Source organism: Rhodanobacter sp. FW106-PBR-R2A-1-15 (assembly GCF_058789735.1).
Genome location: NZ_JBYTEM010000032.1, coordinates 1 through 53,605 on the forward strand (window position 1 = coordinate 1; position 53,605 = coordinate 53,605).

General features: G+C 67.2%; 49 protein-coding genes, 1 tRNA gene and 2 pseudogenes. 26 read left to right on the forward strand and 26 right to left on the reverse strand.

Going from position 1 to position 53,605, the window contains the following annotated elements; translation table 11 throughout:
* Positions 1-254: 254 nt before the first annotated feature.
* The 7 genes and pseudogenes from secF to AC3WTD_RS14970 all read right to left on the reverse strand — a co-directional run.
* Positions 255-1,217 (reverse strand): protein translocase subunit SecF, encoded by a 963-nt coding sequence (gene secF / locus AC3WTD_RS14940; RefSeq protein ID WP_492614262.1) that lies wholly within the window; start codon positions 1,215-1,217, stop codon positions 255-257.
* Between the two features lie 13 nt (positions 1,218-1,230).
* Complete coding sequence (secD, locus tag AC3WTD_RS14945) at positions 1,231-3,114, reverse strand: protein translocase subunit SecD (RefSeq protein ID WP_492614263.1); 1,884 nt, start codon at positions 3,112-3,114, stop codon at positions 1,231-1,233.
* Positions 3,115-3,272: 158 nt separating this feature from the next.
* Positions 3,273-3,605, reverse strand: coding sequence for a preprotein translocase subunit YajC (gene yajC / locus AC3WTD_RS14950; RefSeq protein ID WP_027493813.1), 333 nt, complete (start codon positions 3,603-3,605; stop codon positions 3,273-3,275).
* Positions 3,606-3,764: 159 nt separating this feature from the next.
* Positions 3,765-4,892: a tRNA guanosine(34) transglycosylase Tgt gene (gene tgt, locus AC3WTD_RS14955; protein WP_492614264.1), complete on the reverse strand. Its 1,128-nt coding sequence runs from the start codon at positions 4,890-4,892 to the stop codon at positions 3,765-3,767.
* Between the two features lie 83 nt (positions 4,893-4,975).
* Positions 4,976-6,022 (reverse strand): tRNA preQ1(34) S-adenosylmethionine ribosyltransferase-isomerase QueA, encoded by a 1,047-nt coding sequence (queA, locus tag AC3WTD_RS14960; protein ID WP_027493815.1) that lies wholly within the window; start codon positions 6,020-6,022, stop codon positions 4,976-4,978.
* Between the two features lie 63 nt (positions 6,023-6,085).
* Positions 6,086-6,242 (reverse strand): annotated as a pseudogene (locus tag AC3WTD_RS14965) (LuxR C-terminal-related transcriptional regulator); the annotation flags it as partial.
* Positions 6,243-6,978: pseudogene (locus AC3WTD_RS14970) on the reverse strand (ABC transporter ATP-binding protein); the annotation flags it as partial.
* A 306-nt stretch (positions 6,979-7,284) separates the two neighbouring features.
* On the opposite strand from AC3WTD_RS14970, the gene AC3WTD_RS14975 reads away from it, so the two are divergent.
* The 3 genes from AC3WTD_RS14975 (at position 7,285) to upp (ending at position 10,062) form a co-directional block, all read left to right on the forward strand.
* Positions 7,285-8,796, forward strand: a complete 1,512-nt coding sequence (locus AC3WTD_RS14975) for an aminotransferase class III-fold pyridoxal phosphate-dependent enzyme (protein WP_492614265.1) — start codon at positions 7,285-7,287, stop codon at positions 8,794-8,796.
* Between the two features lie 144 nt (positions 8,797-8,940).
* On the forward strand, positions 8,941-9,306 hold the full coding sequence (locus AC3WTD_RS14980) for a PsiF family protein (protein ID WP_027493817.1): 366 nt from the start codon (positions 8,941-8,943) through the stop codon (positions 9,304-9,306).
* A 111-nt stretch (positions 9,307-9,417) separates the two neighbouring features.
* Positions 9,418-10,062, forward strand: coding sequence for a uracil phosphoribosyltransferase (gene upp / locus AC3WTD_RS14985; RefSeq protein WP_492614266.1), 645 nt, complete (start codon positions 9,418-9,420; stop codon positions 10,060-10,062).
* A 107-nt stretch (positions 10,063-10,169) separates the two neighbouring features.
* Here upp and pip read toward each other — a convergent pair whose 3' ends face one another.
* Both pip and AC3WTD_RS14995 read right to left on the reverse strand, forming a co-directional pair.
* Positions 10,170-11,129 carry a prolyl aminopeptidase gene (pip, locus tag AC3WTD_RS14990; RefSeq protein ID WP_037090403.1) on the reverse strand — a complete coding sequence of 320 codons (960 nt, stop codon included), beginning with the start codon at positions 11,127-11,129 and terminating at the stop codon, positions 10,170-10,172.
* Positions 11,130-11,191: 62 nt separating this feature from the next.
* On the reverse strand, positions 11,192-12,583 hold the full coding sequence (locus AC3WTD_RS14995; protein ID WP_492614267.1) for an FAD-binding oxidoreductase: 1,392 nt from the start codon (positions 12,581-12,583) through the stop codon (positions 11,192-11,194).
* A gap of 115 nt (positions 12,584-12,698) precedes the next feature.
* Between AC3WTD_RS14995 and serA the strand changes: the two genes are divergently transcribed.
* Positions 12,699-13,931 (forward strand): phosphoglycerate dehydrogenase, encoded by a 1,233-nt coding sequence (gene serA / locus AC3WTD_RS15000; protein WP_492614268.1) that lies wholly within the window; start codon positions 12,699-12,701, stop codon positions 13,929-13,931.
* 118 nt (positions 13,932-14,049) lie between these two features.
* On the opposite strand, the gene AC3WTD_RS15005 is transcribed toward serA, so the two are convergent.
* The 12 genes from AC3WTD_RS15005 to thrS all read right to left on the reverse strand — a co-directional run bounded on the left by AC3WTD_RS15005 (position 14,050) and on the right by thrS (position 23,005).
* Entirely contained in the window at positions 14,050-14,226 is a 177-nt protein-coding gene (locus AC3WTD_RS15005; RefSeq protein WP_167316987.1) for a hypothetical protein, read from the reverse strand.
* Positions 14,226-14,540: a zeta toxin family protein gene (locus tag AC3WTD_RS15010; RefSeq protein ID WP_492614269.1), complete on the reverse strand. Its 315-nt coding sequence runs from the start codon at positions 14,538-14,540 to the stop codon at positions 14,226-14,228. The genes AC3WTD_RS15005 and AC3WTD_RS15010 overlap by 1 nt, the downstream gene beginning before the upstream one ends.
* Positions 14,479-14,940 (reverse strand): zeta toxin family protein, encoded by a 462-nt coding sequence (locus AC3WTD_RS15015; RefSeq protein ID WP_492614270.1) that lies wholly within the window; start codon positions 14,938-14,940, stop codon positions 14,479-14,481. The genes AC3WTD_RS15010 and AC3WTD_RS15015 overlap by 62 nt, the downstream gene beginning before the upstream one ends.
* 216 nt (positions 14,941-15,156) lie before the next feature.
* Positions 15,157-15,233: transfer RNA gene (locus AC3WTD_RS15020), tRNA-Pro, on the reverse strand.
* A 55-nt stretch (positions 15,234-15,288) separates the two neighbouring features.
* The gene (locus AC3WTD_RS15025) at positions 15,289-15,645 is read right to left on the reverse strand and encodes a MerR family transcriptional regulator (protein WP_007512073.1); all 357 of its coding nucleotides are present in this window, start codon (positions 15,643-15,645) and stop codon (positions 15,289-15,291) included.
* Positions 15,626-15,925 carry an integration host factor subunit alpha gene (gene ihfA / locus AC3WTD_RS15030; RefSeq protein ID WP_007512071.1) on the reverse strand — a complete coding sequence of 100 codons (300 nt, stop codon included), beginning with the start codon at positions 15,923-15,925 and terminating at the stop codon, positions 15,626-15,628. Before ihfA ends, AC3WTD_RS15025 begins: the two co-directional genes overlap by 20 nt.
* Before the next feature lies 1 nt (position 15,926).
* A complete protein-coding gene (pheT, locus tag AC3WTD_RS15035) occupies positions 15,927-18,305 on the reverse strand; it encodes a phenylalanine--tRNA ligase subunit beta (protein ID WP_027493822.1) in 2,379 nt (792 codons plus the stop codon).
* Between the two features lie 100 nt (positions 18,306-18,405).
* Positions 18,406-19,416: a phenylalanine--tRNA ligase subunit alpha gene (gene pheS / locus AC3WTD_RS15040; RefSeq protein ID WP_492614271.1), complete on the reverse strand. Its 1,011-nt coding sequence runs from the start codon at positions 19,414-19,416 to the stop codon at positions 18,406-18,408.
* A 140-nt stretch (positions 19,417-19,556) separates the two neighbouring features.
* Entirely contained in the window at positions 19,557-19,916 is a 360-nt protein-coding gene (gene rplT, locus AC3WTD_RS15045) for a 50S ribosomal protein L20 (RefSeq protein WP_027493824.1), read from the reverse strand.
* An 11-nt stretch (positions 19,917-19,927) separates the two neighbouring features.
* Positions 19,928-20,125 (reverse strand): 50S ribosomal protein L35, encoded by a 198-nt coding sequence (gene rpmI / locus AC3WTD_RS15050; RefSeq protein ID WP_007512063.1) that lies wholly within the window; start codon positions 20,123-20,125, stop codon positions 19,928-19,930.
* A 409-nt stretch (positions 20,126-20,534) separates the two neighbouring features.
* Positions 20,535-21,059, reverse strand: a complete 525-nt coding sequence (infC, locus tag AC3WTD_RS15055; protein ID WP_304412458.1) for a translation initiation factor IF-3 — start codon at positions 21,057-21,059, stop codon at positions 20,535-20,537.
* 44 nt (positions 21,060-21,103) lie between these two features.
* A complete protein-coding gene (thrS, locus tag AC3WTD_RS15060) occupies positions 21,104-23,005 on the reverse strand; it encodes a threonine--tRNA ligase (RefSeq protein ID WP_492614272.1) in 1,902 nt (633 codons plus the stop codon).
* Between the two features lie 251 nt (positions 23,006-23,256).
* Here thrS and AC3WTD_RS15065 point away from each other — a divergent pair, with 251 nt between their 5' ends.
* Positions 23,257-24,264 carry an NAD-dependent epimerase gene (locus tag AC3WTD_RS15065; protein ID WP_492614273.1) on the forward strand — a complete coding sequence of 336 codons (1,008 nt, stop codon included), beginning with the start codon at positions 23,257-23,259 and terminating at the stop codon, positions 24,262-24,264.
* 114 nt (positions 24,265-24,378) lie between these two features.
* On the opposite strand, the gene AC3WTD_RS15070 is transcribed toward AC3WTD_RS15065, so the two are convergent.
* From AC3WTD_RS15070 to map, 3 genes are all read right to left on the reverse strand, one after another.
* On the reverse strand, positions 24,379-24,828 hold the full coding sequence (locus AC3WTD_RS15070) for a CopD family protein (RefSeq protein ID WP_492614274.1): 450 nt from the start codon (positions 24,826-24,828) through the stop codon (positions 24,379-24,381).
* A 59-nt stretch (positions 24,829-24,887) separates the two neighbouring features.
* Positions 24,888-27,521: a [protein-PII] uridylyltransferase gene (glnD, locus tag AC3WTD_RS15075; RefSeq protein WP_492614275.1), complete on the reverse strand. Its 2,634-nt coding sequence runs from the start codon at positions 27,519-27,521 to the stop codon at positions 24,888-24,890.
* 123 nt (positions 27,522-27,644) lie between these two features.
* Positions 27,645-28,409, reverse strand: a complete 765-nt coding sequence (gene map / locus AC3WTD_RS15080; protein WP_027493685.1) for a type I methionyl aminopeptidase — start codon at positions 28,407-28,409, stop codon at positions 27,645-27,647.
* Between the two features lie 315 nt (positions 28,410-28,724).
* Between map and rpsB the strand changes: the two genes are divergently transcribed.
* The 16 genes from rpsB (at position 28,725) to dnaE (ending at position 47,591) form a co-directional block, all read left to right on the forward strand.
* On the forward strand, positions 28,725-29,597 hold the full coding sequence (gene rpsB, locus AC3WTD_RS15085; protein WP_027493684.1) for a 30S ribosomal protein S2: 873 nt from the start codon (positions 28,725-28,727) through the stop codon (positions 29,595-29,597).
* Positions 29,598-29,697: 100 nt separating this feature from the next.
* Complete coding sequence (gene tsf / locus AC3WTD_RS15090) at positions 29,698-30,579, forward strand: translation elongation factor Ts (protein WP_027493683.1); 882 nt, start codon at positions 29,698-29,700, stop codon at positions 30,577-30,579.
* Positions 30,580-30,791: 212 nt separating this feature from the next.
* Positions 30,792-31,514, forward strand: coding sequence for a UMP kinase (gene pyrH, locus AC3WTD_RS15095; protein WP_027493682.1), 723 nt, complete (start codon positions 30,792-30,794; stop codon positions 31,512-31,514).
* A gap of 72 nt (positions 31,515-31,586) precedes the next feature.
* Positions 31,587-32,144: a ribosome recycling factor gene (gene frr / locus AC3WTD_RS15100; protein WP_027493681.1), complete on the forward strand. Its 558-nt coding sequence runs from the start codon at positions 31,587-31,589 to the stop codon at positions 32,142-32,144.
* 25 nt (positions 32,145-32,169) lie between these two features.
* Positions 32,170-32,910, forward strand: coding sequence for a polyprenyl diphosphate synthase (gene uppS, locus AC3WTD_RS15105; protein WP_027493680.1), 741 nt, complete (start codon positions 32,170-32,172; stop codon positions 32,908-32,910).
* 9 nt (positions 32,911-32,919) lie between these two features.
* Entirely contained in the window at positions 32,920-33,744 is an 825-nt protein-coding gene (locus AC3WTD_RS15110; RefSeq protein WP_492614276.1) for a phosphatidate cytidylyltransferase, read from the forward strand.
* Positions 33,741-34,916, forward strand: a complete 1,176-nt coding sequence (locus AC3WTD_RS15115) for a 1-deoxy-D-xylulose-5-phosphate reductoisomerase (protein WP_492614277.1) — start codon at positions 33,741-33,743, stop codon at positions 34,914-34,916. Before AC3WTD_RS15110 ends, AC3WTD_RS15115 begins: the two co-directional genes overlap by 4 nt.
* Before the next feature lie 36 nt (positions 34,917-34,952).
* On the forward strand, positions 34,953-36,299 hold the full coding sequence (gene rseP, locus AC3WTD_RS15120; protein WP_492614278.1) for an RIP metalloprotease RseP: 1,347 nt from the start codon (positions 34,953-34,955) through the stop codon (positions 36,297-36,299).
* Between the two features lie 191 nt (positions 36,300-36,490).
* Positions 36,491-38,911, forward strand: coding sequence for an outer membrane protein assembly factor BamA (bamA, locus tag AC3WTD_RS15125; protein WP_027493676.1), 2,421 nt, complete (start codon positions 36,491-36,493; stop codon positions 38,909-38,911).
* A gap of 118 nt (positions 38,912-39,029) precedes the next feature.
* The gene (lpxD, locus tag AC3WTD_RS15130; RefSeq protein ID WP_492614279.1) at positions 39,030-40,058 is read left to right on the forward strand and encodes a UDP-3-O-(3-hydroxymyristoyl)glucosamine N-acyltransferase; all 1,029 of its coding nucleotides are present in this window, start codon (positions 39,030-39,032) and stop codon (positions 40,056-40,058) included.
* Positions 40,051-40,524: a 3-hydroxyacyl-ACP dehydratase FabZ gene (gene fabZ, locus AC3WTD_RS15135; RefSeq protein ID WP_027493674.1), complete on the forward strand. Its 474-nt coding sequence runs from the start codon at positions 40,051-40,053 to the stop codon at positions 40,522-40,524. The genes lpxD and fabZ overlap by 8 nt, the downstream gene beginning before the upstream one ends.
* A complete protein-coding gene (gene lpxA, locus AC3WTD_RS15140) occupies positions 40,521-41,294 on the forward strand; it encodes an acyl-ACP--UDP-N-acetylglucosamine O-acyltransferase (protein WP_492614280.1) in 774 nt (257 codons plus the stop codon). Before fabZ ends, lpxA begins: the two co-directional genes overlap by 4 nt.
* A gap of 100 nt (positions 41,295-41,394) precedes the next feature.
* Entirely contained in the window at positions 41,395-42,630 is a 1,236-nt protein-coding gene (gene lpxB, locus AC3WTD_RS15145) for a lipid-A-disaccharide synthase (protein ID WP_492614281.1), read from the forward strand.
* Complete coding sequence (rnhB, locus tag AC3WTD_RS15150) at positions 42,623-43,276, forward strand: ribonuclease HII (protein ID WP_027493671.1); 654 nt, start codon at positions 42,623-42,625, stop codon at positions 43,274-43,276. Before lpxB ends, rnhB begins: the two co-directional genes overlap by 8 nt.
* A gap of 213 nt (positions 43,277-43,489) precedes the next feature.
* Complete coding sequence (locus AC3WTD_RS15155) at positions 43,490-43,693, forward strand: hypothetical protein (RefSeq protein WP_027493670.1); 204 nt, start codon at positions 43,490-43,492, stop codon at positions 43,691-43,693.
* A gap of 202 nt (positions 43,694-43,895) precedes the next feature.
* Positions 43,896-47,591: a DNA polymerase III subunit alpha gene (gene dnaE, locus AC3WTD_RS15160; RefSeq protein WP_492614282.1), complete on the forward strand. Its 3,696-nt coding sequence runs from the start codon at positions 43,896-43,898 to the stop codon at positions 47,589-47,591.
* A 386-nt stretch (positions 47,592-47,977) separates the two neighbouring features.
* Here the strand turns inward: dnaE and AC3WTD_RS15165 are convergent, their stop codons facing one another.
* The gene (locus AC3WTD_RS15165; protein ID WP_492614283.1) at positions 47,978-48,352 is read right to left on the reverse strand and encodes a YajD family HNH nuclease; all 375 of its coding nucleotides are present in this window, start codon (positions 48,350-48,352) and stop codon (positions 47,978-47,980) included.
* A 158-nt stretch (positions 48,353-48,510) separates the two neighbouring features.
* Between AC3WTD_RS15165 and AC3WTD_RS15170 the strand changes: the two genes are divergently transcribed.
* The 5 genes from AC3WTD_RS15170 (at position 48,511) to AC3WTD_RS15190 (ending at position 52,874) form a co-directional block, all read left to right on the forward strand.
* Positions 48,511-49,467, forward strand: coding sequence for an acetyl-CoA carboxylase carboxyltransferase subunit alpha (locus tag AC3WTD_RS15170; protein ID WP_027493667.1), 957 nt, complete (start codon positions 48,511-48,513; stop codon positions 49,465-49,467).
* A 155-nt stretch (positions 49,468-49,622) separates the two neighbouring features.
* A complete protein-coding gene (locus tag AC3WTD_RS15175) occupies positions 49,623-50,357 on the forward strand; it encodes an NYN domain-containing protein (protein WP_235642576.1) in 735 nt (244 codons plus the stop codon).
* Positions 50,354-51,658 carry a tRNA lysidine(34) synthetase TilS gene (gene tilS / locus AC3WTD_RS15180; protein WP_492614284.1) on the forward strand — a complete coding sequence of 435 codons (1,305 nt, stop codon included), beginning with the start codon at positions 50,354-50,356 and terminating at the stop codon, positions 51,656-51,658. Before AC3WTD_RS15175 ends, tilS begins: the two co-directional genes overlap by 4 nt.
* 75 nt (positions 51,659-51,733) lie before the next feature.
* Positions 51,734-51,991: an exodeoxyribonuclease VII small subunit gene (locus AC3WTD_RS15185; RefSeq protein WP_027493665.1), complete on the forward strand. Its 258-nt coding sequence runs from the start codon at positions 51,734-51,736 to the stop codon at positions 51,989-51,991.
* On the forward strand, positions 51,975-52,874 hold the full coding sequence (locus AC3WTD_RS15190) for a polyprenyl synthetase family protein (protein ID WP_492614285.1): 900 nt from the start codon (positions 51,975-51,977) through the stop codon (positions 52,872-52,874). The genes AC3WTD_RS15185 and AC3WTD_RS15190 overlap by 17 nt, the downstream gene beginning before the upstream one ends.
* A gap of 61 nt (positions 52,875-52,935) precedes the next feature.
* Here AC3WTD_RS15190 and AC3WTD_RS15195 read toward each other — a convergent pair whose 3' ends face one another.
* Positions 52,936-53,373, reverse strand: coding sequence for a DUF4870 domain-containing protein (locus AC3WTD_RS15195; protein ID WP_037090322.1), 438 nt, complete (start codon positions 53,371-53,373; stop codon positions 52,936-52,938).
* Between the last annotated feature and the right edge of the window lie 232 nt (positions 53,374-53,605).

Here is a 53,605-nt window from a genome sequence, read left to right on the forward strand (position 1 = left end):
TTTGAAGCTGGGATTCGGGATTCGGGATTCGGGATTCGCAAGAGCAAAAGCATCGCCCGCCAGCGGGCTCCTACCGGTGCTGCGTGGAATCCTGCGCATGCGAAAGAAAACGGCCCGGTACAAACCGGGCCGTTTCGTTTCGGGGAGCTACCCCTTCTGCCCCCCGGATCAAGTCCGGGGCAAGCTCTGCGGGCATCTTCCCCTGCAAGCAGGGGAAGACAAGCAGAATCGCTGGCGAAGCCAGCGAGGGTTGCTCAGGGGCGCCGCGCCAGTTCCGGGTTTTCCTTGGTCACCGGCATCAGATCCTTTTTCGACACGCCCAGCCACAGCAGGATCGGGCTGGCCACGAAGATCGAGGATAGCGTGCCGACCACGATGCCGATCAGCATGGTGACGGCGAAGCCGTGCACCGCAGTGCCACCGAAGAAGTACAGCGCGCCCATGGTGATGCCGGTGAACAGCGAGGTGATGATGGTGCGCGACAGCGTGTTGTTGATCGAGCGGTTGAGGATTTCCTCCGGCTCGGCCTTGCGCGCCAACCGGAACAGCTCGCGGATGCGGTCGAACACCACCACCTTGTCGTTGATCGAGTAGCCGATCACCGCCAGTACCGAGGCCAGCACGGTCATGTCGAACTCGCGCTGCACCAGCGCCAGGATGCCCAGCGTGACCAGCGTGTCGTGCACCTCGGTGACCACCGCGGCGATCGCGAAGCGGCGCTCGAAGCGGATCCACAGGTAGAACATGATGCCGAGGATCACGAACACCGCGGCCACCGTGCCGTCGCTGCGCAATTCCTGGCCCACCTGGGCGCTGACGTAGTCGCGGCTCTTCAGCTTCGCGTCCGGGCGGGCCACCTGCAGCACCTTGATCACGTCGGCGGCGATGCGGTCGAGGTTGAACTTGCCGTTGGCGTCGACGGCGCCGGGGTCGTCCTTCGGCTGCAGCCGGATCGACACCTCGCGGGTGCCGCCCATGCTCTGCACCATCGCGTTGTCGATGCCGCCCTTCTCCAGCGCATTGCGCACCTCGGAAATCTCCACCGACTGGCCGTAGTCGACGATCATCGAGACGCCGCCGGTGAAGTCCAGGCCATAGTTGAGGCCCCGGAACATGATCAGGCCGATCGAGGCAACCATCAGGAAAATGCCGATGGCAATGGTGTACTTGCGCATCCCCAGGAAGTGGATGTTGCTGTCGTGATTGAAAATTTCCATGATATTCCCGCCCTTACACCGAAAGGGTCTTGAGCTTGCGGTGGCCGTGGATCGCCGCGGTGAACGCATGGGTCAGCGTGACCGAGGTGAACAGCGAGGTCAGGATGCCGATCATCAGCGTCACGCCGAAGCCCTTGATCGCGCCGGTACCCATGGTGGTCAGCGCCAGCGCTGCGATCAGGTGGGTGACGTTGGCGTCCAGAATGGTCGACCATGCCTTTTCGTAGCCGGCGCGGATCGCCGCGTGCGGACTGGAGCCGTTGCGCAGTTCCTCGCGTATGCGTTCGCAGATCAGCACGTTCGCGTCGATCGCCATGCCCAGGGTCAGCACGATGCCGGCCACGCCGGGCATGGTCAGGGTGACACCGATCAAGGACATCACCGCCAGCAGGATCACCAGGTTGAAGAACAGCGCGATGTCGGCAACCAGACCGAACAGCTTGTAGTAGATCGCCGCCGCCAGCAGCACCAGCGCCAGGCCCAGCATCACCGCCTTGAAGCCCTTGTCGATGTTGTCCTGGCCCAGGCTGGCGCCGATCACGCTTTCCTCGACGATGTCCATCGGCGCGGCCAGCGCGCCGCCCTTGAGCAGCAGGGCCAGCTCGGAGGCTTCCTTCGCGCTGCCCAGGCCGGTGGTCTGGAACTGCTTGCTGAAGGGGCTCTGGATGGTGGCGTCGTTGATCACCGTCTCGGTGATCTTGGGCACGCGCACTTCCTTGCCGTCGACCACCTTGGTCTCATAGACCTGCTCCACGTACAGCACCGCCATCGGCTTGCCGACGTTGGCGTTGGTGAAGTCGCCCATCTTCTTGGCGCCGGCCGCGTTCAGGGTCACGTCGACCTTCGGCGTGCCGCTCTGCTGGTCGATGCCGGAGGAGGCGTCCACCAGCTGGTTGCCGGTCACGATGATCTGCTTGCTCACCAGCACCGGCCGGTTGTCGCCACGCATGTAGTACAGGTTGGCGTCCGGCGGGATGTTGCCGGTGCGGGCCGCTTCCACCGCGCGGGTGTCGCCGGGCTGGCCGATGCCGGGCCGGTACTGCAACGTGGCGACCGCGCCGATCAGCTTCTTCGCCTCGGCCGGGTCCTGCACACCGGCCAGCTCGACCACGATGCGGCTGTCGCCCTGCTGCTGGATCAGCGGCTCGGACACGCCCAGTGCATTGATGCGGTTGCGCAGCGTGCCCAGGTTCTGGGTGATCGCACTGCGCGACAGCTCGCGCAGCTTGTCCGGCTTGATCGCCACGTTCAGTACGAAGCGGTCACCGGTGCTGGCGCCGGAGGACACCAGCAGGTCGACGTACTCGTTGGCGATCGCGTCGGAGGCGGTGGAGCGGTCGTCGGCCGAGCGCAGGATCACCGCGATGCCCTGGCCGCCCGCGGCGTTGCGGGTGACCGATTCATAGCGGATGTTTTTCTGCCGCAGCAGGCTGCGGATGTCGTCCGCGTAGCTGTTCTCCTGCTTCTCGATCGCGTCCTTCTGGTCGACCTGCATCAGGAAGTGCACGCCGCCCTGCAGATCCAGGCCCAGCGGCATCGCGCGGGCGCCGATCGCGCTCAGCCAGCGCGGCACGTTGGACTGCAGCTTGAACGCCACCGTGTAGCCGTCGCCCAGCGCCGCCTTGATCTCCTCCAAGCCACTCTTCTGCACGTCGGAGTTGGCGAACGTGGCCAGCAGATGGTCGCCTTCCATGAATACGTCGGTGACCGCGATCTTCTTCGCCGTCAGCGCCGCCTGCACCTTCTGCTGTACCGCCTGGTTGATCGGCGGCGCATCGCGGTTGGCCGTGACCTGCACGGCCGGCACCGGCGGGAATGCATTCGGCAACGCATAGATGATGCCGAACAGCATCACCAGCGCAACCAGCGCGTATTTCCAGCGGGGAAAATCACTCATGATCGGGTCCTTTGCGAGCGTCCGTGATCGCGAACGTCAGGAAGCGGCCATCCATGGCCGAAGTTTATTTTTACGATCGTCCATGATCGCGAACGTCAAGAAGCGGCCATCCTTGGCCGCACTATTCGAAAAAGCGTCGCCCCTGGACATCCGGGGTCTCAGACGGACTTCAGCGAGCCCTTGGGCAGCACCTGCTGGACCGCGCCCTTCTGCACCTTGACCTTCACGTTGGCCGCGATCTCGACCGTGACGAAGGTCTCGCCAACCTCGTCCACGCGCCCGGCGATGCCACCGTTGGTAACCACCTCGTCGCCCTTGGCCAGGCCGGCGATCAGCGCGCGATGCTCCTTCTGCCGCTTCATCTGCGGGCGGATCATCATGAAATACATCAGGCCGAACAGCACCACCATCGTGATGATCAAGGATATGCCGCCACCCTGCGGCTGCGGTGCCGCGGCCTGGGCGATCACCAGGGAGATCGGAAAACTCATGGATTGGTCTCGCAAGTTATGGCGCCATCGAGGTTTTCGACAGGACGCCTGATAAAAGATTCCCGATTATGCCATGCACCCCCCAATGCGTGCACGGCAGCGCTGCCACCGGCCCGGACCCCGCCGGAACCGCCAGCTGGCGCCCCTGCAGCAGCCTTCCTACGAAACCGCGGCGCCCTGGCGGCGGGCGTAGAACTCCGCCACGAACGATTCCAGCGTGCGGCCGGCGATCGCCGCACGCAGACCGGCCATCAACCGCTGGTAGTAACGCAGGTTGTGCATGGTGGCGAGCTGGCTGCCGAGAATCTCGTTGCAACGGTCGAGATGGCGCAGGTAGGCGCGGCTGAAACCGTGGCTGCAGGCGTAGCAGTCGCAGCCCTCCTCGATCACGCTGGTGTCGGTGGCGTACTTCGCGTTGCGGATGCGCAGCGTGCCCCCGGCGGTGAACAGGAAACCGTTGCGCGCGTTGCGCGTCGGCATCACGCAATCGAACATGTCGATGCCGCGGCGCGCCGCCTCCACGATGTCTTCCGGCCGCCCCACGCCCATCAGGTAGCGCGGCTTGTCGGCCGGCAGCAGCGGCACGGTGAAATCCAGCGAGTGATTGCGCTCGGCCTCCGGCTCGCCCACCGCCAGGCCGCCCACTGCGTAGCCGTCGAAACCGAGCTTCACCAGCCCTTCCGCGGAGCGTCGGCGCAGGGTTTCATAGACGCTGCCCTGCACGATGCCGAACAGCGAATTCGGATTCTCCAAATCGTCAAACGCGCGGCGCGAGCGCTCGGCCCAGCGCAAGCTGAGCTCCATCGAATCGGCCGCCACCTTCTCCGTCGCCGGGTACGGCGTGCACTCGTCGAAGACCATCGCGATGTCGGAATCCAGCGTCTTCTGGATCTGCATCGACACTTCCGGCGACAGGAACACCTTCGAGCCATCCACCGGCGAGGCGAAGGTCACGCCTTCCTCGGTGATCCGGCGCTTGTGCGCCAGCGAGAACACCTGGAAACCGCCCGAGTCGGTGAGGATGGGCTTGTTCCAGCCGATGAAGCGATGCAGCCCGCCGAACGGCTCGATGACCTCCAGCCCCGGCCGCAGGAACAGGTGAAAGGTATTGCCCAGAATGATCTCGGCGCCGATCTCGGTAACGTCGCGCGGGGTCATCGCCTTGACCGAGCCGTAGGTGCCCACCGGCATGAACGCCGGCGTCTCCACCGTGCCGCGGGCAAACGTGAGGCGACCGCGGCGGGCGGCGCCGTCGGTGGCATGGAGGTCGAAGCGGAGGGAAGTCATCCGGGCATTATCGCGGGTTTTGCGCAAGGGGTTGCGCAAGGGGTCAGAGTCACTTTTCGCATGCGAAAAGTGACTCTGACCCCTCACCCCTTATCTTGCCCGACCCCGTGCGGCAGGATCAGCATGGCGTCGCCATACGAGAAGAAGCGGTAGCGCTGCTCGACCGCATGGCGGTACGCACCGAGCATGAATTCGCGCCCGGCCAGGGCGGACACCAACATCAGCAGGGTTGACTGCGGCAGGTGGAAATTGGTGATCAGGCCGTCGATGCTGCTGAAGCGGTAACCGGGGAAGATGAAGATCTGCGTCTCGCCGGCGAACGGGTGCAGCTCGCCGTCCCTGCTGGCGCTTTCCAGCGCGCGCACCACGGTGGTGCCCACCGCGATCACCCGCCCGCCGTTCGCACGGGCGCGGCGGATCTGCCCGATCAGGTGCGCGCCGACGTTGAGCCACTCGCGGTGCATGCGGTGGTCCTTGATGTCGTCCACGCGCACCGGCTGAAAGGTGCCGGCGCCCACATGCAGCGTGATGTAGCCGAAGTCGACGCCGCGCTCGCGCAGCCGGCCCAGCATCGGCTGATCGAAATGCAGCCCTGCGGTTGGCGCAGCGACCGCGCCGGGCTCGCGCGCGAACACGGTCTGGTAGCGTTCCATGTCGCTGGCGTCGGCGTGCCGCTCGATGTACGGCGGCAACGGCATCTCGCCCAGCTTCTGCAGCAGCTCCTCCAGCGGCTCTGGCGCCTCGAAACGCAACCGGAAGAAGCTTTCGTCGCGGCCCAGCACCAGCGCACGGCTGCCGTCGGCCAGCTCGATCCGGGCGCCCTCCTTCGGTTTCTTGCTCACCCCCAACTGCACCACCGCCTCGTGCGCGCCGGTGACCCGCTCGATCAGGATCTCCACCGCGCCGCCGGTGTCCTTGCGCCCGTACAGCCGCGCCGGCAGCACGCGGGTGTCGTTGAACACCAGCAGGTCACCCGGCCGCAGCAAGTCGGGCAGCTCGCGGAACATGCGGTCCTGCTGCGACTGCGCCGGCACATCCAGCAGCAGCATCCGGCTGGCCGAACGCTCCGGCAACGGCGCCTGCGCGATCAGCCCGGGCGGCAGCTCAAAATCGAAATCGGACTTCTTCAAGGGGCACAGCCGGTATCGGGAAACGGGGCATTATCCCGCAGCGGACCGATTCCCGTGCAGCGCCTACAGCCAGCCTTTTTGCCGCGCCAGCCGATACGCCTCGATGCGATTGGCGACACCGAGTTTGCCGATTGCCTCGGACGGGTCAGCGCACGGTGCCGTGCGACAGGTTCAGGTGTGCAGCGATGTCGCCGGCGGGCTGGCCCTCGCCGGCCAGGCGCCAGCCCTGCACCACTTCGAGCGGAACCGCGCCGAGGCAACGCACGCGCTTCAGCGCAGCTCATCGACGCTGCCTTCGTGGATCACTCTTCCGCGCGACATCACGCAGACGCGGTCGGCCAGCACCTCGGCCTCCTCCAGGTAATGCGTGGTCAACAGCTCCGAGCAACCCTTAGCCACCAATTGACGGATCGCCGCCCACAGCTTCCGCCGCGCCCCGATATCCATGCCCACGGTGGGCTCGTCCAGGATCTGCAGCTCGGGCCGGCCGCACAGCGCCAGCGCGAACTGCACGCGGCGCTGCTGGCCGCCGTAAAGCTTGCCGTAGGGCCGCAGCAGCAGGTCGGCGATGCCGCCAGCGTGGCGGTCTCGTCGCAGCCGCGCGGGTTCGGGTAATAGCTCATCGTCGGGCGCAGCAGCTCGCCCACGCGCAGCGTGGGCGGCAGACTGGCCGACTGCAGCATCACGCCGATGCGCCGGCGCACCTCGATGCGCTGCGGGTCGAGTCCGAACAGTTCGGCGCGACCCGTGTCCGGGCGAATCAATCCCAGCAGCAGGCTGATGCTGGTGCTCTTGCCGGCGCCGTTGGGACCGAGCAGGGCGAGCATTTCGCCGCGCCGCACGACGAGGTCCACGCGCCATCCATCCAGCGCGGCGAGTGGGCCGTAGCGCTTCACGGCGGCGGCAAGGCGGCAACGGTGGTGTCGTTCATGCGAGTGTCTCCTCTCGCCGCACAGCCTAGGCAGTGCGCGGCGTCGGCCCCAGTCGCCGCCGTCAATCATCGTGGGTGACAGCCGTCATCCACACGGCAAATTCTGCCCCAAGCGCCTGATCGGGCGAGGCAAAGCGCAGCGGCCATGGATCAGCCAGCCAGGCGTAGGGGGTACCGGGCAGGCCATGCCGCGAGTTATCCTCAGCATTCGTGGATACGCACCACCCGCCAAACCGGGCCGCGCGCCGCGGGAGCCGGGCTCCCCCCACGCACTACACGTTGGCCTGCTTCGCGCTGGGTGCGAGGCGCCGGCGGATCTGAGGAGATAGCCATGGGTGTGATCAACCAGTTGCGCGAACTGCGCGAATTCGGCGGCAAGCCGCGGACCGTCGGCCTGGACGACGCCACCATCGAGCGCATGGCGGCAAACGATCCCCTGCTGGGCCAGGCGGTGACCAACGCGGTGGCGCGCCATCGCGAGCTGCGTGCCGAGCTGGCGGCGGCTGGTATGGGTGATTTCCTCAAGCTCGACGAAGCTGAGCAGTTGGCCCGCGCACAGGCCGGTTTCGTCAACTTCTACCCGGACGACGCGATCAACCCGTACCTGCCGGCGGCCGCGCGCGGCCCGTGGATGGTCACCCTGAAGGGCGCCGTGGTGCACGACAACGGCGGCTACGGCATGCTCGGCTTCGGCCACAACAACCCGGCGATCCTGGCCGCGCTGGCCCGCCCGCAGGTGATGGCGAACGTGATGTCGCCCAGCGTGGCGCAGCTGCGCTTCACCGCGGCGCTGAACAAGGAACTGGGCCGCAGCCGCGGCGGCAGCCCGTACAAGCACTACCTGTGCCTGAACTCCGGCTCCGAATCGGTCTCGCTGGCCTGCCGCATCGCTGACGTCAACGCCAAGGCGATGACCGACACCGGCGCGCGCTACGCCGGCCGCACGATCAAGCGGCTGGCGGTGAAGGGCGCATTCCACGGCCGCACCGAGGCGCCGGCGCTGTACTCCGATTCCAGCCGCAAGACCTATCAGCAGAACCTCGCCAGCTACCGCCACGAGGACACCCTGATCACCGTGGCGCCCTACGACGTGGCGCAGCTGGAAGCCGCGTTTGCCGACGCCGACAAACATGGCTGGTTCATCGAGGCGATGTTCCTGGAGCCGGTGATGGGCGAAGGCGACCCCGGCCGCGCGGTGACCCCGGAGTTCTACCAGGCCGCGCGCGCGCTGACCGAATCGCACGGCAGCCTGCTGCTGGTCGACTCGATTCAGGCCGGCCTGCGCGCGCATGGCGTGCTGTCGTTCGTGGACTACCCCGGCTTCGAGGGCCTGCCACCGCCGGACATGGAAACCTTCTCCAAGGCGCTCAACGCCGGCCAGTACCCGCTCTCCGTGCTGGCCGTCGGCGACCGCGCCGCCGGGCTGTACCGCAAGGGCATCTACGGCAACACCATGACCGCCAACCCGCGCGCGCTGGACGTGGCCCTGGCCACGCTGGGCGAGCTCAGCGATGCCGTGCGCAGCAACATCCGCGAGCGCGGCAAGGAATTCGTCGACAAGCTCAACGCGCTGAAGAACGAGCTGGGCGGCCTGATCACCAAGGTGCAGGGCACCGGCCTGCTGTTCTCCTGCGAGCTGGCCGCGGACTACAAGTGCTACGGCGCCGGTTCCACCGAGGAATACATGCGCGAGCACGGCGTCGGCGTGATCCATGGCGGCGCCAACTCGCTGCGCTTCACCCCGCACTTCAACGTCACCAGCGCCGAGGTCGACCTGATCGTGTCGCATGTACGCCGGGCGCTGCTGGAAGGCCCGCGCAAGGCCAAGGCCGAGGCGGCCTGAACCGAACCCGCTGCGGCGACACTTGACGCGTCGCCGCAGCTGAATACTTCGTGCATGTCAGGTTCCACCCACTCCCGCCGCAGTGGCCGCCGGGCATAGACTGCCCGCGCCGGCGCTCGCCGGTCACCTAGGGAGGGTTCAACGATGTCGATGTCACTTCGTCTGCTTGCCGTCAGTGCCGCGCTGGCTTTCGCCGGTGCCGCCTTCGCAGCCACGCCGCAAGCCAGCACCGCCGCTGCTCCGGCCACCAAGCCACACACGGCGCAGCAGCAGCGCATGGTCGATTGCAACAAGCAGGCCACCGGCAAGAAAGGGGCCGAGCGCAAGACTTTCATGAGCAGCTGCCTGAAAGGTGGCAGCGCCGCAGCGGCCACCGCACCCACGGCGAAACAGGCCCAGCAGGAAAAGATGAAGACCTGCAACACCGACGCCACCGCCAAGGGGCTCAAGGGCGCGGACCGCAAGACCTTCATGAGCAGCTGCCTGAAGGGCAACGCCGCCACACCGTAAGACCTTCTGCAACTCCGGCCCCGCCGGCGCCCGTTCCTGCGTGCGCCGGCGGGGCCACTTCGCTAAGCTTCCCGACTGTCGCGCCCGCACCGCCCGGAAAGACAGTCATCCATGAAGATCGTCGAAGTGCGCCACCCGCTGATCCAGCACAAGCTCGGCCTGATGCGCCGTGCCGGCATCAGCACCAAGGAGTTCCGCGAGCTGGCTTCCGAGGTCGCCGCACTGCTCACCTACGAGGCCACCAAGGACCTGGAAACCGTCGAGGAAGAAATCGAGGGCTGGGCCGGGCCGCTGCAGGTGCACCGGATCAAGGGCAGGAAGATCACCATCGTGCCGATCCTGCGCGCCGGCCTGGGCATGCTGCCAGGCGTGCTCGACCTGATTCCCGCGGCCAAGGTCAGCGTGGTCGGCCTGCAGCGCAACGAGCACACGCTGAAGCCGACCACCTACTACGAGAAGCTCAGCGGGCGCATGGACGAGCGCATCGCACTGATCGTCGACCCGATGCTGGCCACCGCCGGCACCCTGGTCGCCACCGTCGACATGCTCAAGGCGGCAGGCTGCAAACGCATCAAGGGGCTGTTCCTGGTCGCCGCGCCGGAAGGCCTGGAGCGCATCACCGCCGCCCATCCCGACATCGAGATCTACACCGCCGCAATCGACCAGCGCCTCAACGAACGCGGCTACATCCTGCCCGGCCTCGGCGACGCCGGCGACAAGATCTTCGGCACCAAGCAGCTGCCAGCGAACGACTGACCGACACCTGGGTAGGAGCCCGCTGGCGGGCGATGCTTTGAAAGCCGGGATTCGGGATTCGCAAGAGCATCGTCCGCAAGCGCGGCTCCTACCCGTCATGGCTCGCCTCACCGGCCGAAGCGGTCGGTCGCCTCGATCAGCTCATGCACGTTGCCCGGCTCGAACGCCGAATGGCCGGCATCCTGCACGATGCGCAGCTCCGCCTCGGACCACGCCCGATGCAGGTCCCATGCGCTGCGCAACGGGCACACCACGTCGTAGCGGCCCTGCACGATCACCGCCGGGATGTGGCGGATGCGCCCGACGTTGCGCAGCAGCTGGTCGTCGTGCTCGAAGAAGCCGCCGTTGACGAAGTAATGGCACTCGATACGCGCGAACGCCAACGCGAACTCATCCTCGCCGCTGGACTCGATGTGCGACTGGTCCTGCCACAGGAAGCTGGTGGCGCCCTCCCATACTGACCAGGCACGTGCCGCGTCGGTACGCGTCTTCGCATCGGTGCTGGTCAGGCGGCGGTGGTACGCGCTCATCAGGTCGCCGCGTTCGACCTCGGGGATCGCGTTGAGATAGGTTTCCCACGCATCCGGATAAAGCGCATCGCAACCCTTCTGGTAGAACCACTCCAGCTCCCAGCGGCGCAGCATGAAGATGCCGCGCAACACCAGCTCGGTGACCTTGTCCGGGTGCGTCTGCGCATACGCCAGCGCCAGCGTGGAACCCCACGAACCGCCGAACACCTGCCAGCGGTCGATGCCGAGATGCCCGCGCAGGCGCTCGATGTCGGCGACCAGGTCCCAGGTGGTGTTGTCGGTCAACTCGGCATGCGGCGTGGACTGGCCGCAGCCGCGCTGGTCGAACAGCACGATGCGGTAGATCGCCGGGTCGAAGAAACGCCGGCATTTCGGATTGGTGCCGCCGCCCGGGCCGCCATGCAGGAACACCACCGGCTTGCCGTGCGGGTTGCCGCTCTGTTCGTAGTACAGCGTGTGCACGGGCGAAACCGGCAGGAAGCCGCTGTCGAACGGCTCGATTTCGGGGTACAGCGAACGCAGCGGCGACGACGGCATGACGGCTCCTCGGGATCGGCTAACAAGCCCGCAAGACTAGCATGGGCGCGGCTTGCGGACCTTCAGTCAGGCGCGAACAGCTTGCCTGGATTGAGCACGCCGTTGGGGTCGAACACCCGGCGCACCCCGCGCATCAGCGCGATCTCCGCCGCACTGCGGGTGCTTTCCAGATACGCCCGCTTGACCAGGCCGATGCCGTGCTCGGCCGAGATGCTGCCGCCATGGCGCTGCAGTGTCGCCGCCAGCAGCGCGGTGACGTGTTCGCACTGGGCGATGAACGCGTCCTCCACCAGGCCGTCCGGGCGCAGCACGTTGATGTGCAGGTTGCCGTCGCCGATGTGGCCGAACCAGACCACCTCGGCCTGCGGATACTCGCGCGCCAGCAACGCCTGCATCTCGTGCAGGAACGCCGGCACCGCGCTGATCCGCACCGACACGTCGTTCTTGTACGGCCGCCGCGGCGCCAGGCTCTCGGTGATGCCCTCGCGCAGCCGCCATAGCGCGGCGGCCTGCGCTTCGCTCTGCGCGATCACGCCGTCGCTGATCCAGCCTTCCGCCATGCCCTGCTCGAACGCGGCCAACGCGGCCTCCTGCTGCCGCTCGTCGGCCGCATCGAATTCGGTCACCACGTAGTAGGGATGGTCGCCGTCGATGGCGCGCTGCGCGCCGTGCGCCAGCACGTGCCGCAACGCATGGTCGGTGAAGAACTCGAACGCCTGCAGGACGAGCCGCGCGCGGAACAGTGCGAACACCTGCATCAACGCATCCATGTCCGGCAGCGCCAGCAGCATCACTTGCGACGGCGGCGGCGGATCGGTGAGCTTCAAGGTCGCCTCCACCACGATGCCGAGCGTGCCTTCCGAACCGACCAGCAGCTGGCGGAAATCGTAGCCGCTGGAGTTCTTGATCAGCCCGCGGTTGAGCTCAAGCAACTCGCCGTTGCCGGCTACCACTTTCAGCCCGGCGATCCATTCACGCGTGTTGCCGTAGCGGATCACCCGGATGCCGCCGGCGTTGGTGGCGATGTTGCCGCCGATCGAGCACGAGCCGCGCGCGGCGAAATCGACCGGGTAGACCAGGCCGCGCTCGCGCGCCGCCTCGTGCACGTGCTGCAGGATCATGCCCGGCTGCACGGTGAGCATGCGGTCGACCGCGTCGAAATCCAGCACCCGGTTCATCCGCTCCAGGCTCAACACCAGCTCGCCGTTGGCCGCCACCGCGCCGCCGGACAGGCCGGTGCGGCCACCGGACGGCACGATCGCCACGCGCGACTCGTTCGCCCAGCGCACGATGGCCTGCACCTCTTCGGTGCTGGTCGGCAGCGCGATGGCCAGCGGCGCCGGCGTCCAGCGGCGGGTCCAGTCGCGGCCGTAATGCTCCAGCTCGGCGGGTGCGTTGAGCACGCGCAGCTCCGGCAACCGGCGGGACAGTTCGGCGAGGCGAGGGTCGGACATGCTTGGGCTCCTGGGGCGTTCCCGCAGCCTGCCAGCCGCTTCGCCCCGCGTCCAGTGCTGCAGCGCCGCAAAATCTGGCATAGTGGGCGACAACGCCACTCGACCCGGGACGACCATGCAGACCTCCTACCCTCGCCAGGACATCAAGGTATTGCTGCTGGAAGGCGTCAGCGCCAGCGCGGTCGACAACTTCCGCCGCGCCGGCTACAGCCAGGTCGAGCTGCATGCCAAGTCACTGCCCGAAAACGAACTGAAGGCGCGCATCGCCGACGCGCACATCGTCGGCATCCGTTCGCGCACCCAGCTCACCGCCGAGGTGCTGGCCCAGGCCAAGCGGCTGATCGCAGTGGGCTGCTTCTGCATCGGCACCAACCAGGTGGATCTGGGCGCCGCGCGCAGGCTCGGCGTGCCGGTGTTCAACGCGCCCTACTCCAACACCCGCAGCGTGGCCGAACTGGTGATCGCCGAGGCGATCATGCTGCTGCGCGGTATTCCGCAGAAAAACGCGCAGTGCCATCGCGGCGGCTGGTCCAAGTCGGCCAGCGGCAGCTACGAGACGCGCGACAAGGTGCTCGGCATCGTCGGCTACGGCCACATCGGCACCCAGGTCGGCGTGCTGGCCGAGAGCATGGGCATGCGGGTGATCTTCCACGACATCGAGACCAAGCTGGCGCTCGGCAACGCACGCGCCGTGTCCAGCCTGGACGAGCTGCTGGAACGCGCCGACGTGGTCACTCTGCACGTGCCGGAAACCCCTGCCACCCGGATGATGATCCGTCGCGAGCAACTGGCGAAGATGCGCGCCGGCGCGATGCTGATCAACGCCTCGCGCGGCAGCGTGGTGGACATCGACGCGCTGGCCGCCGTGCTGCGCGCCGGCCACCTCTCCGGCGCCGCGGTGGACGTGTTCCCGACCGAACCCAAGGGCAACGACGACCCCTTCGTCTCGCCGCTGGTCGGTCTGGACAACGTGATCCTTACCCCGCACATCGGCGGCAGCACGCTGGAGGCGCAGGACAACATCGGCATCGAGGTGGCCAGCAAGCTGGTCCGCTACAGCGACAACGGCTCCACCCTGTCGGCGGTGAACTTCCCCGAAGTGGCCCTGCCCGAACACCCGCACAGCCGCCGCCTGCTGCACATCCACCGCAACGTGCCAGGCACGCTGTCGCGCATCAACGAGCTGTTCTCGGCCGGCAACATCAACATCGACGCGCAGTTCCTGCAGACCGACGGCGAAGTCGGCTACGTGGTGATCGACGTCAGCGCCGACGAGGCCCAGGCCAGCGAGCTGAAGGCGAAGCTGGCGGCAATCCCCGGGACGCTGCGCAGCCGGGTGTTGTATTAGGAACCCACTCCCTGCAGCGAAGTCACAAGCAGTCCGACACACAAGAGTGCGTTCGCGCTCAATCGTGAGGCGAGGCACACAAGAAAAACCCCGCAGAAGCGGGGTTTTTCTTGCTGCATCAACCGCAGGCCTTCAAGAGGTGGCCTGTCGGAGCACGCTTCACCACATCCTCTTGGCGTTTGGTCGCCTTGACGAGGACTTCGCGATATACCTTGTTCTTTTCGGATGAGGACGCGTTACGGATGAACTCCGCCATCGCGCTTCGCTCAACCTTTTTGGCGGTGAAGATACCCATCAGTCACTCACGTATTTCATGGTTGAAATGGCTACTCTCAAGCGCTTTTCATCGTACGCTTCGGGTGCGTGGTGATCAACGTTCTGGATGTTCGCTTGGTAGGATCGATTTGATCCATCATTGTTCTTCAGAAGTAGGTCAATTTTGATATCGGCACCATACTTCGCTTTTAAAGCGTCAACGACCCTTCGGGACTCAAAATATTGACTTATAAAGGTTTCTAGGTCAATACGACGCCCCTCGACGGCTTCCCTAGCGCAGACGAACTGCCAAGCCTGACACGGGTCCTGATACACATACAGAACCTGAACCACCCGCTTGTGCTGCAGCGATCGCTCTATGTTGTATCGAGCTTTGTTCCCGTTGGTCTAGCGTTCCGTCAAGTAGGAAGCTCTGGTCGTTGTCGAACACAAAGTCGATCATCTTGTCGACGATGATCGAGACCGCCGGCTGAAAGAGGTGGGCGTTGCCGCCGTTGTACATCGGAAATTCCGACCGCAGGTCGTCTGGGTCAATCCGAATGGTTGGCCCGACCGCAGCGACAAGCTCGATCGACGCCTCAGTTTTACCGGCTCCTGGCGACCCCGCCATGAAGATCGAGACCGGATCCTTTTCAGGTGGGTACTGTTCTTTTGAACACAACCTTCGAGCAATGTTCTTCTTGTTTGCTTTCGCGAACGCGATGGCATCGCCTTTGATCTGGTCGTCTGTCATGGCATCTCTCCCTCCGGCCGATCCTAGCAGCGAGAGGCGCATCTAATACGCACCGCATTCCTGGCCCTCAGCGACCCAGCAGATCACCCTTGGCTCGCGTACCCCGAGCCATCCTACGGACTTGGAGGGACTCAATGGGGGTGCCGATGTAGACAACAAAAAACCGCGCCAGAGCGCGGTTTCAGTGACATTCCGGATTGTCTAGAGTAGTCCAATTGGTCGGGGCGGCCGGATTCGAACCGACGACCCTCTGCCCCCCAGGCAGATGCGCTACCAGACTGCGCTACGCCCCGACGAAACGGCAATTCTAGCAGCTTGATGCCCGCTGCCGGAAGCGCGAATCGCGCTTCAGCGGCGCAGCAGGGTCAGCACTTCTTCCAGTTCCATCCGCACCTGGCGCACGATCTGGTGCGAGATGCTCGCTTCCATCCGCGCCTGCGGACCTTCCAGACGCGCGCGCGCACCGGTAATGGTGAAACCCTCGTCGTACAGCAGCGAGCGGATCTGGCGGATCATCAGCACGTCGTGGCGCTGGTAGTAGCGGCGGTTGCCGCGGCGCTTGACCGGGTTGAGGGCAGGAAACTCCTGCTCCCAGTAGCGCAGCACGTGGGGCTTCACCCCGCACAACTCGCTGACTTCACCGATGGTGAAGTAGCGCTTGGCCGGGATGGCGGGCAGCTCGGTGTTATTCCCTTGGTCCAGCATAGCCCTCGACTCTTACCTTGAGTTTCTGTCCCGGCCGGAACGTCACCACGCGCCGGGCGGAGATCGGAATCTCCTCGCCGGTCTTCGGGTTGCGCCCGGGCCGCTGGTTCTTCAGTCGCAGGTCGAAATTGCCGAAGCCGGACAACTTCACCTGTTCGCCGTTTTCCAGGGCTCCGCGGACCACCTCGAAATAGGCGTCCACGAACTCCTTCGCCTCGCGCTTGTTGAGGCCCACGTCGAGGAAAAGCCGCTCGGCCATTTCCGCCTTGGTCAGAGCCATCTCACCCTCGCAACTTTGCCTTGCATGATTGCTCCAACGCCGCTATGGCCTCGCGTACGCAACGGTCCGCGTCGTCGTCGGTAAGCGTGCGTGAAGCGTCCTGTAAAATCAAGCCCATAGCGAGGCTTTTTCGGCCTGCTTCGACTCCCTTGCCGCTGTAGCGGTCAAACAGGCGCAGTTCTTTCAGGCGTTCGCCCAGCGTGCGGCGAACCGTCTGCTCGATTTGTGACCAGTGGACCGTTTCCGGCAGGTCCATGGCAAGGTCGCGGCGCACGGCCGGGAACCGGGGCACTGCCTGCGCCTGGGGCAGGCGGCGCGCCAGCAGCGGCTCCAGCGCCAGTTCCAGCACATGCACGTCCGGGCCCAGGTCCAGCGCCTTGGCCAATTGCGGGTGCAGGGCGCCGAGGTGACCCACGATGAGGCCATCGCGCGTCACCCGGGCACCGCGCCCCGGGTGCAGCCAGCCCGGCAGGCCATCGGCATGCACCGACCAGCGCTGCGGCTCGCCGCCCCAGGCGAGCAGCGCATCCAGGTCGCCCTTGAGATCGAAGAAATCCAGCGCCCGCGTCGGTTCGCCCCATTGCTCGGCACGAGCCTTGCCACAGGCCACGATGGCCAGACTGGGCGTCTCGACCGGCGGATTGCCCTGCGCAAACACGCGAGCGACCTCGAACAGCCGCACCCGTTCCTGCTGGCGTGCGCGATTGTGGCGCAGTGCCTCGATCAGCCCCGGCAGCAGCGAGGGCCGCATCACCGCCAGATCGGCCGACAGCGGGTTGGCCAGCGGCACCAGTTGCCCGGTGAAGCCCCACTCCGCCAGCAGCTCGGCCGCCACGAAGGACAGGTTGACGGCCTCGTAGTAGCCGCGCGCGGCCAACTGCTCGCGCAGCGCCAGTTCGTTGATGCGCGCCTCCGGCTCGATAGCCAGGGTCAGCGCGCCAGCCGGGGTAGCCGTGGGAATGTTGTCGTAGCCGAAAATGCGCGCGACTTCCTCGATCAGGTCCTCTTCGCGTTCGATGTCGAAACGGCTGCTCGGCGCGGTGACCTGCCAGCCGTCGGTCGTCGCCGCGACCTGCATGCCCAGCGCGGTGAAGATGCGCGCCACTTCGGCGTCGGCCACGTCCACGCCGAGCACGCGCTGCAGACGCGCACGGCGCAGGACGACCGGAGCCGGTTTCGGCAGGTCGGCCGGATTCTCCGCCACCAGTACCGGGCCGGCCTTGCCGCCGGCGATCGCCAGCAGCAGCTCGCTGGCGCGCTCCAGCGCACGGCGCGGCAGTTCCGGGTCGACACCGCGCTCGAAGCGATGCGAGGCATCGGTGTGCAGGCCCAGCTTGCGCGCGCGGCCCATGATCGCGGCGGGTGCGAAATGCGCGGATTCCAGGAACACGTTGCGGGTGGCGTCGGTGACGCGCGAGTCGTGGCCACCCATCACGCCGGCCACGGCCAGCGCCTTCTTTTCGTCGGCGACCAGCACGAAGCTTTCGTCCAGTTTCGCCTCGTTGCCGTCAAGCAGCTTCAGCGTCTCGCCGCTGCGCGCGTGGCGCACCACGATGTCGCCCTCGAGCGTGTCGTTGTCGAACGCATGCAGCGGCTGGCCCAGTTCCAGCATCACGTAGTTGGTGACGTCGACCACCGCGCTGATCGGACGCAGGCCCGCGCGGCGTAGTCGCTCGGCCAGCCACAGCGGCGAGCGTGCCATCGGGTCGATGCCTTCGATGATGCGGCCAAGGTAACGCGGCGCATCCCTGCCCGCTTCCAGGCGGATGCCGCGACGCGCATCGCCGGTCACCGGCACGCTTGCTGCTGCCGGCAGCTTCACCATGCTGCCGAACAGCGCAGCCACGTCGTGCGCCAGGCCGACCATGCTCAGGCAATCAGGGCGGTTCGGGGTGAGCTTCAGCTCGAAGCTGGCATCCGGCAGACCAAGATAAGCAGCCAGCGGCTGGCCGACCGGCGCAGCGGCCGGCAGCTCCAGCAGGCCGGAGGCGTCGGCGTCGATGCCCAGTTCCTTCGCCGAGCACAGCATGCCGAACGATTCCACGCCGCGCAGCCTGGCCGCCTTGATGGCGATGCCGCCCGGCAACTTTGCACCGACCGTCGCCAGCGGCACCTTGATGCCAACGCGCGCGTTGGGCGCGCCGCAGACGATCTGCAACGGATCGCTCTGCCCCGCATCGACCTTGCACACCTGCAGCCGGTCGGCCTGTGGGTGCTTTTCGGCGGCGACGATCTCGGCCACCACCACGCCGGCCAGGTCGTCGCCCAGCGGCGTAACTTCTTCCACTTCCAGCCCGGCCATGGTCAGCGCATGGGCCAGTTCGGCACGATCGGCCTGCACATCCACCAGTTCGCGCAGCCAGTTTTCGGAGAATTTCATGGATTGAAGTCCGGGATTCGAGATTGGGGATTAGGGATTCGGAAAAGCGGGAAATCGAGGCTCTTGCGAATCCCGAATCCCCAATCCCGAATCCCGTTCCTCAAGCAAACTGCCTGAGGAAACGCAGATCGTTCTCGAAGAACGCGCGCAGGTCGGAAACGCCGTAGCGCAGCATCGCGAAGCGCTCCACGCCGAGGCCGAACGCGAAGCCGGTGTAGCGCTCCGGGTCGATGCCGCAGTTCTTCAGCACGTTCGGATGCACCATGCCGCAGCCGAGCACCTCCAGCCAGCGGGTGGAGCCGTCCTCGGCGTCCCAGCGAATGTCCACCTCGGCCGACGGCTCGGTGAACGGGAAGTAGCTGGGGCGGAAGCGCATCTCGAAGTCGCGCTCGAAGAACGCACGGATGAACTCGGCCAGAGTGCCCTTGAGGTCGGCGAAACTCGATGTCTCGTCGACCAGCAGACCCTCGATCTGGTGGAACATCGGCGAGTGGGTCTGGTCCGAGTCGCTGCGGTAGACCTTGCCCGGCGCGATGATGCGGATCGGCGGCTGGCGGCCGGCCATCGCGCGGATCTGCACCGGTGAGGTATGCGTGCGCAGCAGGCGGCGGTCGCCGCTGCCTTCGCCAGCAACGTAGAAGGTGTCATGCATGGCGCGCGCCGGGTGATGCGGCGGGAAATTCAGCGCCTCGAAGTTGTGCCAGTCGTCCTCGATCTCCGGGCCGTCGGCACGCTGGTAGCCGAGCCGCGCGAAGATCGATGCAATGCGCTCCAGCGCACGGGTGATCGGATGGATGCCGCCGCGCTCGCCGTCGCGGCCCGGCAGCGAGATGTCGATCGTCTCGGAGGACAGTCGGTGATCGAGCTCGGCCTGCTCCAGGCTCGCCTTGCGCGCGGCCAGCGCGCCGGCGAGGCGTTCCTTGACGAGGTTCACCTCGGCGCCGCGCGCCTTGCGCTCATCCGGCGCCAGCGCGCCCAGTGCCTTCAGCGCGGCGGTGACGATGCCGCTCTTGCCCAGCAGGCCGACGCGCAGCGCATCGAGCGCCTCCAGCGTGTCGGCCCTGTCGATGTCGGCCAGCGCCTGCGCGGCGCGGCTGTCCAGGTCATCCATCGATGCGGTTCCGTATGAAGTGCACAGAAACAAAAACGGGGAGAAGGCTTTGGCCTCCTCCCCGCGAACGTTCGCTCTTTTGAAGAGTGCGGCCATGGATGGCCGCTCCTGATCTTCGCGATCAAGGATGAGCGTACAGACTACGCCGCCAGACTGGCCTTCGCTTTCTCGGCGATCGCGCCAAACGCCTTGATGTCGTGCACGGCGATATCCGCGAGGACCTTGCGGTCGACGGTGATGCCGGCCTTGGAGAGGCCATTGATCAGGCGGCTGTAGGACAGCCCGAACATGCGCGCGGCGGCGTTGATGCGCACGATCCACAGCGCACGGAACTGGCGCTTGCGCTGCTTGCGGCCGATATAGGCGTACTGGCCGGCCTTGACCACGGCCTGGTTGGCAACGCGGAAGACCTTGCGGCGGGCGTTGTAGTAGCCCTTGGCGCGGCCGATGATTTTCTTGTGACGACGACGGGCGGTGACGCCACGCTTTACACGAGCCATGGTCTATCTCCTCACAAGTACGGCAGCATGCGAGCCACGCCCGGGGCGTCGCACGCCTTGAGGTGGTTCGGTGCACGAAGACCACGCTTCTGCTTGGTCGACTTCTTGGTCAGGATGTGCGACTTGAACGCATGGCCGCACTTGATCTTGCCCGACGCGGTCTTGCGAAAACGCTTCGCCGCCGCCCGGTTGGTCTTGATCTTGGGCATGGGATTGCTCCTTGTATGGGGTCCGCCCTGCGCGGGCAGCCCCGGTTTCTGACTGATCTGGCGGTGGCGGCGTCCCGGAGGACCTGGCCACGCTTTCCGTCCTGCCATGATCGGTGCACGACCCTTCCAGGCGGGTCGAACCCGTAATCATACGGGTTCAAAAAGCCAAACACCAGCACGAAGTGCTCACGATGGCCTCCTCTCCCTTCGGGAGAGGATTGAGGTGAGGGTGCGGGGCTTGCCCCGCTCCAATCCAATAAAGCGCTTTCTACCTTTGCCTCCTCTCCCTTCGGGAGAGGATTGAGGTGAGGGTACAGGGCTTGCCCCCGCTATCCAATAAGGCGGCTACTCCGGGAGACGCGGTGAAAGAGCATCGCCCGCGAGCGGGCTCCTACCAAAGGCGACCGGCTTACTTCTTCTTCGGCCCGATCATCATGACCATCTGGCGCCCTTCCAGCCGCGGGAACGACTCGACCTGGCCGTTGTCGCCGACGTCTTCCTGGATCTTCTTGGCCAGGTTCTGGCCGAGGTCCTGATGGGACATCTCGCGGCCGCGGAAGCGGATGGTGACCTTGACCTTGTCGCCCTCTTCCAGGAAGCGGAGCATGTTGCGCAGCTTGATCTGGTAGTCGCCCACGTCCGTGACCGGACGGAACTTCACTTCCTTGATCTCGACCTGCTTCTGCTTCTTCTTGGCGGCCTGCGCCTTCTTCTGGGCTTCGAACTTGAACTTGCCGTAATCCATGATGCGGCAGACCGGCGGGTCGCCGTTCGGCTGAATCTCGACCAGATCCATGCCTGCTTCCTGCGCCAGGCTGAGCGCCTCGTCACGGCTGAGGATGCCGAGCTGTTCCGAGTCAGCGCCGATCACGCGTACACGCGGCACGCGGATTTCCAGGTTACGACGATTGCCCTTGTTGTCGGTGGTAGCGATACCACGATCCTCCAGAAGAAGTAATGAAACAGACCGCCCGGCGCTCAGCGCCGGATTTCGGTCTCCAGTCGTTCGACGAAGCCGGCCAGCGGCATGCTGCCCAGGTCCTCGCCGGAACGGGTACGTACAGAAACGGCACCCGTTTCCCTCTCACGATCACCGACCACGAGAAGATAAGGCACTTTCTGCAGCGTATGTTCGCGGATTTTATAGCCGACTTTCTCGTTGCGCAAATCCGATTGTACCCGGAAACCTTTGTCGACAAGGGCTTGCGTCACTTCCCGAACGTAATTGGCCTGCGCATCGGTGATATTGATCACCACCGCCTGCACCGGGGCCAGCCAGGCCGGCAGCAGGCCGGCGTGATGTTCGATCAGGATGCCGATGAAGCGCTCCATCGAGCCGACGATGGCCCGGTGCAGCATCACCGGATGCCGCTTCTGCGAGTGCTCGTCCACGTATTCGGCACCCAGCCGCTCGGGCATCATGAAGTCGACCTGCATGGTGCCGACCTGCCAGTCGCGACCGATCGAATCCTTCATGTGGTACTCGATCTTGGGGCCGTAGAACGCGCCCTCGCCCGGCAGTTCGGTCCACTTCACCCCGGCCGCGGACAACGCGCCGCGCAGCGCCGCCTCGGCACGATCCCACACATCATCGTCGCCGATGCGCTTGTCCGGCCGCAGGGCCAGCGCAACATCGATGTCGTTGAAACCGAAGTCGGCATACACCTGCATGGCCTGGCGGTGGAACTCGGTGACTTCCGATTCAATCTGCCCGGGCGTGCAGAAGATGTGGCCATCATCCTGGGTGAACGCACGCACGCGCATGATGCCGTGCAGCGCGCCGGACGGCTCGTTGCGGTGGCAGCCGCCGAACTCGCCGTAGCGCAGCGGCAGGTCGCGGTAGCTGCGCAAGCCCTCGTTGAAGATCTGCACGTGGCCGGGGCAGTTCATCGGCTTCAGCGCAAACGTGTGCTTCTCCGATTCGGTGAAGAACATGTTCTCCTTGTAGTTGTCCCAGTGGCCGGACTTCTTCCACAGCGACACGTCCAGCACCATCGGGCAGCGCACTTCCTGGTAGCCGCTCTTCCTGTACACGCCGCGCATGTACTGCTCGACCTGCTGCCAGATCGCCCAGCCGTTCGGGTGCCAGAACACCATGCCCGGGCTCTCTTCCTGCTGGTGGAACAGGTCGAGCTGCTTGCCGATCTTGCGGTGGTCGCGTTTCTCGGCCTCCTCCCGCTGGTACAGGTAGGCCTTCAGGTCCTTGTCGTTGAGCCACGCGGTGCCGTAGATGCGGCTGAGCATCGCGTTGTTCGAATCGCCGCGCCAGTACGCACCGGCTACCTTCATCAGCTTGAACGAATGCAGCTTGCCGGTGTTCGGCACGTGCGGGCCGCGACACAGGTCGGTGAACGCGCCCTGCGAATACAGCGACAGCTCCTGATCCGCCGGGATGCCCTCGATGATCTCGACCTTGTAGCTCTCGCCGATGCCGCGGAAGAACGCCACCGCCTCGTCGCGCGACTTCACACTGCGCGTCACCGGCAACTGCTCGGCCACGATCTTGTGCATCTCCGCCTCGATCTTCGGCAGGTCGTCCGGGGTGAACGGGCGCTCGTAGGCGAAGTCGTAATAGAAGCCGTTGTCGATCACCGGGCCGATGGTGACCTGCGCGCCCGGGAACAGCCGCTGCACGGCCTGGCCCATCAGGTGCGCGGTGGAGTGGCGCAGGATCTCCAGCGCCTCGGGGCTCTTCTCGGTGACGATCTGCAGGCTAGCGTCGTGCTCGATCGGGAAGCCGGCGTCGACCAGCTTGCCATCGACCTTGCCGGCCAACGTGGCCTTGGCCAGGCCGGCGCCGATCGAGGCAGCCACGTCCTGCACGGTGACGGGGTGGTCGAACGGCTTCTTGCTGCCGTCGGGTAGCGTGATTTCAATCATGGGGCTTCTCTGGAAAAGCAAAAAAGGGCATGACGCCCTTTCTTTGTCAACGAAGGCGTGGTGGCGGTCAGTGGTGGAAGCAGGTAGTTGCCATGTCGCACACTCGGCCGGCGCGCAGCGCGGGCCACCTCAGATCTCGTGGGTGATGCCGAAACGCTAGTTTAGCCCGGATGGCCTGTCAATCCACGCCCGACGCAACCTGACCGGCCGGGCCCGACGATACAATGCCGTCGATCTTCCGAGGACACTCCATGCGCATCCTGGTCACCGGCACCGCCGGCTTCATCGGCGCCGCCCTGGCGCAGCGCCTGCTGGCGCGTGGCGACGTGGTGCATGGCATCGACAACCACAACGACTACTACGACCCGGCGCTGAAGGAAGCCCGCCTGGCACGCTTCATCGACCACCCGGACTATACCCACCAGCGCGCCGACCTGGCCGACGCCGCGGCAGTGGACCACGCCTTCGCCACGTTCCGGCCGCAACGGGTGGTGAACCTGGCCGCGCAGGCCGGCGTGCGCTATTCGCTGCAGAACCCGCGCGCCTATGTGCGCAGCAACCTGGACGGCTTCCTCAACGTTCTCGAAGGCTGCCGCCACGGCAAGGTCGAGCACCTGGTGTACGCCTCGTCCAGCTCGGTCTACGGCGCCAACCGCAAGCTGCCGTTCGCGGTGGAGGATGCGGTCGATCACCCGGTCAGCCTGTACGCAGCCAGCAAGAAGGCGAACGAGTTGATGGCGCACAGCTACAGCCATCTCTATGGCTTGCCCACCACCGGCCTGCGCTTCTTCACCGTGTACGGGCCATGGGGTCGGCCGGACATGTCGCCGATGCTGTTCGCCGACCGCATCAGCCGCGGCGAGCCGATCGACGTGTTCAACCACGGCCACCACAGCCGCGACTTCACCTACATCGACGACATCGTCGAGGGCGTGATCCGCACGCTCGACCACCCGGCCGAACCGGACCCGGCCTACGACGCCGAGCGGCCGAACCCCGGCACCTCCAATGCGCCGTACCGCGTCTACAATCTCGGCAACGACCAGCCGGTGCAGCTGCTGCGCTTCATCGAACTGCTGGAACAGCACTTCGGCCGTACGGTGGAAAAGCGCCTACTACCGATGCAGCCCGGCGACGTGCCGGACACCTGGGCCGACGTGTCGGCACTACGCCGCGACGTGGGCTACGCGCCGAATACCTCGATCGAGGACGGCGTGGCCAAGTTCGTGGCGTGGTACCGCGAGTACTTCAATCGCTGAACGCAGGAGCCCGCTGGCGGGCGATGCTTTTGGAGCCGGGATTCGGGATTCGGGATTCGCAACGGCAAAAGCATCGCCCGCGAGCGGGCCCCTACAAGCGATGGGACGCTGGCTTCAGAACGGCTTGGCGAGCACCAGCCAGATCACGGCCAGCAACAGCAGCACCGGCGGCTCGTTGAGCCAGCGCAGCGCGCGCGATGACGGCAGTGCGCCGCCCTTCTCGCTGCGCTTGAGCATGCGCCCGGCCCACACGAAATACGCCAGCAGGACGGCGACCAGGGTCAGCTTGGCGTCGATCCAGTGCGTGCCGGCGGTCACGTCGGGCAGGGACTGCGGAAACACCCGCCAGCCCTGCCACAGCACCAGCCCGAACAGGAAGGCGATGCCGAACATGTTGTGGCCGAACTTGTACAGCCGCCGCCCCATCAATTGCAGCCGCGCCAGCACCGCCGGTTCGTGCGCCGCCTCGGCGATGTTCACCAGGATCCGCGGCAGGTAGAACACCGTGGCCATCCAGGCGATGACGAACAGCAGGTGCAACGACTTGATCAGCAGGTAGGTCATGGCGAAACCGCGTGGCCGCTGCAGGGCGCAGCGCCCGCGATGATAACGCGGCGCCCCGCTCAATTCCGCGCCGGGCCGATCCGTTCCTGCAGGGCCTGCAGCAGGCGTTCCTGCAGCACCTCGTCGAGCGGTGCATCGTGGCAATCGGTGAGCTGGAAGAAATCCTCCACCCGTTCGCCGAAGGTGGCGATGCGTGCATCATGCACGCGCACGCCGATAGCCAGCATCACCTGCGCCACCGCGGCCAGCAGGCCGGGACGATCGGCACCAACCAGCGCCAGCTGGGTGCGGTCGCCGGCGGCGTGGAAACTGATCTGCGGAGCCATCTGGAAATGCTTCTGGTGGCGCGACATGCCGCGCTTGCTCGGCTGCACGCCGGCCGACTGCGCCAGCGCACGCTGCAACCGTTGCTGCAGCTCCTCCGCCCGCGCCGCGCTCACCGGCTGCTGGCTGTCCGCGTCGAGCAACAGCAGGGTGTCCAGCGCCATTCCGGTCGGCGAACTGAGGATGCGCGCCTCCACCACCGAGAAACGCAAGCGATCCAGCACTGCGGTGATGGTGGCGAACAGGCCGTCGCGATCGGGCGTGTAGACGAACAGCTCGGTGCTGCCGCGCACCGACAACGGGTGCACCGCCACCAGCGGCAGCGCGCCGTGCGCCCGCAGGATCGCCGCGGTCTGCCAGGCGATCTGTTCGGGTCGGTGGCGCAGGAAGCTGAGCTGCGGGAAGTCGGCCCAGATCCGCGCCACCTCGGCTTCGGCATGCCCCTCGTTCAGCAACAGCGCCAGCGCGTACTCGGAGCATTCGCGCACGCGCGCGCCGATATCGCGCGGCAGCTCCACGTCGCTGCGCAAGGCGTAGCGGGTACTGGTGTACAGGTCGGCCAGCAGCCGGTCCTTCCAGCCGTTCCACAATCGCGGACTGGTGCCGATGATGTCGGCGATGGTCAGCAGATACAGCTGGCCGAGCCGCTCGCGACTGCCGACGACTTGCGCAAACCGGTGCACCACCTCCGGATCGGTGATGTCCTGACGCTGCGCGGTGGTGCTCATCAGCAGGTGCCAGCGCACCAGCCAGGCGACCTGCTCGACGTCGCCCGGCGGCAGGCCCAGCCGGCTGCAGAAGGCGCGCGCATCCTGCTCGCCCAGCACCGAGTGGTCGCCGCCGCGGCCCTTGGCGATGTCATGGAACAGCCCCGCCAGCAGCAGCACTTCCGGCACCGGCAGGCCGGCCCAGATTTCGCAGCCCAGCGGAAATTCGCGCTGCGCCGCCGGGTCGGCAAAGCGCGCCAGGTTGCGCAGCACGCGCAAGGTGTGCTCGTCGACCGTGTAAACGTGGAACAGGTCGTACTGCATGCGCCCGAATACCTTGCCGAACGCGGGCAGGATCGCCGCCAGCAAACCGTGCCGGTTCATCCGCCACAACGCCTCCACCGCCGGCGCGCCGCGGCGCAGCAGCCGCAGGAAGACGGCCAGCACCTCACCGTCGTCGGCCAGCGCATCGCCACGCGCGGCGGTGGCCTGGTGGATGCGACGCATGGTGTCGGCGCTGAAGCCGACCACGCCGGGCTGGTCCATCCGGGCGATGAAGATTTCCACCAGGGCGGCCGGCCGGCGCATGAACAACTGCGGGTCGACCGCCGCCAACCGCTTGCCGTAACGCACGAAATCGGTACCCACCGGGGCCGCTTCCTCCGGCGGTTCCAGCATCTCCTCGAAGCGTTCGGCCACCTGCACGCCGAGCCGCTCGACCTGGCTGGCGGCGCGGTAATAGCCCTGCATGAACTGCTCGACGCCCAGGTTCTTCGCGTGTTCGTCCTCGAAGCCCAGCCGCGCGGCCAGCGCACGTTGATAATCGAACAGCAGGCGCTCCTCGGGGCGCCCGGCCTCCAGGTGCAGCGCATAGCGGTAGCGGCGCAACACCGCCTCGGATTGCTCCAGCACGGCCTGCTCGGCGGGGTCGAGCAGGCCTTCGGCCACCATGTCGGCCAGGTCGTCCGCATGCGCCAGCCGCCGCCCCATCCAGCGCAGCGAGTCGAGCGTGCGCAGGCCGCCGGGGCCGTCCTTGAGGTTGGGCTCCAGGTTGTAGGCGGTATCGTCGTAGCGGGCGTGCCGCGCATTGCGCTCGGCCAGCCGGGCAGCCAGGTAGGCCGGCGCCGGCCACAGCGCCGGATCGTCGACGATGGCCTTGAGCCGTGCGTCGAACGCCGCATCGCCGGCCAGCCGGCGCGCATCCAGCAGGCTGGTGAACACGCTGGCGTCCTGCGCGGCCAGTGCACGGCACTGCGCGGCATCGCGCACCGCGTGGCCGACCTTCAGGCCGACATCCCACAGCGTGGCGAAGAATTGCTCCAGCGCGCGCAGGCGCGCCGGCTCCGGTGCCTGCACCAGCGCCAGCAGGTCCACGTCCGAATACGGAAACAGCAGACCGCGGCCAAAGCCGCCAACGGCGAACAGCGCCGCTCCGGTCACCTCGCCGAGGCAGGCGGTCCACACGTGCGCCACGACGCGCGCCACCGAGTCGCCGCGCCGCCGCGCCAATGCACTGGCATCGGCGCCGTCGCGGAACGCTGTGGCCAGCACGCGATCGACGTCGCCCAGCAGCTGCCGCAACGCCTGCCGCGCCTCGGCCGAAACGCCCGAGCGCGGCACGGCCGTCGGCAGACGGGGCAAGGGCGGAAGCACGACGCTCATCGGCGGAGCCCGGGACGGTGGAGAAGGATCACCAGTCTGCCACGCCCCCTCGGGCAAATGCCGCACCCTGGCGGCAGCGCCGCCCTTGCGAATCCCGAATCCCTGCTCCCGAATCCCGGCTCTTCAGGCATCCGGCCAGGGCGTGAGGATCTCGAAGCCGTCGTCGGTCACCGCGATGGTGTGTTCCCACTGCGCGGACAGCGAGTGGTCCTTGGTCACCACGGTCCAGCCGTCCGGCAGCTGACGGGTCTGCGGCTTGCCGGCGTTGATCATCGGCTCGATGGTGAAGGTCATGCCCTTCTTCAGTTCGACGCCGATGCCGGGCTTGCCGTAGTGCAGCACCTGCGGCTCGTCGTGGTAGACCTTGCCGATGCCGTGGCCACAGTATTCGCGCACCACCGAGAAGCCGGCCGCCTCGGCATGCTGCTGGATCGCATGGCCGATGTCGCCCAGCGTGGCACCCGGTCGCACCGCCTGGATACCGCGCATCATCGCCTCGAACGTGGTGTCGACCAGCCGTTTGGCCAGCACCGAGGGCGTGCCGGCGATGTACATGCGGCTGGTGTCGCCGTGCCAGCCGTCCTTGATCACGGTGACGTCGAGGTTGACGATGTCGCCGTCCTTGAGCACCTTGCCCTCGTTCGGGATGCCGTGACAGATCACGTGATTGACCGAGGTGCACAGGGTCTTGGGGAAGCCGTGGTAGCCGACGTTGGCCGGGATCGCCTTCTGCACGTTGACGATGTGCTCGTACGCGCGCCGGTCCAGTTCCTCGGTGGTGACGCCCGGTTTGATGTACTCCTTGAGCATCGCCAGCACTTCGGCGGCCAGCTTGCCGGCGACGCGCATACCTTCGAGGTCGGCGGGGGATTTGAGGGTAATGGCCATGGATTCCACTCATATGGCGGCAAAAGCTGCGAAAATCCAGCAACTTGCCGCACTGCCGGCGCACCGGCTACAATTTCGGAGTTTTGCAGACCTGACAGGCCGTCTTGACGGCCCGGCCAGCGCAAAGCGAATGGGAATTGTAACCCTCCGCGGTACAACACCCAAACCAACGCCACACACGCATCGGCACCGCCTTCGGGGTGCCGCGCCTCGCCCGCCATAACACTGGGCCAGCCGCGGTCGAAGCCGGGGATGCGTGGAGGTCCCAACCCCCAGGTTCCTTTCCAAGGGAACCGACAATCGGAGCAACACCCCATGGCACAAGTCACCATGCGTCAGATGCTGGAAGCCGGCGTCCATTTCGGTCACCAGACCCGTTACTGGAACCCCAAGATGGCCCCGTACATCTTCGGCGCCCGCGGCAAGATCCACATCATCAACCTCGAAAAGACCCTGCCGCTGTTCACTGACGCGATGAACTTCCTGTCGGGCCTGGCGCAGAAGCGCGGCACCATTTTGTTCGTCGGTACCAAGCGCTCGGCGCGCGAGCCGCTGGCCGAAGAGGCCGCCCGCGCCGGCATGCCGTTTGTCACCTCGCGCTGGCTCGGCGGCATGCTGACCAACTTCCGCACGGTGAAGCAGTCCGTGTCGCGCCTGAAGGAGCTGGAAGCGGCCGAGACCGACGGCTCGTTCGACAAGCTGGTCAAGCACGAAGTGCTGGCCCGCCGGCGCGAGCGCGACAAGCTGCAGGCCTCGTTGGGTGGTATCAAGGACATGAACCGCCTGCCCGACGCGCTGTTCGTGATCGACATCGGCCACGAAGACATCGCCGTGCAGGAAGCCAAGAAGCTCGGCATCCCGGTGATCGCGGTGGTCGACACCAACTACAACCCGGAGCTGGTCGACTACGCCATCCCGGGCAACGACGACGCAATCCGCGCGATCCAGCTGTACGCCCGCGCCGCCGCCGACTCGATCCTCGAAGGCAAGGCCGCCGCGCCGGCCGCCGCCCAGGGCGACGCGAACGACTTCGTCGAGCTGGACGAGGAAGGCAACCCGGTCGCCAAGGTCGACCGCAAGCCGGCCCCGCGCCGCGACGCCGCCCCGCGCAAGAGCGCCCCGCGCCGCGATGGCGGCCGTGACGGTGGCCGCGGCCCGCGCAACGACGGCGCGCCTGCCGCCAAGTAAGCGCGACGACGGCGAGTCACCACCGCCGTCGCCTCCACCCGCGATAACCGCGCGGTGACGCTTGCCGTCACCGCGCAACCAAAGCATTAGAGGACTACCGATGAGCAATATTTCCGCACAACTGGTCAAGGAGCTGCGCGAGCGGTCCGGCGCCGGCATGATGGAATGCAAGAAGGCGCTGGTCGAGAACAACGGCGACATCGAAGCCGCGATGGAATGGCTGCGCAAGTCCGGCCTGGCCAAGGCCGACAAGAAGGCCAGCCGCGTCGCCGCCGAAGGCCGCATCGTGGCTGCCCAGACGAAGGGCAAGGCCGTGCTGGTCGAGATCAACTGCGAGACCGACTTCGTCGCCAAGGACGCCAGCTTCCTGAAGTTCACCGATACCGTCGCCGACGTCGCGCTGAACTCCGGCGCCGCCGACATCGACGCACTGAAGACTGCCGCCTATCCGGGCGCCGCCAACGTGGAGGAAGCCGCCAAGGCGCTGGTCGCCACCATCGGCGAGAAGATCGACGTGCGCCGCGTGGCCCGCGTCGAGACCGACGGCCTCATCGGCAGCTACATCCACGGCGGTCGCATCGGCGTGCTGGTGGCGCTCAAGGGCGGTTCCGAGGAGCTGGCCAAGGGCATCGCGATGCACGTCGCCGCGATGAACCCGACCTACGTCCGCGCCGAGGACGTGCCGGCCGACTTCCTGGCCAAGGAGAAGGAAATCGCACTGGCCGCCATGTCGGACAAGGAAAAGAACAAGCCCGCCGACATCCTGGAGAAGATCGTCTCCGGCAAGGTCCACAAAATCGTCGCCGAGGTCACCCTGCTCGGCCAGCCCTACGTGCTGGATACCAACCTGACGGTGGCCGAGGCGCTGAAGAAGGAAGGCGCCGACGTGGCTTCGGTGGCCCGCCTGGCGGTCGGCGAAGGCATCGAGAAGGTGGAAGAGGATTTCGCCGCCGAGGTGATGAAGCAGGCCGGCCTGAGGTAACCCGTCATCCCTGACGGGAAAACCGGCCATCCAGGGCCGGACTGTTCAGAAAAGCCGTGCTTCAAACAAAGGGCCGCGGGAAACCGCGGCCCTTTTCGTTTTCGGGGCCGGAACCCGGCCGCACGCACTCGTTCCTCACTCCTCTTCGCTCACCCCTCGTTCCCGCTCTCCATTACAATACGGCGGTTTGCCCCACACAATCCGGAGAACCCATGAGCGACCAGCCCAAGTACCACCGCATCCTGCTCAAGCTCTCCGGTGAAGCGCTGATGGGCGACGCCGACTACGGCATCGACCCGAAGGTGATCGGCCGGCTCGCCGAGGAGATCATCGAAGTGCGCAAGGCTGGCGTGCAGGTGGGCGTGGTGATCGGCGGCGGCAACATCTTCCGCGGTGCCGGCCTCGCCGCCGCCGGCATGGACCGCGTCACCGGCGACCACATGGGCATGCTGGCCACCGTGATGAATGCGCTGGCGATGGCCGACGCGATCGAGAAGCGCGGCGGCTACGCGCGGGTGATGAGCGCGATCCAGATCCATGACGTGGCCGAGGACTACATCCGCCGCCGCGCGATCCGCCACATCGAGAAGGGTCGCATCGTGCTGTTCGCCGCCGGCACCGGCAACCCGTTCTTCACCACCGATTCGGCCGCTGCGCTGCGCGCGGTGGAGGTCGGCGCCGACCTGCTGCTGAAGGCCACCAAGGTGGACGGCGTGTATACCGCCGACCCGGCCCGCCACGCCGACGCCACCCGCTACGAGCAGCTCACCTACGGCGACGTGATCCAGCGCAACCTGCAGGTGATGGACACCGCCGCCATCGCGCTGTGCCGCGACCACGGCATGCCGCTGCGCATCTACGACATGACCGTGCCGGGCAGCCTGATGCGGATCATGCGCGGCGAGTCGATCGGCACCCTGGTCGACGGCGGCTGACCACACCGCAGCAAGCCACACCCGTCGCCACTGCTATAATTGAACGTTGCCAGATCGCCCGGGAAGCGCCACATGCTCAACGACATCAAGAACGATGCCCAGACCCGCATGGGCAAGAGCATCGAATCACTCAAGCACGATCTCACCCGCATCCGCACCGGCCGCGCCAGCACGGCGCTGGTGGACGGCATCAAGGTGTCCTATTACGGCGCCGACATGCCGCTGCCGCAGGTCGCCTCGGTCACCCTGTCCGACGCGCGCACGATCATCATCACGCCGTGGGAAAAGAACATGGTGGCGCCGATCGAGAAGGCGCTGATGGCCTCCGACCTGGGCATCACGCCGACCACCGCCGGCACGGTGATCCGCCTGAACATGCCTGCGCTCACCGAGGAGCGCCGCAGGGAGCTGGCCAAGCACGTGGCCCACGAGGGCGAGAACGCCAAGATCGCCATCCGCAACGTGCGCCGCGACGCCTTGCAGCAGGTCAAGGACCTGCTCAAGGAAAAGCAGATCACCGAGGACGACGATCGCCGCGTCGACGACGAGATCCAGAAACTCACCGATCGCGCGGTGAAGGACGTCGACGTCGTGGTCAAGGCGAAGGAAGAGGAGCTGATGGCGCTTTGACCACGCCATCGCCAGTCCCCATTTCATGACCCAGGCCAAGGCACCCCCGGTCCCACGCCATATCGCCATCGTGATGGATGGCAACGGTCGCTGGGCCAAGGCCCGCCATCGCCCCCGCAGCTTTGGCCACAACGCCGGCCGCAAAGCCGTGCGCGAGGCGATCGAGGCGTGCCTGCGCGAGGGCGTGCAGGCGCTGACGCTGTTCGCCTTCTCCAGTGAGAACTGGCAGCGCCCGCAGGATGAGGTCGGCGCGCTGATGAGCCTGTTCGTGCGCGCGCTGGACAAGGAGGTGGACGAACTGCATGGCCATGGCGTGCGCTTGCGCTTCATCGGCGACCTGGCCGCCTTCGACGAGGCGCTGCGCGAGCGCATGCAGGCTGCGATGGACCGCACCGCCGCCAACGAGCGGCTGCAAGTGAACATCGCGGTGAGCTACGGCGGCCGCTGGGACATCGTGCAGGCCAGCCGCCAGGCTGCCGCCGCGGTGGCGCGCGGTGAGTTGCGCGCGGAGCAGATCGACGAGGCGACGCTCGGCCAGTGGATGTGCCTGGCCGAGCTGCCGCCGCTGGACCTGTTCATCCGCACCGGCGGCGAATGCCGTGTCAGCAACTTCCTGCTATGGCAGGCCGCCTACGCCGAACTGTACTTTACCGATACGTTGTGGCCCGATTTCGACCAGGCCTGCCTGCGTCGGGCCATCGAGGACTATGTCTGCCGGGAACGCCGCTACGGCCGCACCGGCGAACAGGTCACCACCGCTTCCTAGAGGATCTGCATGCTGCTTCAGCGCATTCTCACCGCCCTGGTGCTCGCGCCGCTGGCGATCCTGATCATCCTGCTGCCGCCGACCGGCGTCTTCGCGGGCATCGCCGCGCTGGCGTTCCTGGCTGCGTGGTGGGAGTGGGCGCAACTGAGCGGCCTGCAAAGCCACGCGTGGCGCGCCGCCCTGCTGGTGGTGGCGGCCGCCGTATTCGCCCTGCTGTGGCGGGGCCACGCCACGGCGCTGAGCCCGCTGCTGCTGGCCGCCGGCGTCGCCTGGTGGCTGCTGGCCTGTCTGTGGCTGCGCCACTTCGCGTTCGCCGCGGCACCCACCCGCGAGAACCGCAGCCTGAAACTGCTCGCCGGCGCGCTGGTGATCTTTCCGACCTGGGTCGCCCTGGTCGGCATCCATGCCCGCCTGCCGCACGGCCACTGGTGGACCCTGCTGGCGCTGGTGATCGTGTGGGCGTCCGACATCGGCGCGTATTTCAGCGGCCGTACATTCGGCAAGCGCAAGCTGGCGCCGCAGATCAGCCCCGGCAAGACCTGGGCCGGCGCCTACGGCGCGATGGCGGCCGGCGTGCTGGTGGCCGAAGCTGGCGGCTGGCTGCTCGGCGTGCGCGGCGCCGCGCTGCTGGCGCTGGCGCTGCTGGCCGCGCTGACGGTGGCGGCGTCGATCGTCGGCGATCTGATCGAGAGCCTGATGAAGCGGCACGCACAGGTGAAGGATTCGGGCACCCTGTTCCCCGGCCACGGCGGCCTGCTGGACCGCCTGGACAGCGTGTTCGCCGCGCTGCCGGTGTTCGCTGCCGGCCTGGCGCTGCTGGAGCTCGGCCTGTGAAGAACGTCGCCGTCCTCGGCGCCACCGGTTCGATCGGCGGCAGCACGCTCGACGTGATCGCGCGCCATCCCGATCGTTTCCGCGCCAGCGTGCTGACCGCGCATCGCCAGGTCGAGGCGTTGGCGGCGCTGTGCGCGCAGCACCGGCCGGATCTGGCGGTGATCGCCGATCCCTCGCTGGAAGCCGAGCTGGCGCGCCGGCTGGCCGCTGCCGGCGTACGCTGCGAAGTGGCCAGCGGCCATGCCGCGCTGGCGGCCGCTGCCGCCGGCGCACTGTGCGACACCGTGGTCGCGGCGATCGTCGGTGCCGCCGGGCTGGAATCCACCCTGGCCGCTGCGTACGCCGGCAAGCACCTGCTGCTGGCCAACAAGGAATCCATCGTGATGGCCGGCCCGCTGCTGCTGCAAGCGGTCACCGCCGGCGGCGGCGCGCTGGTGCCGGTCGACTCCGAACACAACGCGATCTTCCAGTGCCTGCCGGGCGGACGCCCCGAGCTGCGCGGCAGCGGCGTGCGCCGGCTGATCCTGACCGCCTCCGGCGGCCCGTTCCGCGGCCGCACGCGGGCGCAACTGGCGGACATCACGCCGGACCAGGCCTGCAAGCATCCGAACTGGGTGATGGGGCGCAAGATCTCGGTCGACTCGGCCACGCTGATGAACAAGGGCCTGGAGGTGATCGAGGCGCACCATTTGTTCGGCGCGCCGGCCGAGGCGATCGACGTGGTGGTGCATCCGCAGAGCCTGGTGCATTCGATGGTGGAATACGTCGACGGCTCGGTACTGGCCCAGCTCGGCAACCCGGACATGCGCACCGCGATCGCCCATGCGCTGGCCTGGCCGGAGCGGGTCGAGTCCGGCGTGCCGTCGCTGGACCTGGCCGCCTGCGCCCCGCTGCAGTTCGAGCCGCCGGACCTGGCCACCTTCCGCTGCCTGGCGCTGGCGTTCCAGGCGTTGCGTGCCGGCGGCGACAGCCCCGCCGTGCTGAATGCCGCCAACGAAGTGGCGGTGGCAGCCTTCCTGGCCGGCACGCTGCCATTTCTGGCGATCGCCGACGTGGTCGAGGCCGTGCTGGCGGAACTGCCGGGGCAAGCCGTGGTCGATGTTGAAACCCTGGGTGAACGCGACCATGCGGCGCGGGAGGCTGCCCGCCGCGTTCTGCGCAATGCTTGCTGATATTCTTGCTTCGATGACTTTTCGCCACGGTATTCGATGACTGCCTTCTTCGGCTCGGTGTTCTGGCTGCTGGTCACGCTCGGCGTGCTGGTGACCTTCCATGAGTTCGGCCACTACTGGGTCGCGCGCCGCTGTGGGGTCAAGGTGCTGCGCTTCTCGGTCGGTTTCGGCAACGCGATCTGGAAGCGCATCGGCCGTGACGGCACCGAGTACCAGATCGCCGCGATCCCGCTGGGCGGCTATGTGAAGATGCTCGACGCACGCGAGGGCGAGGTCGACCCGGCGCTGCGCGGGCAGGAATTCACCGGCAAGCCGGTGTGGCAGCGCATCGCCATCGTGGCGGCCGGGCCAGGCTTCAACCTGATCTTCACCATCGCCGCGTTCTGGCTGATGTTCATGCTGGGTCGCCCGGACGTGGCCCCGCTGGTGACCGCCACGCCGCAGAGCATCGCCGCCAGCGCCGGCATCCAGCCAGGTGACCGCCTGCTCAGCATCGACGGCCGCGACGTCTCTACCTGGACCGACTCGATGGACGCGCTGGCCAACGCCCTGCTCGGGCGCGCACCGCTGCCGCTCACCGTGCGCGGCGCCGACGGCCACCAGCGCGAACTGGTGCTGCCGCTGGACGAACTGCCGCCGGGGCAGGACGTGGGCCAGTACCTGGGCAAGCTCGGCCTGAAGCTGGCACCACCGCCGGCGGTCGCCGCCACCGTGATGGCCGGCCAGCCGGCTGCATTGGCCGGCATGCGCGGCGGCGACCGCATCGTCAGCGTCAACGGCCAGTCGGCGGACGACTTCGCCGCGTTCGGCAAGCTGGTGCAGACCGCAGCGGCCAAGTCGCCGAGGCTGGCGATCGGCATCGAGCGCCACGGGCAGCCGTTGCGGCTGGACATCACCGCCAAGTGGGAATCGCTCGAAGGCCAGCCGCCGAAGTGGGTGCTGGGCGTCGGCGCGCCGCCGGTCGAAGCGGCCACCGTGAACTACGGCCCGCTGAAGGCAATGGCCGCCTCGCTCGCTACCACCTGGCGCAACACCACGCAGACCTTCAGCATGCTCGGCAAGATGCTTACTGGCGAGGCCTCGACGCGCAACCTGTCCGGCGTGATCGGCATTGCCGAGGTGGCCAATGCGTCGGCCGGCATGGGCCTGCCATGGTTCCTGCAGTTCCTCGCGCTGGTGTCGCTGAGCCTGGCGATCCTCAACCTGCTGCCGATCCCGGTCCTGGATGGCGGGCACCTGCTGTATTATCTCGTCGAATTGATCAAGGGCAGCCCGGTCAGCGAACAGGCGATGATGGTGGGCCAGTACATCGGCCTGGCGTTGCTGTTCACCCTGATGGGGCTGGCGTTCTACAACGATATCCACCGCATGCTGCTGTCGTGATGCCGAGGGTCGGCGGACACAGCATGGCGGCGACACGCAGGTTCGCGGCAGCACGGCGCGGCGATGCGTCCGCCAAAGTAACGCCGCGATGGCATGCGGATCCACCTTCGAGGCAGGGCCTGGCCCTGCCTCATGCATTGATCGGGGCGGCCGTGCCGGCCGCTCCATCGGAATAACCAACGGAATCGACGATGAAGCGTATCGCCGCGCTGATCCTGCTTGCCTCCCTCTCCGCCAATGCGTTCGCGTTCGACCCGTTCGTGGTGTCGGACATCCGCATCGACGGCCTCAGCCGGATCTCGGCCGGTACCGTGTACAACTACCTGCCGATCAACAAAGGCGACCAGCTGACCAACGACGGCGCCCAGCGCGCCATCCGCGCGCTGTATCGCACCAAGTTCTTCAGCGACGTGGAGTTCGAGCGCGAAGGCAGCATCCTGGTGATCAAGGTGGTCGAGCGGCCGTCGATCGCCAAGCTGACCCTGCGCGGCAACAAGGACATCAAGACCGACGACCTGAAGAAGGGCCTGAAGGAGATCGGCCTCACCGAAGGCGAGACCTTCGACCGCCTGGCGCTGGACAACGTGCAGCAGGAGCTGACCCGGCAGTACTACAACCGCGGCAAGTACAACGTCTCGGTCGACCCACACGTGACCCGGCTGGACCGCAACCGCGTCGCCGTCGAGATCGAGATCCGCGAGGGCAAGGCGGCCAAGATCAAGGAACTCAACATCCTCGGCAACCATGCGTTCACAAACAAGCAGATCCGCAAGAATTTCGAGTCCGACACCACCAACTGGATGTCGTGGTATTCGAAGGACGACCAGTACTCGCGCGAAAAGCTTTCCGGCGACCTGGAGAAGCTGCAGTCCTACTACATGGACCGCGGCTACGCCGACTTCGGCGTCGACTCCACCCAGGTGGCAATTGCGCCGGACAAGCGCGCGATGTACATCGACGCCAGCATCAAGGAAGGCGAGATCTACAAGGTCGCCGATGTCAAGCTGCTCGGCGACCTGATCCTGCCGGAGGCGACCATGCGCCAGCTGGTTTTCGTCAAGTCGGGCGAGACCTTCAACCGCGCCGCGGTCGAAGCCAGCACCAAGGCGATCAAGGCGATCCTGGCCAACATCGGCTACGCCTACGCCAAGGTCACCCCGATCCCGAAGCTGGACAAGGAAAAGCGCACGGTCGACCTGACCCTGTACGTCGAACCCGGCCAGCGCGTGTACGTGCGTCGGGTGGTGTTCCAAGGCAACACGCGCACCGAGGACGACGTGCTGCGCCGCGAGATGCGCCAGCTTGAGGGCACCTGGTACAACCAGGCGGCGGTCGACCGCTCCAAGGTCCGCCTGCAGCGGCTGGGCTATTTCAAGAAGGTCGACATCGACCAGAAGATGGTGCCCGGCACGCAGGACAAAGTGGACGTCACGGTCAAGGTCGAGGAGCAGTCCGCCGGCAGCATGCAGTTCGGCATCGGCTACTCGCAATATTCCGGCATCATCCTGAATGCCTCGGTGTCGCAGAACAACCTGTTCGGCACCGGCGACAGCTTCTCGATCAGCGGCGAGCGCAGCACCTACTACACCCGGCTCGGCCTCAACTACTACAACCCGTACCTGACCGACAGTGGTATCGGCATCGGCTACAGCGCCTCGTACTCGAAAACCGACTACGGCAATACCGACTTCGCGAACTACGCCACCAGCGCCAAGAGCTTCTCCACCTACCTCGGCATCCCGATCAGCGAAACCGACGGCTTGCGCGTGGGCCTGGGCGTCAGCAGCAACAATGTCAACCTGTTCCAGGGCTACAGTCCGGAAGTGCTGCTCGACTACCAGAACGAGATCGGCAACAAGACCATCCACACCTGGACCGGCACGCTGGGCTGGAACCACGACACCCGCAACAGCTACTGGGCACCGACCCGCGGTGGTTTGATCTCCGCCTCGACCGACGTCGCCCTGCCCGGCTCGACCGTGCAGTACTGGAAGCTCAATACCGAGATCAACCACTACTGGCCGATCGGCAAGGGCTTCGTGCTGTACCTCGATGGCCAGGTCGGCTACGGCAAGACCTACGGCGGCAACGGCATCAGCGACGATGCCTTCGCGGCGCTGAAGAGTGCCAGCCTGGCGCAGAACCCCAACCATGTCCTCACCGACATGCGCCAGGACCTGCCGTTCTGGCAGAACTTCTACGCCGGCGGCGTGCGCGACGTGCGCGGCTACCAGGACAACACGCTGGGGCCGCGGGTCTGCATCGACGGCAGCGCTCCGGACGCCAAAGGCACATGCAACAACGGCGCCTACTATTCACAGCCGATCGGCGGCGCGTTCAAGGTGCTCGGCACCGCGCAGGTGTTCCTGCCGCTGCCGTTCCTGAAGGACGTCAACACCGCGCGCGTGTCCTGGTTCATGGACGTCGGCAATGTCTACAAGGACTACAAGAGCTTCGACGCCAGCGAGCTGCGCGCCTCCACCGGCCTGTCGCTGCAATGGCAGGCACCGATCGGCCCGCTGATCATCAGCTTCGCCATGCCGCTGCGCTCGAAGGCCGCCGATCGCAACTACGAGGAGCGCATCCAGTTCACCTTCGGCAGCCAGTTCTGAGCTGACCCGGTCAGGAGTCGAACGAAAGCGCGGCCAGGCCGCGCTTTCTTTTGCCGCCGCGGCGCACCGCAGCCGGGGGCGCCACCCCCTACAATGGCCGCAGGTTCCGGAGCCACCCATGAGCGCAATCAACTACACGGTGACCGAGCTGGCCGAGCGGTTCGGCCTCGGTCTCAGCGGCGACGGCGCACGGCTCATCGACGGCGTCGGCACTCTGGCCGGCGCCGGCCCCGGCCAGCTGAGCTTCCTCTCCAACAGCAAGTACTCGGCCCAGCTGGCCGCCACGCGCGCCGGCGTGGTGGTGCTGCGCGAGGAGAACCTTGCCGACTGTCCCACCGCGGCGCTGCTTGCGCGCGACCCCTACGTCGCCTACGCGAAGATCGCCGTGCTGTTTGAACGGCTGCCAGCCGCACCCGCAGGCGTGCACCCCAGCGCCGTGGTCGCCGCCGGTGCGCAGGTCAGCGCCAGCGCCAGCATCGGCCCGGGCTGCGTGATCGCCGACGGCGCGGTGATCGGCGACGGCGCCGTGCTCGGCCCGCACTGCATCGTCGGCGAGGAGTGCACGGTCGGCGCCCATTCGCGGCTGGTGGCGCGGGTCACCCTGGTGACGCGGGTCACGCTGGGCCAGCGCGTGCTGGTGCATCCCGGCGCGGTAATCGGCTCAGACGGCTTCGGGCTGGCCTTCGACACCGACCACTGGATCAAGCTGCCGCAGCTCGGCGGCGTGCGCATCGGCGACGACTGCGAGATCGGCGCGAACACCACGATCGACCGCGGCGCGCTGGACGACACCGTGCTGGAAGAAGACGTGCGGCTGGACAACCAGGTCCAGATCGCCCACAACGTGCACGTCGGCGCGCATACCGCGATGGCCGGCTGCGCCGCGGTGGCCGGCAGCGCGAAGATCGGCCGCTACTGCATGATCGCCGGCAACGCCGGTGTGCTCGGCCATCTCGAGCTGGCCGACCGGGTTACCATTACCGCCAAGAGCCTGGTCACGCACTCGATCCGCGAGCCCGGCGAATATTCATCCGGCGTGCCGCTGCAGGACAACCGCCAGTGGCGGAAGAACGCGGCGCGCTTCAAGCACCTGGACGAGTACGCGCGCCGAGTGTCGGCGCTGGAGAAGGACAGCAACAATGAGTGAGCAAGGCGACTTCATGACATTGCCGATCAACGTGGAGCAGATCCTGGAACTGCTGCCGCACCGCTACCCGTTCCTACTGGTGGACCGCGTGGTCGAGATCGTGCCCGACGTCAGCGTGGTCGCACTGAAGAACGTGACCATCAACGAGCCGTTCTTCCAAGGCCACTTCCCCAGCCACCCGGTGATGCCCGGCGTGCTGATCATCGAGGCGATGGCGCAGACCGCCGGCCTGCTGACCCAGCTGAGCCGGCACTTCAAGGGCGACAAGGGCAGCCCGCTGTTCTACCTGGTCAAGGTGGACAACGCGCGCTTCAGCGCGCCGGTGGTGCCCGGCGACCAGTTGCGCTTCGAGGTCAACCAGAAGCGCCTGATGCGCGGCATGGGCCTGTTCGCCGCGCGCAGCCTGGTCGATGGCAAGGAAGTGGCCAGCTGCGAACTGATGTGCGCCGCGAGGGCCGGAAAATGATCCATTCCACTGCGTCGGTCGATCGCTCCGCCGTCATCGGCAGCAACGTCAGCATCGGCGCCTACAGCGTGATCGGCGCCGAAGTCGAGATCGGCGACGGCACGGTGGTCGGCCCGCATGTGGTGATCGAAGGCCCCACCCGGATCGGCCGCGACAACCGCATCACCCAGTTCGCCTCGCTCGGCGGCGCGCCGCAGGACAAGAAGTGGCAGGGCGAGCGCACCGAGCTGGTGATCGGCGACCGCAACCTGATCCGCGAATTCACCACCCTCAATCGCGGCACCGGCCACGGCGGCGGCGTCACCCGCATCGGCGACGACAACTGGGTGCTCGCCTACGTGCATATCGCGCATGACTGCCAGATCGGCAACAACGTGGTGTTCTCCAACTATTCCGCCCTGGCCGGGCACGTCACCATCGGCGACTGGACCATCCTGTCCGGCTATTCCGGCGTGCACCAGTTCTGCAAGGTCGGCGCGCACGCCTTCATCGGCATGGGCTGCCTGGTCGGCCACGACGTGCCGCCGTTCGTGACGATGGCGAACGAGCAGCAGGGCCGCCCGCGCGGCATCAACAGCGAGGGCCTGAAGCGCCGCGGCTTCGACGCCACCCGCATCGCGGCGATCAAGCGCGCCTACCGCACGCTGTACATGGCCGGCCTGTCGTTGCCCGAGGCACGCGAGAAGCTGGCCGAGCAGGCGCGCGAAAGCGACGACGTGCGGGCGATGCTGGATTTCCTCGACCAGAGCGAGCGCGCGCTCGCCCGATAAGCCGGGATTCGGGATTCGGGATTCGGGATTCGGGATTCGGGATTCGGGAAGAGCATTACGCATCCGCCAGGCCCGCGGGCAAGGCACTACACTTGCGCGCATGAGCCACATCGCGCCCAGCGAATCCCGAATCCCGAATCCCGAATCCCCGTTGGTAGCCATCCTCGCCGGCGAGGATTCCGGCGACCAGCTGGGCGCCGACCTGATCGTGGCACTGCGCCAGCGCTACCCGCAGGCGCGTTTCGTCGGCATCGGCGGCGCGCGCATGCAGCGCGAGGGTTTCGACTCCTGGTACGACATCCGCGAGCTGTCGCTGTTCGGCTTCAGCGAGGTGGTCCGCCACCTACCCCGCCTGCTGCGGCTGCGCAAGGCGCTGGTCGCGCGGTTGCTCAAGGAACGGCCGGCCGTGGTGGTCGGCATCGACGCGCCGGACTTCAACCTCGGCGTGGAACAGCGCCTGAAACAGGCCGGCCTGCTCACCGTGCATTACGTCAGTCCGTCGGTCTGGGCCTGGCGCGAGCAGCGCGCCGAGAAGATCGGTCGCAGCGCCAGCCGCGTGCTGTGCCTGTTCCCGATGGAGCCGCCGATCTACGCAAAGCACGGCGTTGACGCCCGCTTCGTCGGCCATCCGCTGGCCGATCGTTTCGCGCTGGTCTCCGACCGCGTCGGCGCGCGCGACACCCTGCAGCTGCCGCAGCAGGCACCGGTGCTGGCGGTGCTACCCGGCAGCCGGCTGTCCGAGGTCGACCGGCTGGGCCGGGTCTTCATCGACGCGGCGCAGCGGGTGGCCGCCGCGTTACCCGGGCTGCGCGTGGTGATCCCGGCCGCCAACCCGCAGGTGCGCGCCCGCCTCGGCGAACTGCTCGCTGGCGGCCCGCACGGCGAAAGTGCACCGCTGCTGCTGGACGGCCACGCGCACGAGGCCATGCTGGCTGCCGACGTGGTGCTACTGGCCTCCGGCACCGCCACGCTGGAGGCGATGCTGGCCAAGCGCCCGATGGTGGTGGGCTACCGCGTGGCGCCGCTGAGTTACCGCATCGCCCGCGCGCTGAAAATGCTGAAGACCGACGTCTACGCGCTGCCGAACATCCTGGCCCGCGCCTGCGGCCTCGGCGATGCCCTGCTGGTGCCCGAGCTGATGCAGGACGACTGCACCGCCGACCGGCTGGCCGCCGCCACGCTCGACCTGTTCAGGGACAGCGAGCGGCGCGGCATGATCGTGGCCGCGTTCGAGCAGTTGCACCAGGCCCTGCGCAGCGGCCTGCAGGGCCACGCGGAGCAGCGCGCGGCGGCCGCGATCGCCGAGCTGATCGACGCGGAGCGCCGCGATGGATAAGCAGCCGGCCCGCGTCCTCTGGCCGGAACCACCAGCCCGGGGCGGGCGGCGGACGGACGCGGGAAGCATCCTCGTCGCCGGCGTCGACGAAGCCGGTCGTGGCCCGCTGGCTGGCCCGCTGGCGGTGGCCGCAGTGATCCTCGACGCTGCCCGCCCGGTCAGCGGGCTGAACGACTCCAAGCAGCTCAGCGAAGCAAAACGCGAGGCGCTGTATCCGCTGATCATCGAGCGTGCGCTGGCGTATTGCATCGTGCTGATCGAGCGCGAGGAGATCGACCGCGTGAACATCTTCCAGGCCACCATGGCCGGCATGAGCCGCGCGCTGGCCGGCCTGATGCCGGTGGCCCACGAGGCGCTGATCGACGGCAACCAGCTGCCGAAGGACCTGCCCTGCCCGGCCCGCGCGATCGTCGGCGGCGATGCGCTGGAGCCGGCGATCAGCGCGGCCTCGATCCTGGCCAAGGTCAGCCGCGACCGCGTGATGGTGGCACTCGATGGCGAGTACCCCGGCTACGGCTTCGCCGCGCACAAGGGCTACTCCACCCCGGCGCACCTGGCCGCGCTGCAGCGGCTCGGACCGTGCGCGCAGCACCGCCGCAGCTTTGCGCCGGTACGCCTGCTGCTGGACCAGGGACAATTGTTCTGACCGCCGCAGCGGCGGCCGATCGCGCCGCCGACGAGACGCTCCGGCATAGGCCATCAGTCTATGCAACTTTCCCTCGATCGGGCGCATCATTGGCATCAGGGAGCGCCACCCGCACGGACGCGTCCGCAGCAGCGGCGCCGTCCAGCCCAGGTCGACCCGGCCACTGCTGCTACAGGTGCCTCGACGCACCATGCAGATCGCAGGAGTCGTGCCATGATGCCTCCGTCCATCCGCCCACCCGCTCCACCGATGCCGGCCAGCATGGCCGTGCCCGAGTCGCTCCAGGCCGCAGCCGACGACGCCGACGAGACGCTGCCGCTGCACGCCGACTACAACCGCCGCCGACTGGTGGTGGACAGCCTGGAGCACTACCTGTTGCCCGCCGGCGAGGATGGCGAACGCTTCCGCGTCCGCTGAACCGCCTCGCTCTTGCGCGGCCCGGGCCGCACCGGCGGTAGCCCCCGCCAGACTGATGCTGCCGTCGGCGACGGCCGCCACGGCAGCTTGACCGGCGGCGCCCGGCGAGGCCGCGCCGCGCTTCGCGCAAACCGCGCACAAGTCAATCTTGCCGCTGGGCAAGGTGGCGGGTAGCCTGCGGAGACTCACCGCACAAGAACGCATGACCGTCCGCTATACCCACCTGCACCTGCACAGCGAATACTCGCTGGTCGACTCGACCATCCGCATCAAGGCGCTGGTTACCGCCTGCGTGCGCGACGGCATCCCGGCGGTGGCGCTGACTGACGACAGCAACATGTTCGCGCTGGTGAAGTTCTACAAGGCCTGCAGCGCCGCCGGCATCAAGCCGATCGGCGGCTGCGACCTGTGGATCAGCCCAGCGGACGACCCGCGCCCATGGCGGCTCACCCTGCTGTGCCAGCACCGCGAGGGCTATCTCAATTTGTCGCGGCTGGTCTCGCGCGCGTGGCAGGAAGGCCAGCACGGCGGCCGTGCGCTGGTCGAGGCCGGCTGGCTCAGCGCCGGCGCCAGCAGCGGGCTGATCGCCCTGCTCGGCCGCGAAAGCGAAGTCGGCCGCATCGCGCTGAACCAGGGCGTCGAGGCGGCGCTGGCCAAGCTGCGCCCGCTGGCGCGGCTGTTCCCCGAGCGGTTGTACCTGGAGCTGACCCGCTGCGGCCGCGAGGGCGAGGAAAACTGGAACACCGCCGCACTGGCGCTGGCCGCCGAACTCGGCCTGCCAGTGCTGGCCAGCAACGACGTGCGCTTCCTCACCCAGGACGATTTCGGCGCGCACGAGGCGCGCGTGTGCATCCAGCAGGGCCGCGTGCTGGCCGACCCCAAGCGACCGCGCGAGTACAGCGACCAGCAGTACCTGAAGACGCCCGACGAGATGGCCGCGCTGTTCGCGGACATCCCCGAGGCGCTGGAAAACACCGTCGAACTGGCGAAACGCTGCACGCTGGAGCTGAAATTCGGCAAGTACTACCTGCCCGACTTCCCGGTACCCGAGGGCCACGACCTCGACAGCCACATCCGCGAGCTGGCACGGCAAGGCCTCAAGGAGCGCCTGGCCAACGCGCCGCTGGCCGCCGACCACACGCTGGCCGACTACCAGGCGCGGCTGGAGCGCGAGCTGGACGTCATCGTCAAGATGGGCTTTCCGGGCTACTTCCTGATCGTGGCGGACTTCATCAACTGGGGTAAACAGAACGGCATTCCGGTCGGGCCCGGCCGCGGTTCCGGCGCCGGCTCGCTGGTGGCCTGGGCGCTGAAGATCACCGACCTCGACCCGCTGCAGTTCAACCTGCTGTTCGAGCGCTTCCTCAACCCCGAACGCGTGTCGATGCCCGACTTCGACATCGACTTCTGCATGGATCGCCGCGACGAGGTGATCGACTACGTCGCGCGCAAGTACGGCCGCGACCGCGTCAGCCAGATCATCACCTACGGCTCGATGGCGGCCAAGGCGGTGCTGCGCGATTCCGGCCGCGTGCTCGGCTTCGGCTACAACCAGGTCGACCGCATCGCCAAGCTGATCCCGGCGCGGCCGCTCGACCTCACGCTGTCGTGCGCGCTGGGCCGCAGCGAGAAGGCGAAGAAGGAGCCCGAGCGTGTCGTCAAGGAATTCTGCGAGCTGTACGAGCAGGACGAGGAAGCACGCGCGCTGATCGACCTGGCGCTGAAGCTGGAGAACCTCACCCGCAACGCCGGCAAGCATGCCGGCGGCGTGGTGATCGCGCCCAGCCCGCTGACCGATTTCGCCCCGCTGTACTGCGAAGCCGGCGGCGGCGGCGTGGTGACCCAGTACGACAAGGACGACGTCGAGGCGGTCGGCCTGGTGAAGTTCGACTTCCTCGGCCTGCGCACGCTGACCATCATCGACTGGGCGGTGAAGGCGATCAACGCACGCCGCGCGAAAGAGCGACCCCATCTGCCCTCCGGGCATCTTGAACCGAGGCCATCCATGGCCTCGGCCCTGCGGGCAGCCGAGGCTGCTCGAGACGGCAATCCTGCCGTCTCGTCCCTGCAGGCAGGGGAAGATAATGCGGAGCAGCCTGCGGCTGCCGCGAGTTCCATGGGCGAGGGGCCGCTGGACATTTCGCAGTTGCCGCTGGACGACGCGCCCACCTACGAGCTGCTGAAGAAGGCGCAGACCGTCGCCGTGTTCCAGCTCGAATCCTCCGGCATGCAGCGCATGCTGAAGGACGCCAAACCCGACCGCTTCGAGGACATCATCGCGCTGGTGGCGCTGTACCGCCCCGGCCCGATGGATCTGATCCCCAGCTTCATCGCGCGCAAGCACGGCCGCGAGGAAGTGGACTACCCCGACCCGCGCGTCGAGCCGATCCTGAAAGAGACCTACGGCATCATGGTCTACCAGGAGCAGGTGATGCAGATGGCGCAGATCGTCGGCGGCTACTCGCTCGGCGGCGCCGACCTGCTGCGCCGCGCGATGGGCAAGAAGAAAGTCGAGGAGATGGCCAAGGAGCGCGCCAAGTTTCGCGAGGGCGCGGCGAAGGACGGTCTCTCCGGCGAAAAGGCCGACGCGATCTTCGACCTGATGGAGAAGTTCGCCGGCTACGGTTTCAACAAGTCGCACGCGGCCGCCTACGCGCTGGTCTCCTATCAGACCGCCTGGCTGAAGGCGCACTACCCGGCCGAGTTCATGGCCGCCACGATCTCCTCGGACATGGACAACACCGACAAGGTGGTGACCTTCCTCGACGAGTCGCGCTCCATCGGCATCGCCGTGCAGCCACCGGACGTCAACGCGTCCGAGTACATGTTCGTGGCGATCGAACCTCGCACGATCCAGTACGGCCTCGGCGCAATCAAGGGCGTCGGCCAGGGCGCGTGTGAAGCGATCGTGGCCGAGCGCGCGCATGGCCGTTACACCGACCTGGCCGATTTCTGCCGCCGCGTGGATCCCACCAAGCTCAACCGCCGCGTGCTGGAAGCACTGGTCCTGTCTGGCGCGCTGGATGCGCTCGCCGCCAACCGAGCCAGCCTGATGCTGCAGCTGCCCGACGCGATCAAGGCCGCCGAGCAGCACCTGCGCGACCGGCAGTCCGGCCAGAACGACATGTTCGGCGCGGCCATGGGCAACGCTACCCCGGTACTGAAGATCGAGCTGCCCACCGTGCCGGAATGGCCGCTGGAGCAGAAACTGCAGGGCGAGCGCGACACCCTGGGCCATTACCTGTCCGGCCATCCCACCGACCCGTGGAAGGACGAACTGGCACAGTTGTCGACCTGCCCGCTCGGCGAGATCGCCGACCGCTACCAGCCGCCGAAGCCGCGCAAGAACGACCACGACGACAACAACCGTTTCCGCCGCGGCCCCGATACGCCGTGGACTGTCGCCGGCATGGTCACTGCCGTGCGCAAGCGCGGCGACAGCGACGCCTTCGTGCGGCTGGAAGACGGCAGCGGCCTCATCGAGGTGAGCTTCTTCGGCGAGCTGTACCAGCAGATCGCGCCGCTGCTGACCCGCGACGAGATGCTGGTGGTCGACGGCGGCCTGCGCATCGACGAGTTCTCCGGCGGCGGCTTCCAGCTGCGCGCGCGCAGCGCCTGCTCGCTGGCCGACGCCTGCCGCCGCCACGCGCGATTGCTGCAGCTGAAGTTGAACGGCATCGGCCCGGGTTTCGTCGAACAACTGCAGCACGCACTGGCCGGCTACCGCGGCGGGCGCACCAGCGTGACCCTGCATGGCTACCGCAACCGCCACGCCCAGGCCGACTTCGAGCTGGGCGAGGCCTGGCGGGTGGACGCCATCCCCGACCTGCTGCGCGCCGTGCGCGCCCTGCCCGGCGTGAAAGCCGCGCGCCTGCGCATCGTCAAGCAGCACGATTGAAGAGCCGGGATTGAAGAGCCAGGATTCGGGATTGGGGATTCGGGGTTTTGGGTCCGTAAAAGCCGGAGATGGAAATCCGCGTACCCCGACGACGTCATTCCCGCGAAAGCGGGAATCCATTTTGCCCCTGAGCAAACAACCAGATGGACTCCTGCTTTCGCGGGAATGACGAGCAAAGGAACAGCGAAAGTCAGGCTCGCCCTGCTCCATCCCCTGCTCGCAACCCGCAAGCCCGCTTTGCTCCCTCCCCTGCTGCGCAGGGGAGGGTTGGGGTAGGGTCAGCTCTTGATCTCGAAGTCCAAGATCAAAAGCCTCACCCCCTCACCTGAAGGACTCCCTGCGGTCGCTGACCTCCCCCTGCTGCGCAGGGGGAGGAACCGTTCCTGTCACTTCCGGCCCCGCTCCAGCATCGCCTTCAGGTCGGCGAAGGGGTTGCCGGTCGCCGGCGGCGCGTCATCCACCGCCACCACCCCGCCGCGCACGTGGTCGATGTACCGCGCGTGCTCGTTGTCATGGCAATACACGCACAGCAACTCCCAGTTGCTGCCGTCCGGCGGGTTGAAATCGTGGTCGTGGTTGCGGTGGTGCACGGTCAGTTCCTGCAGGTTCGCGCGGGTGAACTCGCGCGCGCAGCGGCCGCACACCCACGGGTACATCTTCAGCGCGCGCTCGCGATAGCCCAGCTCGCGCTGTTCGGCGGCGCGTCGGGCCTCGGCTACGATGCGGTCGAGTTTCGCGTTGTCGATGGGCTTGCTGGGCATGGCGACGATCCGGCAGCGATGTCTGATGGGCGGACGATAGCGCAACCGCCGGCCCGCGGCAGGCAGCTGTCGACTCCGTCACGGCCCATACGGCGGCATTCTCGCGGTTTCCAGCGGAACGGTATACTGGGCCGCTTCCGTGCCATGAAAAGCAACGAATGAACCCCAACTTCCTCGATTTCGAACAACCGATTGCCGAACTGGACGCGAAGATCGAAGAGCTTCGCCATGCCAGCAGCGGCCAGGCGTTCAACATCGACGAGGAAGTCGGCCGCCTGCGCGAGAAGCTCAAGATCAAGACTGCGGAGATCTTCCGCAACCTCAACTCGTGGCAGACCACCCAGCTCTCGCGCCACCCGGCGCGGCCGTACACGCTCGACTACATCGGCGTGATCTGCGAGGAGTTCCACGAGCTGGCCGGCGACCGCATGTACGCGGACGACGCCGCCATCGTGGGCGGCCTGGGCCGCATCAACGGCCGGCCGGTGATGATCATCGGCCACCAGAAGGGGCGCAACACCAAGGACAAGGTGCGCCGCAACTTCGGCATGCCTCGTCCCGAGGGCTACCGCAAGGCGCTGCGCCTGATGAAGATGGCCGAGCGCTTCAGCCTGCCGCTGCTGACCCTGATCGACACTCCCGGCGCCTACCCCGGCGTGGGCGCCGAGGAGCGCGGCCAGAGCGAGGCGATTGCGCGCAACCTGCTGGAGATGGCGGAGCTGAAGGTGCCGATCGTGTGCACGGTGATCGGCGAGGGCGGTTCCGGCGGCGCGCTGGCCATCGGCGTGGGCGACCGCACCAACATGCTGCAGTACTCGACCTATTCGGTGATCTCGCCCGAGGGCTGTGCCTCGATCCTGTGGAAGAGCGCCGACAAGGTGAAGGATGCCGCCGAGGCGCTGGGCATGACCGCACCGCGCCTGCTGGAACTGGGCCTGGTCGACAAGCTGGTGCGCGAGCCGCTGGGCGGCGCCCACCGCAACCCGCGCTCGATGGCGATCCGCCTGAAGGCGGTGCTGCTCAACCAGCTCGACGAACTGCAGGCCATGCCGGTCACCGACCTGCTCGAACAGCGCTACAAGCGCCTGCGCAGTTACGGGGCTTATCAGGAATAACGTGCCGCAACCGTAGGAGCCCGCTTGCGCGGCGATACTCTTCGAATCCCGAATCCCGGCCCTCAAAGCATCGCCCGCGAGCGGGCTCCTACGGCAACAACGGGTGCGCGGCCAGGCGTTACCATCCGTCCATCCCTTCTGACGGATATCGCGCCATGGCCCACGACAAGCTCGCCGTATTGATCGACGCCGACAACGCACGCCCGGCGATCGTCGAAGGCCTGCTCGCCGAGGTGGCCAAGTACGGCACCGCGCACGTCAAGCGCATCTACGGCGACTGGACCAAACCCGACCTCAACGGCTGGAAGGAGGTGCTGCTGCGCCACTCGATCCAGCCGATCCAGCAGTTCCGCTACACCGTCGGCAAGAACGCCACCGACTCGGCGATGATCATCGACGCGATGGATCTGCTCTATGCCGGGCGCTTCGACGGCTTCTGCATCGTCTCCAGCGACAGCGACTTCACCCGGCTCGCCTCGCGCATCCGCGAATCGGGCCAGACCGTGTACGGCTTCGGCGAGAAGAAGACGCCGGAGCCGTTCCGCACCGCCTGCGACAAGTTCATCTACACCGAGGTGCTGGCCGGCACCGCCGAGGCCGAGACCGCGGCCGCGCCGAAACCGCGCTCGGCGAAGGAGCTGCGCGGCGACACGCGCCTGATGAACCTGCTGCGCGGCGCGCTGGAGGCGGCCTCGGACGACACCGGCTGGGCCAGCCTCGGCACCATCGGCAGCATCATCAGCAAGCAGTCGCCCGACTTCGACTCGCGCAACTACGGCTACGCCAAGCTCAGCGGCCTGATCAAGGGCATCGGCCTGTTCGAGACCGAGGAACGCCAGATCGGCAACGGCAAGCATCTCTACGTTCGGCCGCGCGACGGCAAGAAGTGAGCAACCCGCTGCAAGCGCACCTGCAGGCCTCCCTCGCGGCCATGCCGCCGGCCCCGCTGTGCGTTGCCTTCAGCGGCGGCCCGGATTCCACCGCCCTGCTGCACGCGCTGACGCAAATGCCCGAGGCGCGCAGGCGCGGCCTGCGCGCGCTGCACGTCGACCACGGCCTGCACCCCGACAGCGCCGCCTGGGCGGAACATTGCCGGCACTTCTGCGCCGCGCTGGGGCTGCCATGCGAAGTGTTGCGCGTGCAGGTCGAGCGAGGCGCCGGCATCGGCCTGGAAGCGGCCGCGCGCCACGCGCGCCACGCCGCACTGGCCGCGCAGCTGCGCGACGGCGAATGCCTGCTGCTCGGCCACCACCGCGACGACCAGGTCGAGACCGTGCTGCTGAAACTGCTGCGCGGCGCCGGCCCGGAAGGGCTAGGCGGCATGCGCACGCTGCGCCCGTTCGGCCGCGGCCAGCTGTGGCGGCCGCTGCTGGCGTTGTCGCGGCAGCAGTTGCGCGACTACGTCGAGGCGCAACGGCTGGATGTCATCGACGACCCGTCCAACGCCGACACCTCGCTGGCGCGCAACCGCCTGCGCCACGAGATCCTGCCGCGGCTGGCGCGAGGCTGGCCACAGGCGGCGGATTCGATTCTGCACAGCGCCGCGCTCTGCCACGCTGCTGCCGACGCGCTGCGCTTGCAATGGCTGGCCGCGTTCGACGCCCTGCACGACCCGGCCAGCCGCAGCCTAAACGCCGCCGGCTGGCTGGCGCTGCTGCCGGCGCTGCGCCAGCCGCTGCTCGATCACTGGCTGCACCGGCAAGGCCTGCCCGCACCCAGCACCGCCCAGCGCCGGCAGATCGAGCGTCAGTGCGGCGCGCGTGCGGGCCAGTTGCCGTGCATCCGCTGGGCCGGCGCCGAACTGCATATCTGGAAGGACCGGCTGTGGGCCTTGCCACCGCCGGCTGGCGCCATCGACGCCGGCTGGCAGGCGCCCTGGCGCGGCGAACCGCTGGCGCTGCCCGATGGCGGCGAGCTCGCGCTGACACGCGAAGGCGCCTGCCTCGCCGAGCCGCTGCTGGTACGCCTGCGCCGCGGCGGCGAACGCATCAAGCCCGCGGGCGACGCGCATACGCGCGAGCTGCGCGACCTGTTCCAGCAGTCGCAGCTGCCGCCGTGGCAGCGCCACGCCTGCCCGCTGTTGTACGCCGGCGACGAACTGGTCGCGGTGGCCGACCGCTGGGCCAGCGCCCGGGGCGCGGCGATTTTCCGCCAGGCCGGCGCGCTGCCGCGCTGGCGCGCGGGGCGCTGATCCAGGTCACGCCCATCGCGTTCCGCAGCCCGCGCAGATTGATTCCGGACGGCTGCTGCGCTAGCGTTGCCGGCCATGGCCAAGACCGTTCCCGCCCCCGGCAAGACCCCACCCGTCGCCGATTTCGAACACTCCCTCGACGAGCTGGAACAACTGGTCGCGAAGATGGAAACCGGCGAAATGAGCCTGGACGAATCGCTGGCCTCGTTCGAGCGCGGCATCGGCCTGTTCCGCCATTGCCAGCAGTCGCTGGAGCAGGCCGAACTGCGCGTGCGCTTGCTGCTCGACCCCGAAGCCCCCGACAGCGCCGAACCGTTTGAACCCGAACTCTGAGCTGGGTCCCGCGCTGCAGTCGCTGATCGGGCGCACCGAACAGGCACTCGACCGCCACCTGCCGCCAGCCGGGCAATCCCCCACCGAACTGCATCGCGCGATGCGCTACGCCGTGCTTGGTGGCGGCAAGCGGCTGCGCCCGCTGATGGTCTACGCCACCGCGCACGCCCTGGGCGAAGACGGGCCGCAACTGGATGCCGCTGCCTGCGCGGTGGAGCTGATCCACGCCTATTCGCTGGTGCACGACGACCTGCCGGCGATGGACGACGACGCGCTGCGCCGCGGCCGCCCGACCTGCCATGTCGTGTTCGGCGAGGCGATGGCGATCCTCGCCGGCGACGCGCTGCAGGCGCTGGCATTCGAGATCCTCGCCGACCATGCCGGTGACAGCGCTGACGCAGCCACCGGCATCGCCATGCTGCGCGCGCTGGGCCGCGCCTGCGGCGCCGAGGGCATGGCCGGCGGCCAGGCACTGGACCTGGCGGCGGTCGGCCAGGCGCTCACGCTGGGCGAACTGGAGCACATGCACGCCTGCAAGACCGGCGCGCTGATCCGCGCCTCGGTGCACCTCGGCGCGCTCGCCGCCGGCACCGGCGACAGTACGCTGCACGCGCTGGACCGCTACGCCCACGCGGTCGGCCTGGCCTTCCAGGTACGCGACGACATCCTCGACGTGGAAGGCGAATCGGCGGTGATCGGCAAGACCGCCGGCAAGGACGCCGCCGCCGCCAAGCCCACCTTCCCCTCGATCATCGGCCTCGACGCCTCGCGCGCGCGGCTGGCCGAACTCACCGACACCGCGCTGGCCGCGGTCGCGCCGCTGGGCAATCGTGCGGCGCTGCTGGAAGAACTGGCGCGGTACGCCGCCCACCGCCGCTACTGAACGCACCGCGCGCAACAAAAAGGCAGCCGCAAGGCTGCCTTTTTGCCGGACTGCGCTTACGCTACTTGATCAGCCGCAGGGTGAACGGGTAGCGGTAAAGCGTGCCCTCGTTCGCCTTGATCGCAGCGATGATGGTAAACACCAGCCACGCGACGCCGATGATCACCCACAGCGGAATCGCAATGATCAGGCCGATGCCCAGGGTCATCACGGACAGCAGTGCCAGCACCACGAACGCGATCGCCACGGTAATGTTGAAGTTCAGCGCCTCCTTGCCCTGGTCGGCGACAAACGGCATGGTGTCCTTCTTGACCAGCCAGATCACCAGCGGGCCGATGAAACAGCCCCAACCGCCGCCAAAGGCCCCGGTGAGGATGGCGCCGGCCAGCGCCGACAGGTGCGCGAACATCGCCCACTGGCGCTCCTCGGCGGAAGGAGCCCCAGCCATCGGCGGCTCGCTCGGCGGGGGCGGGATGACGGATTCGGGTGGAACGCTCATGCGCATCTCCTTCTTCGTCGAAGCTCACCGGCCGCTTGCCGGTCGTGCCGGTGCTAACAAGGCTCGCTCCGCTTTGCGGCAAGAACCTGTCACCCCGCCCAGCGTCTGTAGGAGCGCACCCTGCGCGCGATGCTCTCCGTCACGTGGGCGAAAAGGCATCGCGCACAGGGTGCGCTTGTATGTTTGGTCCCGGCAAGCGAGAAAGAGCTTGCCGGGGTGGAGGGACCAGGTT

Coding starts and splice junctions, on each gene's coding strand:
- secF (WP_492614262.1), bottom strand. CDS start 1,217: ATGGAAATTTTCAATCACGACAGCAACATCCACTTCCTGGGGATGCGC.
- secD (WP_492614263.1), bottom strand. CDS start 3,114: ATGAGTGATTTTCCCCGCTGGAAATACGCGCTGGTTGCGCTGGTGATG.
- yajC (WP_027493813.1), bottom strand. CDS start 3,605: ATGAGTTTTCCGATCTCCCTGGTGATCGCCCAGGCCGCGGCACCGCAG.
- tgt (WP_492614264.1), bottom strand. CDS start 4,892: ATGACTTCCCTCCGCTTCGACCTCCATGCCACCGACGGCGCCGCCCGC.
- AC3WTD_RS14975 (WP_492614265.1), top strand. CDS start 7,285: ATGGGTGTGATCAACCAGTTGCGCGAACTGCGCGAATTCGGCGGCAAG.
- AC3WTD_RS14980 (WP_027493817.1), top strand. CDS start 8,941: ATGTCGATGTCACTTCGTCTGCTTGCCGTCAGTGCCGCGCTGGCTTTC.
- upp (WP_492614266.1), top strand. CDS start 9,418: ATGAAGATCGTCGAAGTGCGCCACCCGCTGATCCAGCACAAGCTCGGC.
- pip (WP_037090403.1), bottom strand. CDS start 11,129: ATGCCGTCGTCGCCGCTGCGTTCGCTGTACCCCGAAATCGAGCCGTTC.
- AC3WTD_RS14995 (WP_492614267.1), bottom strand. CDS start 12,583: ATGTCCGACCCTCGCCTCGCCGAACTGTCCCGCCGGTTGCCGGAGCTG.
- serA (WP_492614268.1), top strand. CDS start 12,699: ATGCAGACCTCCTACCCTCGCCAGGACATCAAGGTATTGCTGCTGGAA.
- AC3WTD_RS15005 (WP_167316987.1), bottom strand. CDS start 14,226: ATGGGTATCTTCACCGCCAAAAAGGTTGAGCGAAGCGCGATGGCGGAG.
- AC3WTD_RS15015 (WP_492614270.1), bottom strand. CDS start 14,940: ATGACAGACGACCAGATCAAAGGCGATGCCATCGCGTTCGCGAAAGCA.
- AC3WTD_RS15025 (WP_007512073.1), bottom strand. CDS start 15,645: ATGCTGGACCAAGGGAATAACACCGAGCTGCCCGCCATCCCGGCCAAG.
- ihfA (WP_007512071.1), bottom strand. CDS start 15,925: ATGGCTCTGACCAAGGCGGAAATGGCCGAGCGGCTTTTCCTCGACGTG.
- pheT (WP_027493822.1), bottom strand. CDS start 18,305: ATGAAATTCTCCGAAAACTGGCTGCGCGAACTGGTGGATGTGCAGGCC.
- pheS (WP_492614271.1), bottom strand. CDS start 19,416: ATGGATGACCTGGACAGCCGCGCCGCGCAGGCGCTGGCCGACATCGAC.
- rplT (WP_027493824.1), bottom strand. CDS start 19,916: ATGGCTCGTGTAAAGCGTGGCGTCACCGCCCGTCGTCGTCACAAGAAA.
- rpmI (WP_007512063.1), bottom strand. CDS start 20,125: ATGCCCAAGATCAAGACCAACCGGGCGGCGGCGAAGCGTTTTCGCAAG.
- thrS (WP_492614272.1), bottom strand. CDS start 23,005: ATGATTGAAATCACGCTACCCGACGGCAGCAAGAAGCCGTTCGACCAC.
- AC3WTD_RS15065 (WP_492614273.1), top strand. CDS start 23,257: ATGCGCATCCTGGTCACCGGCACCGCCGGCTTCATCGGCGCCGCCCTG.
- AC3WTD_RS15070 (WP_492614274.1), bottom strand. CDS start 24,828: ATGACCTACCTGCTGATCAAGTCGTTGCACCTGCTGTTCGTCATCGCC.
- glnD (WP_492614275.1), bottom strand. CDS start 27,521: ATGAGCGTCGTGCTTCCGCCCTTGCCCCGTCTGCCGACGGCCGTGCCG.
- map (WP_027493685.1), bottom strand. CDS start 28,409: ATGGCCATTACCCTCAAATCCCCCGCCGACCTCGAAGGTATGCGCGTC.
- rpsB (WP_027493684.1), top strand. CDS start 28,725: ATGGCACAAGTCACCATGCGTCAGATGCTGGAAGCCGGCGTCCATTTC.
- tsf (WP_027493683.1), top strand. CDS start 29,698: ATGAGCAATATTTCCGCACAACTGGTCAAGGAGCTGCGCGAGCGGTCC.
- pyrH (WP_027493682.1), top strand. CDS start 30,792: ATGAGCGACCAGCCCAAGTACCACCGCATCCTGCTCAAGCTCTCCGGT.
- frr (WP_027493681.1), top strand. CDS start 31,587: ATGCTCAACGACATCAAGAACGATGCCCAGACCCGCATGGGCAAGAGC.
- uppS (WP_027493680.1), top strand. CDS start 32,170: ATGACCCAGGCCAAGGCACCCCCGGTCCCACGCCATATCGCCATCGTG.
- AC3WTD_RS15110 (WP_492614276.1), top strand. CDS start 32,920: ATGCTGCTTCAGCGCATTCTCACCGCCCTGGTGCTCGCGCCGCTGGCG.
- rseP (WP_492614278.1), top strand. CDS start 34,953: ATGACTGCCTTCTTCGGCTCGGTGTTCTGGCTGCTGGTCACGCTCGGC.
- bamA (WP_027493676.1), top strand. CDS start 36,491: ATGAAGCGTATCGCCGCGCTGATCCTGCTTGCCTCCCTCTCCGCCAAT.
- lpxD (WP_492614279.1), top strand. CDS start 39,030: ATGAGCGCAATCAACTACACGGTGACCGAGCTGGCCGAGCGGTTCGGC.
- fabZ (WP_027493674.1), top strand. CDS start 40,051: ATGAGTGAGCAAGGCGACTTCATGACATTGCCGATCAACGTGGAGCAG.
- lpxA (WP_492614280.1), top strand. CDS start 40,521: ATGATCCATTCCACTGCGTCGGTCGATCGCTCCGCCGTCATCGGCAGC.
- lpxB (WP_492614281.1), top strand. CDS start 41,395: ATGAGCCACATCGCGCCCAGCGAATCCCGAATCCCGAATCCCGAATCC.
- rnhB (WP_027493671.1), top strand. CDS start 42,623: ATGGATAAGCAGCCGGCCCGCGTCCTCTGGCCGGAACCACCAGCCCGG.
- AC3WTD_RS15155 (WP_027493670.1), top strand. CDS start 43,490: ATGATGCCTCCGTCCATCCGCCCACCCGCTCCACCGATGCCGGCCAGC.
- dnaE (WP_492614282.1), top strand. CDS start 43,896: ATGACCGTCCGCTATACCCACCTGCACCTGCACAGCGAATACTCGCTG.
- AC3WTD_RS15165 (WP_492614283.1), bottom strand. CDS start 48,352: ATGCCCAGCAAGCCCATCGACAACGCGAAACTCGACCGCATCGTAGCC.
- AC3WTD_RS15170 (WP_027493667.1), top strand. CDS start 48,511: ATGAACCCCAACTTCCTCGATTTCGAACAACCGATTGCCGAACTGGAC.
- AC3WTD_RS15175 (WP_235642576.1), top strand. CDS start 49,623: ATGGCCCACGACAAGCTCGCCGTATTGATCGACGCCGACAACGCACGC.
- AC3WTD_RS15185 (WP_027493665.1), top strand. CDS start 51,734: ATGGCCAAGACCGTTCCCGCCCCCGGCAAGACCCCACCCGTCGCCGAT.
- AC3WTD_RS15195 (WP_037090322.1), bottom strand. CDS start 53,373: ATGAGCGTTCCACCCGAATCCGTCATCCCGCCCCCGCCGAGCGAGCCG.